Source organism: Natronolimnobius sp. AArcel1, assembly GCF_011043775.1.
In the GTDB taxonomy this organism is placed as follows: domain Archaea; phylum Halobacteriota; class Halobacteria; order Halobacteriales; family Natrialbaceae; genus Natronolimnobius.
This window is the reverse complement of sequence record NZ_JAAKXY010000002.1, coordinates 55418-110843: the sequence shown is the minus strand read 5'-3', so window position 1 is coordinate 110843 and position 55426 is coordinate 55418. Positions and strand designations below refer to the sequence as shown.

General features: G+C 61.7%; 57 protein-coding genes (1 of these 57 only partly in view). 32 read left to right on the top strand and 25 right to left on the bottom strand.

Features of this window, described 5'->3' with window-relative positions:
- A protein-coding gene (locus G6M89_RS04605) for an isoaspartyl peptidase/L-asparaginase (protein WP_165160637.1) crosses the window boundary here: on the top strand, nt 1–690 show its 3' portion. It extends 231 nt beyond the left edge of the window; 690 of the gene's 921 nt are visible here — the last part of the coding sequence; its start codon lies beyond the left edge, outside the window; it ends in the stop codon at nt 688–690.
- A gap of 457 nt (nt 691–1147) precedes the next feature.
- Entirely contained in the window at nt 1148–2056 is a 909-nt protein-coding gene (gene map / locus G6M89_RS04600) for a type II methionyl aminopeptidase (RefSeq protein WP_165160636.1), read from the top strand.
- A 91-nt stretch (nt 2057–2147) separates the two neighbouring features.
- Here the strand turns inward: map and G6M89_RS04595 are convergent, their stop codons facing one another.
- Nucleotides 2148–2348 carry a hypothetical protein gene (locus tag G6M89_RS04595; protein WP_165160635.1) on the bottom strand — a complete coding sequence of 67 codons (201 nt, stop codon included), beginning with the start codon at nt 2346–2348 and terminating at the stop codon, nt 2148–2150.
- 342 nt (nt 2349–2690) lie between these two features.
- On the opposite strand from G6M89_RS04595, the gene G6M89_RS04590 reads away from it, so the two are divergent.
- On the top strand, nt 2691–3230 hold the full coding sequence (locus G6M89_RS04590) for an HIT domain-containing protein (protein ID WP_165160634.1): 540 nt from the start codon (nt 2691–2693) through the stop codon (nt 3228–3230).
- 14 nt (nt 3231–3244) lie between these two features.
- Here G6M89_RS04590 and G6M89_RS04585 read toward each other — a convergent pair whose 3' ends face one another.
- From G6M89_RS04585 to G6M89_RS04575, 3 genes are all read right to left on the bottom strand, one after another.
- Nucleotides 3245–3481 carry a glutaredoxin gene (locus tag G6M89_RS04585; RefSeq protein ID WP_165160633.1) on the bottom strand — a complete coding sequence of 79 codons (237 nt, stop codon included), beginning with the start codon at nt 3479–3481 and terminating at the stop codon, nt 3245–3247.
- An 82-nt stretch (nt 3482–3563) separates the two neighbouring features.
- On the bottom strand, nt 3564–3938 hold the full coding sequence (locus G6M89_RS04580) for a helix-turn-helix domain-containing protein (RefSeq protein ID WP_165160632.1): 375 nt from the start codon (nt 3936–3938) through the stop codon (nt 3564–3566).
- Nucleotides 3939–4111: 173 nt separating this feature from the next.
- On the bottom strand, nt 4112–5365 hold the full coding sequence (locus tag G6M89_RS04575; protein ID WP_165160631.1) for a tRNA (N(6)-L-threonylcarbamoyladenosine(37)-C(2))-methylthiotransferase: 1254 nt from the start codon (nt 5363–5365) through the stop codon (nt 4112–4114).
- A 155-nt stretch (nt 5366–5520) separates the two neighbouring features.
- Between G6M89_RS04575 and G6M89_RS04570 the strand changes: the two genes are divergently transcribed.
- Genes G6M89_RS04570 through G6M89_RS04550 form a run of 5 tightly spaced genes read left to right on the top strand, consistent with a single transcriptional unit; the run spans nt 5521 to nt 11903 of the window.
- Nucleotides 5521–6630 (top strand): M48 family metalloprotease, encoded by a 1110-nt coding sequence (locus G6M89_RS04570; RefSeq protein ID WP_165160630.1) that lies wholly within the window; start codon nt 5521–5523, stop codon nt 6628–6630.
- Entirely contained in the window at nt 6627–8351 is a 1725-nt protein-coding gene (locus G6M89_RS04565) for a DUF4129 domain-containing protein (protein WP_165160629.1), read from the top strand. Before G6M89_RS04570 ends, G6M89_RS04565 begins: the two co-directional genes overlap by 4 nt.
- The gene (locus G6M89_RS04560) at nt 8348–9190 is read left to right on the top strand and encodes a phage holin family protein (RefSeq protein WP_165160628.1); all 843 of its coding nucleotides are present in this window, start codon (nt 8348–8350) and stop codon (nt 9188–9190) included. The genes G6M89_RS04565 and G6M89_RS04560 overlap by 4 nt, the downstream gene beginning before the upstream one ends.
- Nucleotides 9187–10530 carry a DUF58 domain-containing protein gene (locus tag G6M89_RS04555; protein WP_165160627.1) on the top strand — a complete coding sequence of 448 codons (1344 nt, stop codon included), beginning with the start codon at nt 9187–9189 and terminating at the stop codon, nt 10528–10530. The genes G6M89_RS04560 and G6M89_RS04555 overlap by 4 nt, the downstream gene beginning before the upstream one ends.
- Nucleotides 10527–11903: a hypothetical protein gene (locus tag G6M89_RS04550; protein WP_165160626.1), complete on the top strand. Its 1377-nt coding sequence runs from the start codon at nt 10527–10529 to the stop codon at nt 11901–11903. Before G6M89_RS04555 ends, G6M89_RS04550 begins: the two co-directional genes overlap by 4 nt.
- On the opposite strand, the gene G6M89_RS04545 is transcribed toward G6M89_RS04550, so the two are convergent.
- From G6M89_RS04545 to G6M89_RS04525, 5 genes are all read right to left on the bottom strand, one after another.
- Entirely contained in the window at nt 11889–12857 is a 969-nt protein-coding gene (locus G6M89_RS04545; protein WP_165160625.1) for a MoxR family ATPase, read from the bottom strand. The two genes, G6M89_RS04550 and G6M89_RS04545, sit on opposite strands and share 15 nt — an antisense overlap.
- Nucleotides 12858–12915: 58 nt before the next feature.
- Nucleotides 12916–14091 carry a 7,8-didemethyl-8-hydroxy-5-deazariboflavin synthase subunit CofG gene (cofG, locus tag G6M89_RS04540; protein ID WP_165160624.1) on the bottom strand — a complete coding sequence of 392 codons (1176 nt, stop codon included), beginning with the start codon at nt 14089–14091 and terminating at the stop codon, nt 12916–12918.
- 69 nt (nt 14092–14160) lie between these two features.
- Nucleotides 14161–14838, bottom strand: coding sequence for a 2-phospho-L-lactate guanylyltransferase (gene cofC, locus G6M89_RS04535; RefSeq protein WP_165160623.1), 678 nt, complete (start codon nt 14836–14838; stop codon nt 14161–14163).
- 156 nt (nt 14839–14994) lie between these two features.
- Nucleotides 14995–16176: a tubulin/FtsZ family protein gene (locus tag G6M89_RS04530; RefSeq protein WP_165160622.1), complete on the bottom strand. Its 1182-nt coding sequence runs from the start codon at nt 16174–16176 to the stop codon at nt 14995–14997.
- A 351-nt stretch (nt 16177–16527) separates the two neighbouring features.
- The gene (locus tag G6M89_RS04525) at nt 16528–17415 is read right to left on the bottom strand and encodes a complex I NDUFA9 subunit family protein (protein WP_165160621.1); all 888 of its coding nucleotides are present in this window, start codon (nt 17413–17415) and stop codon (nt 16528–16530) included.
- A 118-nt stretch (nt 17416–17533) separates the two neighbouring features.
- Here G6M89_RS04525 and tmk point away from each other — a divergent pair, with 118 nt between their 5' ends.
- Both tmk and G6M89_RS04515 read left to right on the top strand, forming a co-directional pair.
- Nucleotides 17534–18136 (top strand): dTMP kinase, encoded by a 603-nt coding sequence (tmk, locus tag G6M89_RS04520; protein ID WP_165160620.1) that lies wholly within the window; start codon nt 17534–17536, stop codon nt 18134–18136.
- A 53-nt stretch (nt 18137–18189) separates the two neighbouring features.
- On the top strand, nt 18190–19248 hold the full coding sequence (locus G6M89_RS04515) for a thiamine pyrophosphate-dependent dehydrogenase E1 component subunit alpha (RefSeq protein WP_165160619.1): 1059 nt from the start codon (nt 18190–18192) through the stop codon (nt 19246–19248).
- Nucleotides 19249–19611: 363 nt separating this feature from the next.
- Here G6M89_RS04515 and G6M89_RS04510 read toward each other — a convergent pair whose 3' ends face one another.
- Entirely contained in the window at nt 19612–19842 is a 231-nt protein-coding gene (locus G6M89_RS04510) for an Lrp/AsnC ligand binding domain-containing protein (RefSeq protein ID WP_165160618.1), read from the bottom strand.
- A 168-nt stretch (nt 19843–20010) separates the two neighbouring features.
- Between G6M89_RS04510 and G6M89_RS04505 the strand changes: the two genes are divergently transcribed.
- Together G6M89_RS04505 and G6M89_RS04500 are read left to right on the top strand one after the other, a co-directional pair.
- The gene (locus tag G6M89_RS04505) at nt 20011–20760 is read left to right on the top strand and encodes a TrkA family potassium uptake protein (RefSeq protein ID WP_165160617.1); all 750 of its coding nucleotides are present in this window, start codon (nt 20011–20013) and stop codon (nt 20758–20760) included.
- Nucleotides 20760–20990 carry an Lrp/AsnC family transcriptional regulator gene (locus G6M89_RS04500; protein WP_165160616.1) on the top strand — a complete coding sequence of 77 codons (231 nt, stop codon included), beginning with the start codon at nt 20760–20762 and terminating at the stop codon, nt 20988–20990. Before G6M89_RS04505 ends, G6M89_RS04500 begins: the two co-directional genes overlap by 1 nt.
- A gap of 29 nt (nt 20991–21019) precedes the next feature.
- Here the strand turns inward: G6M89_RS04500 and G6M89_RS04495 are convergent, their stop codons facing one another.
- The gene (locus tag G6M89_RS04495; protein WP_165160615.1) at nt 21020–21607 is read right to left on the bottom strand and encodes a DUF5813 family protein; all 588 of its coding nucleotides are present in this window, start codon (nt 21605–21607) and stop codon (nt 21020–21022) included.
- 269 nt (nt 21608–21876) lie between these two features.
- Here G6M89_RS04495 and G6M89_RS04490 point away from each other — a divergent pair, with 269 nt between their 5' ends.
- Nucleotides 21877–22146: a hypothetical protein gene (locus tag G6M89_RS04490; protein WP_165160530.1), complete on the top strand. Its 270-nt coding sequence runs from the start codon at nt 21877–21879 to the stop codon at nt 22144–22146.
- A gap of 73 nt (nt 22147–22219) precedes the next feature.
- Here G6M89_RS04490 and G6M89_RS04485 read toward each other — a convergent pair whose 3' ends face one another.
- The 3 genes from G6M89_RS04485 to gpmI all read right to left on the bottom strand — a co-directional run bounded on the left by G6M89_RS04485 (nt 22220) and on the right by gpmI (nt 25590).
- On the bottom strand, nt 22220–22615 hold the full coding sequence (locus G6M89_RS04485; protein ID WP_165160614.1) for a hypothetical protein: 396 nt from the start codon (nt 22613–22615) through the stop codon (nt 22220–22222).
- A 72-nt stretch (nt 22616–22687) separates the two neighbouring features.
- Nucleotides 22688–23983, bottom strand: a complete 1296-nt coding sequence (locus G6M89_RS04480) for an O-acetylhomoserine aminocarboxypropyltransferase/cysteine synthase family protein (protein ID WP_165160613.1) — start codon at nt 23981–23983, stop codon at nt 22688–22690.
- Between the two features lie 83 nt (nt 23984–24066).
- The gene (gene gpmI / locus G6M89_RS04475) at nt 24067–25590 is read right to left on the bottom strand and encodes a 2,3-bisphosphoglycerate-independent phosphoglycerate mutase (protein ID WP_165160612.1); all 1524 of its coding nucleotides are present in this window, start codon (nt 25588–25590) and stop codon (nt 24067–24069) included.
- Between the two features lie 154 nt (nt 25591–25744).
- Here gpmI and G6M89_RS04470 point away from each other — a divergent pair, with 154 nt between their 5' ends.
- Both G6M89_RS04470 and G6M89_RS04465 read left to right on the top strand, forming a co-directional pair.
- Complete coding sequence (locus tag G6M89_RS04470; RefSeq protein ID WP_165160611.1) at nt 25745–26914, top strand: M48 family metalloprotease; 1170 nt, start codon at nt 25745–25747, stop codon at nt 26912–26914.
- A gap of 103 nt (nt 26915–27017) precedes the next feature.
- Nucleotides 27018–28304: a DNA double-strand break repair nuclease NurA gene (locus G6M89_RS04465; protein WP_165160610.1), complete on the top strand. Its 1287-nt coding sequence runs from the start codon at nt 27018–27020 to the stop codon at nt 28302–28304.
- 23 nt (nt 28305–28327) lie between these two features.
- Here the strand turns inward: G6M89_RS04465 and G6M89_RS04460 are convergent, their stop codons facing one another.
- Nucleotides 28328–28702 (bottom strand): hypothetical protein, encoded by a 375-nt coding sequence (locus tag G6M89_RS04460; RefSeq protein WP_165161294.1) that lies wholly within the window; start codon nt 28700–28702, stop codon nt 28328–28330.
- Between the two features lie 364 nt (nt 28703–29066).
- On the opposite strand from G6M89_RS04460, the gene G6M89_RS04455 reads away from it, so the two are divergent.
- The 3 genes from G6M89_RS04455 to G6M89_RS04445 all read left to right on the top strand — a co-directional run bounded on the left by G6M89_RS04455 (nt 29067) and on the right by G6M89_RS04445 (nt 32623).
- The gene (locus tag G6M89_RS04455) at nt 29067–29696 is read left to right on the top strand and encodes a hypothetical protein (protein WP_165160609.1); all 630 of its coding nucleotides are present in this window, start codon (nt 29067–29069) and stop codon (nt 29694–29696) included.
- A 155-nt stretch (nt 29697–29851) separates the two neighbouring features.
- Nucleotides 29852–30628, top strand: coding sequence for a cohesin domain-containing protein (locus G6M89_RS04450; protein ID WP_165160608.1), 777 nt, complete (start codon nt 29852–29854; stop codon nt 30626–30628).
- Between the two features lie 120 nt (nt 30629–30748).
- On the top strand, nt 30749–32623 hold the full coding sequence (locus G6M89_RS04445; RefSeq protein ID WP_165160607.1) for an ATP-binding protein: 1875 nt from the start codon (nt 30749–30751) through the stop codon (nt 32621–32623).
- Between the two features lie 11 nt (nt 32624–32634).
- Here G6M89_RS04445 and G6M89_RS04440 read toward each other — a convergent pair whose 3' ends face one another.
- The 4 genes from G6M89_RS04440 to G6M89_RS04425 all read right to left on the bottom strand — a co-directional run bounded on the left by G6M89_RS04440 (nt 32635) and on the right by G6M89_RS04425 (nt 35529).
- A complete protein-coding gene (locus G6M89_RS04440; RefSeq protein WP_165160606.1) occupies nt 32635–33033 on the bottom strand; it encodes a sensory rhodopsin transducer in 399 nt (132 codons plus the stop codon).
- Entirely contained in the window at nt 33030–34289 is a 1260-nt protein-coding gene (locus tag G6M89_RS22735) for a D-arabinono-1,4-lactone oxidase (protein WP_165160605.1), read from the bottom strand. The genes G6M89_RS04440 and G6M89_RS22735 overlap by 4 nt, the downstream gene beginning before the upstream one ends.
- Before the next feature lie 2 nt (nt 34290–34291).
- A complete protein-coding gene (locus G6M89_RS04430; RefSeq protein WP_165160604.1) occupies nt 34292–34675 on the bottom strand; it encodes a sensory rhodopsin transducer in 384 nt (127 codons plus the stop codon).
- Between the two features lie 251 nt (nt 34676–34926).
- Entirely contained in the window at nt 34927–35529 is a 603-nt protein-coding gene (locus tag G6M89_RS04425; RefSeq protein WP_165160603.1) for a hypothetical protein, read from the bottom strand.
- 137 nt (nt 35530–35666) lie between these two features.
- On the opposite strand from G6M89_RS04425, the gene G6M89_RS04420 reads away from it, so the two are divergent.
- On the top strand, nt 35667–36110 hold the full coding sequence (locus G6M89_RS04420) for an ArsR family transcriptional regulator (protein WP_165160602.1): 444 nt from the start codon (nt 35667–35669) through the stop codon (nt 36108–36110).
- A gap of 48 nt (nt 36111–36158) precedes the next feature.
- Here the strand turns inward: G6M89_RS04420 and G6M89_RS04415 are convergent, their stop codons facing one another.
- Both G6M89_RS04415 and G6M89_RS04410 read right to left on the bottom strand, forming a co-directional pair.
- Entirely contained in the window at nt 36159–37124 is a 966-nt protein-coding gene (locus G6M89_RS04415; RefSeq protein WP_165160601.1) for a TIGR03885 family FMN-dependent LLM class oxidoreductase, read from the bottom strand.
- 129 nt (nt 37125–37253) lie between these two features.
- Nucleotides 37254–39329, bottom strand: coding sequence for a glycoside hydrolase family 15 protein (locus tag G6M89_RS04410; RefSeq protein WP_165160600.1), 2076 nt, complete (start codon nt 39327–39329; stop codon nt 37254–37256).
- 193 nt (nt 39330–39522) lie between these two features.
- Here G6M89_RS04410 and G6M89_RS04405 point away from each other — a divergent pair, with 193 nt between their 5' ends.
- The 5 genes from G6M89_RS04405 (at nt 39523) to G6M89_RS04385 (ending at nt 44141) form a co-directional block, all read left to right on the top strand.
- Entirely contained in the window at nt 39523–40440 is a 918-nt protein-coding gene (locus G6M89_RS04405; protein WP_165160599.1) for a GAF domain-containing protein, read from the top strand.
- The gene (locus G6M89_RS04400) at nt 40437–41093 is read left to right on the top strand and encodes a hypothetical protein (RefSeq protein ID WP_165160598.1); all 657 of its coding nucleotides are present in this window, start codon (nt 40437–40439) and stop codon (nt 41091–41093) included. The genes G6M89_RS04405 and G6M89_RS04400 overlap by 4 nt, the downstream gene beginning before the upstream one ends.
- Before the next feature lie 88 nt (nt 41094–41181).
- Nucleotides 41182–43164: a PAS domain-containing protein gene (locus G6M89_RS04395; protein ID WP_165160597.1), complete on the top strand. Its 1983-nt coding sequence runs from the start codon at nt 41182–41184 to the stop codon at nt 43162–43164.
- A 27-nt stretch (nt 43165–43191) separates the two neighbouring features.
- Nucleotides 43192–43716 (top strand): DUF5817 domain-containing protein, encoded by a 525-nt coding sequence (locus G6M89_RS04390; RefSeq protein WP_165160596.1) that lies wholly within the window; start codon nt 43192–43194, stop codon nt 43714–43716.
- Between the two features lie 68 nt (nt 43717–43784).
- A complete protein-coding gene (locus tag G6M89_RS04385) occupies nt 43785–44141 on the top strand; it encodes a hypothetical protein (RefSeq protein WP_165160595.1) in 357 nt (118 codons plus the stop codon).
- On the opposite strand, the gene hmgA is transcribed toward G6M89_RS04385, so the two are convergent.
- A complete protein-coding gene (gene hmgA, locus G6M89_RS04380) occupies nt 44142–45368 on the bottom strand; it encodes a hydroxymethylglutaryl-CoA reductase (NADPH) (protein ID WP_165160594.1) in 1227 nt (408 codons plus the stop codon).
- 75 nt (nt 45369–45443) lie between these two features.
- Complete coding sequence (locus G6M89_RS04375; protein ID WP_165160593.1) at nt 45444–45869, bottom strand: hypothetical protein; 426 nt, start codon at nt 45867–45869, stop codon at nt 45444–45446.
- A gap of 118 nt (nt 45870–45987) precedes the next feature.
- Here G6M89_RS04375 and G6M89_RS04370 point away from each other — a divergent pair, with 118 nt between their 5' ends.
- The 3 genes from G6M89_RS04370 (at nt 45988) to G6M89_RS04360 (ending at nt 48971) form a co-directional block, all read left to right on the top strand.
- On the top strand, nt 45988–47604 hold the full coding sequence (locus G6M89_RS04370) for an amidohydrolase (protein WP_165160592.1): 1617 nt from the start codon (nt 45988–45990) through the stop codon (nt 47602–47604).
- A gap of 50 nt (nt 47605–47654) precedes the next feature.
- Nucleotides 47655–48401 carry a GIDE domain-containing protein gene (locus tag G6M89_RS04365; RefSeq protein ID WP_165160591.1) on the top strand — a complete coding sequence of 249 codons (747 nt, stop codon included), beginning with the start codon at nt 47655–47657 and terminating at the stop codon, nt 48399–48401.
- 102 nt (nt 48402–48503) lie between these two features.
- On the top strand, nt 48504–48971 hold the full coding sequence (locus tag G6M89_RS04360) for a DUF2267 domain-containing protein (protein WP_165160590.1): 468 nt from the start codon (nt 48504–48506) through the stop codon (nt 48969–48971).
- 64 nt (nt 48972–49035) lie between these two features.
- Here the strand turns inward: G6M89_RS04360 and gfo6 are convergent, their stop codons facing one another.
- Complete coding sequence (gene gfo6, locus G6M89_RS04355) at nt 49036–50130, bottom strand: D-xylose 1-dehydrogenase Gfo6 (RefSeq protein ID WP_165160589.1); 1095 nt, start codon at nt 50128–50130, stop codon at nt 49036–49038.
- A 204-nt stretch (nt 50131–50334) separates the two neighbouring features.
- On the opposite strand from gfo6, the gene nadA reads away from it, so the two are divergent.
- The 5 genes from nadA to G6M89_RS04330 all read left to right on the top strand — a co-directional run bounded on the left by nadA (nt 50335) and on the right by G6M89_RS04330 (nt 55114).
- Nucleotides 50335–51468, top strand: a complete 1134-nt coding sequence (gene nadA, locus G6M89_RS04350) for a quinolinate synthase NadA (protein WP_165160588.1) — start codon at nt 50335–50337, stop codon at nt 51466–51468.
- Between the two features lie 2 nt (nt 51469–51470).
- Nucleotides 51471–53024 (top strand): L-aspartate oxidase, encoded by a 1554-nt coding sequence (locus tag G6M89_RS04345; protein ID WP_165160587.1) that lies wholly within the window; start codon nt 51471–51473, stop codon nt 53022–53024.
- A complete protein-coding gene (nadC, locus tag G6M89_RS04340) occupies nt 53024–53839 on the top strand; it encodes a carboxylating nicotinate-nucleotide diphosphorylase (protein WP_165160586.1) in 816 nt (271 codons plus the stop codon). The genes G6M89_RS04345 and nadC overlap by 1 nt, the downstream gene beginning before the upstream one ends.
- A gap of 39 nt (nt 53840–53878) precedes the next feature.
- On the top strand, nt 53879–54568 hold the full coding sequence (locus G6M89_RS04335) for an RNA 2'-phosphotransferase (RefSeq protein WP_165160585.1): 690 nt from the start codon (nt 53879–53881) through the stop codon (nt 54566–54568).
- Nucleotides 54569–54685: 117 nt separating this feature from the next.
- Nucleotides 54686–55114 carry a hypothetical protein gene (locus G6M89_RS04330; protein WP_165160584.1) on the top strand — a complete coding sequence of 143 codons (429 nt, stop codon included), beginning with the start codon at nt 54686–54688 and terminating at the stop codon, nt 55112–55114.
- A gap of 24 nt (nt 55115–55138) precedes the next feature.
- Here the strand turns inward: G6M89_RS04330 and G6M89_RS04325 are convergent, their stop codons facing one another.
- Nucleotides 55139–55381: a hypothetical protein gene (locus G6M89_RS04325; protein WP_165160583.1), complete on the bottom strand. Its 243-nt coding sequence runs from the start codon at nt 55379–55381 to the stop codon at nt 55139–55141.
- Nucleotides 55382–55426 lie beyond the last annotated feature (45 nt).

Here is a 55426-nt window from a genome sequence, read left to right as displayed (position 1 = left end):
CGGGACGTCGGGGCAGCGTGTTCGATGCCCGGCGTCGAGCATGCGGTCAGCGTCGCTCGCGTCGTGATGGAGGAGACACCACACGGCTTCATTGCTGGCGAACAGGCCGTCTCGCTGGCCGATGCGTTCGGTATCGAGACTGGTGTCGATCTCTGGTCGGAACGCACACGCGAGAAGTGGGCCGATCTCGAGGCTCCAACTGGGGGCACAAAGGCCGAACTCGAGTGGATCACAGAGCGGTACGGGGCGTCGGATCCGGGTGGCAGAGATCGAAGTGGCGAACAGTCTGGCGACGCGTCGGATCGGGACTCACACGATCACGACACTGTCGGCGCAGTCGCGTTCGACGGCGACAGACTCGCTGCGGCGACCTCGACAGGTGGGCGCTGGCTCGCGCTTGCCGGTCGCGTTGGCGACGTGCCACAGGTCGGTGCGGGCTTTTACTGTTCGCCCGCGGCGGCGGTGAGCGCGACCGGGGCTGGCGAAGACATCGCGCGTGTCACCCTCTCGAGACGCGTCGCACGCCACGTTGAACGCGGTCTCGAGGCGGACACGGCCGCCTCGCTCGCAATCGAGGAATTTGCAGAACTCACCGGTTCGACGGCGGGCGTGATCGTCCTCGACGCTCGCGGGACGCTTGGCTCGGCGTACAATAGTGACGCAATGCAGACGGCGTCTCGAACGACGTAACCGCCTCGAGACCCGCGTACGTGATCCACCAGCAGTCATCGTGTGGTGGTCTCGAGACGGCGTGGATTCACGACCGTCGCAGATCGACCAGTGCTGGCGCGCGAGCGCCATCTGAGGCGATGCAACGGTGCGGTATAATGGCTCCCGACCGTTTCGATGTCCGGACCGCGTTCACGCGTTGCTACCGAGACCCAATCTTGGCGTTGGTGCTGTTGTCGGACTGTTTTCGACCTTGCAGGCGGCGCGTACGGATCGTCCACACACGGTCGTGAGTTGGCCCTGCAGACGCAGCCGTCAGAATAAATACTCGATTAGTGACGCCACCGTGGCTCTCGAAGCTGTTTCAGGTCACGACTTCCGACTCGAGTCGCAGTCGTTCGGTCTGTGATCGCGTCGCTGTGGCTTGCGGGCCGACTGAGGCGGAACCTCTTTTTGTCGACCGACCCAAGCCGATGGCATGGCTGCATCCGACGAAGACGTCGACCTCGAGTCCGAGCAGTACGAAAAACACCGCGAAGCAGGCGAGATTCTCGCCCAGGTTCGCGAGGAAACTGCTGATCGAGTTGAGGTCGGCGCGAGCCACCTCGAGATCGCAGAGTACGCCGAAGACCGGATTCGAGAACTCGGGGGAAAACCCGCGTTCCCGGTCAACATCTCGATTGACGAGGAAGCCGCCCACGCAACGCCATCAATCGACGACGACTCGACGTTCGGCGAGGAGATGATCAATCTGGATATCGGTGTTCACGTCGACGGCTGGCTCGCTGATACGGCGATTACCGTCGATCTCTCTGGGAATCCGGAACTCGCTGAAGCTTCCGAACAGGCCCTCGAGGCGGCACTCGACGTGATCGAACCGGGCGTCAACACCGGCGATATTGGCGCGGAAATCGAGGATGTGATCAACGGCTACGGCTACAACCCTGTCGTCAACCTCACTGGCCACGGGTTAGGACACTGGGAACAACACACGGGTCCGAACATTCCGAACCGCGCTGTCTCACAGGGAACGACGCTCGAGGTCGGCGATGTCGTCGCGATCGAGCCGTTCGCAACCGACGGTGGTGGCAAGGTGACGGAGGGTGCCAGCGAGGAGATTTTCGCGCTCGAGCACGAGGGTTCCGTCCGAAATCGGCAGGCACGTGATGCCTTGGACCAGATCACCGACGAGTTCCGAACGCTTCCGTTTGCGACGCGCTGGCTCGAGACGGATCGTCCGGAGATGGCACTGCGCCGGCTCAAGCGAAACAGCATCGTCCACGGCTATCCGGTGCTCAAAGAGGATGATGGACACCTCGTTAGCCAGAAAGAACACACAATCATCGTCACTCCGGATGGCTGTGAGGTGACGACGAAGTCACGATAATCCGAACCCACGTTCGGCAGTGACCTCGTTGAGAGGGGGTATTGGGGGGAGACCGATTGTAGAGCTGTTCCTGTGTGCGTTGGTATGCGATTTACGCGTTGTTCATGCGCTGGCTCGAGCGGTCACCACACCGCTGACACTCGCGGACGCGGTAGGGTTCGCGGGAGAACTGTGCGTTCTCTTCTTTGACGCTCTCGGTTCGGATCTGGACGGACACTTCGTGGAGCGTTTCCAGGTCGCAGCATTCACAGTATTCGGTCATCCCATTAAAGGAGTCGTCTGTCGTTGCCATTACCGCAACCTTTCGGTAGGTGTTGCTTAAAGGCGCGTTTCATTTCGAGAACTGAGTCGAAACCCGCTAGTACGGCCCCGTATCACCGATATCGCTCTGTATCGTTCAAGACTGTTTAAGACCGGTTCTCGTGGCGTTTCAGTATCAGTTAGTATCGTCTTACGAGTGCGTAATATGATATTATATGGCACTCTTCTGAGCCGTTGGTGAGTGTGTCGCGCGCGTTCTACCACTACGAGTTGTAGATCTGTCAAAACCACTTCTTTCACCGGTACGTTTCGCGAACGCAACCACGATACCGTTTCAGTTGCTACTATAGGACCGCCTCGAGTGTCTCCGACTATGGAGCAGGTGTTTGCGCCGTGGCGGATCGAGTGGATCAAACGCGAGGACAAAAACGGCGATATCGACGGCTGTGTGTTCTGTGCGTTCCCCGAGCAGACGGCTGACAGAGAGAACTTACTCGTCGCGCGCAGCGAGCACGCGTTCGTGTTATTGAACAACTATCCGTACAACCCGGGCCACGTCATGGTCATCCCGCGGGCACACACCGGTGACTACACAGCCCTCTCTGACGATCAACTACTGGATCACGCCCGACTGAAACAGCGCACGTTCGACGCCCTCGAGAAGGCGATGGAACCGGATGGGTTCAACGCAGGACTCAACCTCGGCGACGGCGCGGGTGGCTCAATCGACGATCACTTGCACACGCACGTCGTCCCGCGCTGGGAGGGCGACACCAACTTCATGCCGGTGCTCAGTGACACCTCGGTCATCGTCGAGGCGCTCGAGGAGACCTACGACCGTCTTCACGATGCGTTTGCAACACAGGATGGGGCAACGATTCCCGATGAAAACAGCGCAGTCGTCTTCGAGTGAGTAGGCGTCAGGCCTCAGGCGTACGTCTGCTCGAGATACTCGAGGATGTGTGCAGATTCGGGCATCGTGACGCCGTAGTCGTCGTCGACGATGACGGGGACACCGCGCTGGCCCGAGACGCGCTTGACTTCGTTTCGCTCAGAGTGTAAGGCGTCGACCCAGACGCTTTCGTACTCGATATCCAGTTCCTCGAGGCGGTCGGCAACGGTTTCACAGTAGGGACAGCCGTCCAGTTCGTACAGTGTGACCATACCGCGTGTTCGGATCGAACCATCAAAAGAATAGGTGTCGGTGGCCCCCTCTCGGGGCGAATTGTGCTGGATAGCGTCGCCATCACGGTTCGAGTTCACAATGCATCGAGAGTCCCTGTACGACACACTCGATCTGTATCGGATTGCCGTAGGTGACGACGACGCGATCCATCGACTGAACGTACTGTGTGGCAACGCCACCGGAGCGGTGATCAAATCGTAGTATCAGTCCTGCCTCGTGTAACTCGGTGATCTTTCGGTATGCCGTTGATTGGGACACGTCACACGTCTCGCAAATCTCGCTGACGGTTGCTGGTTCCTCGAGCGACAGATAGATCTTACGCGCTGTCTCGTCCGTGAGCGCCTCGAGCAGTTGCTGTGGCACACAGCCACCAGCGCCATCGTGGCCAGTGTCGTTCCACGTACAGACTGTCGACTGGTCGGCTGTTTCACCCATACAAACGGGTACCGAGCAATCGCCTATAGTGACTCGAGACCATTCCTACAGTACGGGGATCGGCTTGATACATCCATGCGTCGACCGTTGTCACACCCGTTTGCTTGTCTGACTGCTATCCGTGGTTTTGACAGCGTGGCTATCTGTTCCCGATCGAAAACCAGCCGACAGTGTCACACCGGCTTCCCGAACGCATACATCGTCTCGTGGGCCGTGACTTCGAGGTCGACGAAGTCGCCGGGCTTGAGGCCGTGGTCGCTTGCGTTCTGGACGATGATCTGGCGGTACGCAGAGTCACGGCACTTCACCGAGTCGGCGGTTCCGTCCTCGACAACCAGCACGTCCTTGCGCGTCTCGCCGACCATCGACTCGTAGGCGTCGCCGACGATTTCGCGCTTTGCTGCGCTCATCTCCTTCGAGCGCTCCTTCTTGATCGTTCCACCGAGGCCCTTCATATCGGCGGCGTCCGTTCCCGGGCGCTTCGAAAACCGCGTGACGTTGACCTTCTCCGGGCGTGTCTCGCGCAGCAGTGCCATCGACTGCTCGTGATCGTGGTCGGTTTCAGTCGGGAAGCCGACGATGAAGTCCGTCGAGAGCGTCCAGTACTCGAGCGCGTTGTCGAAGGTGTCGATGACCTCGAGATACTCACTGACTTGATGCTGGCGGCGCATATCGCCGAGGACGTCGTTACTCCCCGACTGGACGGGCGCGTGCAGAAAGTTATAGAGTTCCTCGTTTGCGGCGAAGACATCGGCGAGTTCCTCGCGGATGCCGTGGACACCTTTCGGGTTCGCCATGCCGACGCGGACGCGGAAGTCACCGTCAATATCGCAGATTTCCTCGAGGAGGCGATGCAGTTTGCGCTCACCTTCGTCCCAGCCGTAGACGCCGGTGTCCTGGCCAGTGATCCGAATCTCCTTTGCACCGGCGTGGATCAACGCGCGGGCTTTTTCGACGTTTTCCTCGATCGGCGGCGAGTCGATCTTGCCGGTGGCGTGTTTGGTGATGCAGTACGAACAATCGGACATACAGCCCCGCGCGATGGGGAGGATGCCGACGACGCCATCCAGAATGGGTTCGGCGTCGGGTGTCGTCGTCGGGCACTCGCCGTTTGTGACGGCTTCGGGTACCTCGTCCCAGTGAAGCACCTGTCCGTCGACGTCGGCCTGGGCGAACTCTTCGCCCTGTGCGAGTGCCATACAGCCCGTAATGAAGAGGTCTGCCGTCTCCTCGGAGAGTTCCTCGGCGCGGTGGAGCATGTTTCGTTCCGTCTTCTCGACGACAGTGCAGGTGTTAAGAATCGCCACGTCGGCATCATCCGGTCCGTCGACCCGGTAATGACCGGCATCGCGGAGCCGGCGCTCGATCTCGCGACTCTCGCCACGATTTGACGTACACCCGTACGTTTCGATATGATACCGGGCCATTCGTCTTCGTACATACTCTGGCCGCCGCCGTCAAAAGCCCGACGGATCGCCCGTCTGTGGCGCGTGCACACGCCACAGCTCCGAGGGGGTGTCTCTGGACCGGAATGTTCGGGGAAAATTTTTGACACTGCGCTGAAAATGTGAACTATCCCTCCATGAGTTTCCGCCTTCGAATCTGTGGTGTCCTCGCTGTTCTCGTCGCGCTCAATGCGTTGTTCGTCGTTTCGTTGCTCTGGGCCTACGGCGTCGTCGTCCCGGCGGTCGTCGCCGGGACCATTGTATTTCTCCAGCACGGCACAGCCTCGGTCGATATCCTCCAGCTACCCGTCTCGTGGTCTACCGTGGCGATACTGGTTGGACTCTTTTTGGCCGCACAGATTTACTACGGCTATCGGCGCGTCCTCTCGGGGACGACCCGCGGCGACGCTGACCACGAAGCCGCCCGCATCGTCCGGCGACTGGCGATGACCGCAGACGTTCCCGAACCCACCGTCCGATTGGTCGACGCCGAGGAACCGAGCTGTTACACCGTTGGCCGGTTCACTGACGCGACAATCGTCGTCTCGAGTGGCCTCCTCGAGCAACTCGACCGAGACGAACTTGAGGCCGTCCTTGCACACGAGGTGGCCCACATCGCGAACCGTGACGTGACGCTGATGACGATTACGACGCTGTTCGTCGAGATTGCAGACCGAGCCTATCACAGCGCACAGTTAGCACGGCGGGCAATTACGAACCCTGGAAATCTTTCCGCCGAAGGCCGTGCTGCGGTGACGTGGTTCCTCCCACTCGTTGCACTAACCTACGTCTTCGTCGCACCGCTGTTGTGGGTATTTCCAACGATTGCCGACTGGGCGACGCGGACGCTTTCACACGCTCGCGAGTACGCTGCTGATGCGGGAGCCGCCCGGATGACCGGATCGCCACTCGCGCTTGCAACCGCCCTGACGACGCTTGCAGGCGAAACAACGGCCCCGACGACCGATCTCCGCGTCGCCAAAACGCAGGCGCTCTGTATCGTCCCGACGAAACTCGTCACCGGCACCAGCATCGATGCTGCCTCGAGTGCGGTGCCAGCGGCGGACGGCGCCGACAACCCGACGGCTGCGCAGCGACGCGAGCAGGTGCGAACGTGGCTCGAAGGCGAGACGCCGGCGACAACTGGTGGGGCGGCTCTCGGAACTGGAACGCATCCGCCGGTCAAACGGCGAGTCATGCGATTGCAGGACCTTGCCGGCGCCCTCGAGCGGGGTGAATCGACGTGAGCGGAGCGCGTCAACTCCTGTTTGTGGTCGGCTGTATCGTCTGCTTACTCGTTGTCGCAAGCACGATGCCCGCGGCCGACCCGCGGATTGATCCGGCAGGCGACGACGAGACATCGATTGCTGGCGAGTGGGACGCGCTTGACGCGACTGGAATCAACCTTAGCGAGGGTGAAACGGACAACGAAACTGACGCCAGCGACGACTCGGATACGACCGAAACAGACGATATCGAGGTCGACGGGCAGATCGAACCCGGTAACGAGGTCATGATCTCGATCGATACCGACGGTCCGTTCAACGAACGCGATATTGCGGTCAACAACGAGTCAATTGGAACGACTGACTGGGGCGAGATCACGACAACCGTGCCGTACGCCGAGGAGATGACTGTCACTGTCCCCGAGGACGATACGTCCCAGACGTTCTCCGTCGAGACGGATGCAACGATCAGCACTGTGAACGGTCCGGCACCGAACTCGACGCTCGATGTTTCGGTGGACGCTGGGTCGACGTCGGTCCCGAACGCCACGGTGTTCGTCGATGGTGAGGCGGCCGGAATGACGGATGAAGACGGCCAGACTGCGGTCCAACTGCCGGAGACGGCCGGTCCGACCGACATCCGCGCCGAGCGCGCGACGGTTTCGGGTGAGCGAACGATCGACGTTCCAGAACCAGACGTCTCGTTCGCGTCGCCGTTTTTGTTCCCGGGTTCGCCGGCACCAGTTTCGGTGACCGCAGATGGCGAGCCAGTTGAGGGGGCAACGGTATCGCTTGCCGACGGCGGATCGGATACAACTGGGGCCGATGGACAGGCACGCGTTTGGTTGCCGATCGACGACACGGCGACTGTAACCGCGACTGCGGGCGCGGAGTCTGCAACCGCAACCGTCGACGACCTCTATCTCCGACTGGCCGCACTCGCCATCCTCGGCTCTGGATTCGTGATCGGGCTGTTTGTCACCTACGTCCGCATTATCGCTCGCCGTGATCGCGATGGTGACACATTGCCGCCTAACTCCGGGGTACCGGACCTGTTCGTCGGTCTCGCAGACCTATTCGGTGGCGCGTCAAGCGCCATCAAGCAGAGTGGGTCGCTCGTCTCGAGTGCCGCCGACAATCTGTTCGGGCTCGGGTCGCGCGTTCGCCGCCTGCGTCTGCCATCACTCTCCGTACTGCGCGGTCGGCAACCCGGGCAGGCCTCGAGGGCGGGAGGATTCAGTTTCGGCCTGCCATCGATTGGCCCCGCACTCGTGTCAGTTGGCTCGATATTCGGTGCGTTCCCGTCGCTTGGCTCGCTATTTGCCAACTCGAGTCGGCGCGAGGACGATGGGGCGGAGTCATCTCTTCGCTCGCTGTTCGGACGACAGACGGACGACAGCGAGACAGCAGACGGTGCACCCGTCGGCCCAGAACAACCTGCGCTCGCGGATGAACCGCTTGGCCCACAGGATCCGCGCCGGGACATTCGAGCGACCTGGCACGTGTTCCTCGATCGGGTTGGCATCTCGAATCGAGAGACGCTAACGCCCGGCCAGGCCGCTAGATACGCCCTCTCGGTTGGTTACCCCGCCGAACAGGTCTCGAGGCTCGTTAGGATCGTTCGCGATGTCGAGTACGGCAGCCGAACGGCATCCGGCGAACGGGTCCGTACTGCGCGTACCACGACGAACGATCTCCTCGAGTACGATCACGAGGACGACGAGACGGAGGGCGACGAATGAGCGACCGCTCGATTTCGGTGTTCCAGCCGATCGCCTGGGTGCGAACTGCCGACTCGGAGCGTCTCGCACTCGCTGTGATTGCAGGGAGTGTCCTCTTTACGCTTGCAGTGATTACGCTCGGTGGCTTCGTGCAGTTCGGCTCGGGGATCATCGCCGTCCTCTATACGCTTGCAACGGTCCTGCCCGTTGTTGGCGTTTTACTCGCTGCAGGCGCGCTATGGTGGGGGCTCTCCACACTCGAGCCAGCCGAACCTCCATTGGCAGCTGCAGAGCCACCTGAACAGGGCGAAACTCGGACGAATCAGCCCGTTGCACGCGAAACTATCTGGACGCTCGAGCGGGCGACCTCGAACTGGTATCACTGTCGTAACGAGGGAGCGACTGCCGAGATCCACGAACAGCTTACAGACGGCGTCGTTCGCACCCTTCGGTCGAAAGGCGGCCTCGAGGAGACTCGTGCCCGCGAGGCGGTTCAATCGGGGACGTGGACAGACGACCGCGTCGCGAGTGCGTTTCTTGCGGACGACCAGTCACAGCCGATCGGCGAACGGCTTCGCGGATTCCTTGATCCCGGCGCAGCGTTCGACCGGCGACTCCGACGAACGCTGGCTGCAATCGAGACGATCGACGACAACCCGCGGTGGCAACCACCGACTGCAACCGAAGCAGCGTCTGAGAGTACTGATTCAGCGTCACTCACAAACGAGACCGAAGAGAGTCACTCACCCAGCGCGCCAGCCACCGATTCGATTGACTCGAGCGATTCGACTGCTGGAGACTCGAGGACGGCCAATACGTCACCTCACTCGAGCGAATCGGTACAGGAGGTGGCTCGATGACCGACGCTGACAGAACCGTCGAGCGCATCGATCAAGGCGAGTGGGCTATCGTCGTCGCGCTGTTGCTGGCGGGTCTTGGACTCACAGTCGGCAGTCAGGTGCTCGTCGCCGCGGCAACGCTCCCGCTTTTGTACGTTGGTGCGGCCATTTTCGGGACGCCACCGAACGCGACGGTTCGTCTTAGCCGAACGCTGTCAATCGACGACGACGGCGGAACCGTCACAGATGGCGGCCGATCTGACGACGAAACAGCCGTTTCGGGCAATCCGGGCCAGCACGTCAGCGTCCGAACGACGATCCAAAACACCGGCTCCGAGCCGATCATCGACCTCCGCGTTATCGACGGTGTTCCCGAAGAACTGTCCGTTACTGCGGGTTCGCCACGAGCCTGCGTGACGCTCGAGCCACTCGAGACGGTGACACTCGAGTACACACTCTCGCTCCAACGGGGCGAGTATGTATTCGACGCGGCGACGGTTCGAGCGCGGGACGTAAGCGCTACCGTCACCGAGACGTGGGCCGAGCCGGTCGAGGGACAGACCGAACTTCAGTGTACGCCGAGCGTCGAGTCCGTGGCGCTTGGGACGGCGACGACCGAGCATACGGGTGCTGTCCCGACTGACGAAGGCGGCGCAGGCATCGAGTTCCACTCGGTTCGGGAGTACGAGCCAAGCGACCCGGTCAACGCAATCGATTGGCGACGGTATGCTGGGAGTCGCGAGCTTGCGACCGTCGAATATCGTGCCGAACGCTCGACACACGTCGTCTGTGTCGTCGACTCGCGTCCGAGCCAGTTCCGTGCGGCGACCACCGAACAGTTGCCAGCGATCGATCTCTCGGTTGACGCCGCCGAGCGCGCGTTCGAGACGCTCGTCGACGCCGGCCACCCGACGGGCGTTGCCAGACTCGGATCGGGTGCTATCGAAACGATCCCACCGGGAACCGGCCCCGAGACGGCTGAACGAGCCACGCGACTGCTCGAGTCGATTTCGAACTCGAACAAACAGATGCGCTACTACACACGAACGTCTTCGAACAACTCCGCGGCAGAGCTCATTACGTCACTTCCCGGCGAGGCACAGGTCTATCTGTTCTCCTCGTTCGTCGACGACGAGCCGCTCGAGCTCATCGAGGGGCTTTGCACCCGGGGCTATCCCGTTCGCATCATCTCACCCGACGTCACTGATGGCGACGATTCCGCAACCAAACTTGAGGGGCTCGATCGTGACACGCGACTGGCTCGCGCCCGAGCGACCGGCGCTCGCGTCGTCGACTGGTCACTCGAGCGGCCGCTGCGACTCGTTCTCGCTGACGCTATTGGGGAGGTGAAACACCGATGACGACTCGATCCACCGGACTTCCGTCAACGACCGCGTGGTTGCTCGCACTCGCCGGTATCGGTGGCGTGCTTGCCGCAGTAACGCTCGAGCCGGCAGTCGCACTCGGTGCGGTGTTTGGCATCAGCCTCGCAGCAGTGTTTGCGGGATTCGACGGGTCGTACTGGCGCATTGCGCTGGCTGCGGGGCTGTTGCCACTTGCCGTCCTCGGCGGGATCACCACGATTGCGACGGGCTCACAACTGCTTATCACTGGGCTGACTATCGTTGTCGCCGTCATCGCGCTCTCGACTGGACGAATTGTTTCGGGACCACTCTCTAATCATGCGCTCAATCAGGTCGGCGGCGCATCGATAACTGCCGGATTCACGGCTGGTCTCCTCGGTCTCGGTGCCCTGTTGGTCGCCGACATCGGTGGCTGGCAGCCGTTACTCGAGGCAACGCTGTGGCTCACCGGTCCGGGACTGTGGGGGATTGCCCTCTGGGCTGTCGCTGGCACGCTTGCACTCGCCTGTGCAATTACCGTCTTCCCACCGGGGGCGTTCGTCTCGCCGACAGAACACGAGTCGTATCTCCGCGCACGAACCGGTCTGCTCGTCCTCCTCGCAGTCGGTGTTGTCCTTGCTGGCGTCGGTGTCGCTGCCATCCATGTCGCGTCGTGGTACGTCCCGGCGCTTCGTGGCACCCTCGAGTCACTTGCGACTAGCTCGGCCGTTCGTGGGGCTGGCGCAGCCATCACCGCAGTTGGCGTCCTCGGCGTTGTGTTTGCAATCAGTGTTCGCCACTCGTGGCTCACCGTCGAATCGCGACAGAACGCCGCGGTCCCGATCCTTATCGGGGCATCGCTTGGCACGCTCGCTACCTTCCCAGTCGTCCTCACCATCAGCGGGGGCACACTCGAGTCCGTGAGTCCGATCTTTGGGATCGGTTCGGTTGTTCTCGGTGTCGGCTGGCTCGTCTCACAGGCTGGAAAATGGGTTGATCGCCAGCCCAACACCGCCAGTGCGTCGGTTCTCGCCGTAGGACTCCTTAGCGGCGGTATCATCGCTGGTGCGAGCATCGAGACCGTCCGGTCGCTTGGCTCGGCACACACCGCAGCAGTCTCGTTCATCATGATCGCGACAGGGCTATTCGCCTCCAATCTCAGCCGCTACGGCCGGACACTGGCTCGAGATATTGGCCCTGTCGCCTCACAGCGCCCGCAGTTCGTTCGCGCCGGCTGGAGCGCGCTGGTTGCCGGGTTTGGTGTCCCCGTTGCCATGTTTGGGCTCGCGTTCGCGACGCTGTTCGCGCCGACGCTTTCGGTGCCAGCGACTGCCGCATTGGTTGTTGCCCTCGGCGCGGTCGTGGTCGGCTCTCGGCTACTGTTCCGTTGATTCGGGGTCCATCGCAGGGACATCGACATCCTCGAGGACGGAGTCAATAACGCGGCGTCTGGATGCGCCTTCGACGCTCGCTTCCGGCGTCAACACGAGTCGATGCGCGAGCGACGCGGGCGCGATGTGTTTGACATCATCCGGAACGACGTAGTCACGACCCTCGAGGACGGCTCGAGCGCGAGCGACTTCGAACAGGCGCTGGACGCCTCGCGGGGAGACACCGACATCGACGCGCCCGTCGAGTCGCGTTTGCCGACAGATCGCAGCGATATAGTCGCGAATCGGATCCTCGACGGTAACCATTTCGGGAACTGTCTGTAGCTCTCGAACGGCCTCCCGACCGATGACAGGCTCGACGGTTGGGTCCGGCACGTCACGGTCGGCGCGGCGGTCGATCAGTTCGCGCGTCCCCGCGGCGTCGGGATACCCAAGCGAGGTTTTAATCATAAATCGATCGCGTTGGGCTTCTGGGAGTTCAAACGTTCCTTCCTGTTCAACCGGATTCTGCGTCGCGATGACGATGAACGGCTCCGGCAACTCGTGGGTTTCTCCATCGACGGTGACCTGCCCTTCGGCCATTGCCTCGAGCAGGGCAGATTGCGTTTTCGGTGGCGCACGATTGATCTCGTCAGCCAGCACGACGTTCGCGAAGACCGGCCCTGGCGTAAAGTGGAACTCGCCGGTTTCTTCCTCGAACACGTACGACCCGGTCACGTCGGCGGGCATCAGATCGGGCGTAAACTGAATACGGGAGAACTCGAGGCCGAGTGCGGTCGCGAACGAACGGGCGGTTAGCGTTTTACCGGTACCGGGAACGTCCTCGAGCAGGACGTGTCCGCGTGCCAGCAAGCCAGCGGTGACCTCTTCGAAAATGGCTCGGTCGGCGACGACAGCGGAGAGGATTTCGTCGATAACGTCGTCGGCAGTTGCAGCGGCGTCGGGGACTGACATATCAGGTACCGGAACCTACGTGATTGTATATCTACCGACAAACAGTACGGGGGTGAAATTATGGGGTTGACTCGAGGACGTCCCGATACCGCTCTCCCGCCGTATCGTCGGCCGCGATGGCCTCCCGGATCACGGGCGAGATCCACATGCGCTCTGTTGTCGGGTCACGGCCGTCCGTTGCGCCCGCAGTCCCATCCGCAGCCACGCCGTCGAATCCATTCGTTCGCAGGTCCTCGGGAAGGAATCGCTCGTAGACCGGCAGTCGCTCGCCGAGTGGTAGGTCCGCGCTTGCCGCAATCTCCTCGAGTTCGCGCAGTGCGGGCCACTTGTAGTCGGGATTGATGTGATCGTCCGTGATCGGCGAGACACCCCCAAGATCATCGACGCCACAGTCGATCAACTCGCGGGCAGGTGCGAGATTCGGCGGCACCTGCACCGAAATTTCCTCGGGTAACGCGGCCCGAGCCATTGCCGTCACCCGGCGCATGGTCTCGAGGTCGGGCGACCCCTCGGACCAGCGCTCGTTGTTTGCGACTGGCTGGACGATGACCTCCTGAATGTGATCATAGCGGGCGTGCATCTCGGCAATCGCGAGCAGGCTCTCGGCGCGGTCGCGCCAGGATTCTCCGATGCCGACCAGAATGCCCGTTGTGAAGGCCACGTCGAGTTCACCTGCGTTTTTGATGGTCCGCAGACGCTGGCCCGGCTCTTTTTTTCGGGGGCCTGCGTGAGCGTCGACTTCGGCAGTCGACTCGAGCATCACGCCCATACTCGCGTTGACGTCGGCGACGGTTGCCATCTGCTCGCGCGTCTGGTCACCGGGATTGGCGTGGGGAAGCAGTCCTTCCTCGAGGGCGACCTCGCAGGCCTCGCGCAGGTAGGTATGAATCGAGTCGTGGCCCCATGCTTCGAGTTGCTCGTGAATCTCCGTATAGCGCTCATCCGGGTCGTCACCGAAGGTGAACAGCGCCTCCGTACAGCCTGCAGCAGCGCCGCGGGCACAGATTTCGCGAACCTCCTCGAGCGAGAGCAACGAGGCCTGTCCTGGCGCGTCAAAGTAGGTACAGTACGTACAGGTGTAGCGACACGCAGTCGTCAGCGGGATGAATACGTTTCGTGCGAACGTCAGCGCCGCCGGGGCCTCGACATCGGCTGGCGTCACTGCGAGCACCTCATCGATGGCGCTGTCGTCGATTTCGATCTCGACGCCGTACTCGCGTGCCCCGGGAATCATTACCTCGGAGTGTCCTCGCGTCGCACATAAGCGCTTCACTTCGGGGCCGACACCGACTGTAGACTCTGCTCACTTCGACGCTGGCGACTCACGGCGAGTGACCGTAACGCGTCCGTCCGTTTCAGCGAGTTCGAATCCGAACTCTCGAAGCGCGGCTGGTGCACGAGCGTCATCTTCACCGTGAACCAACACCTCAACGAGATCTGCGGGCTCGTCGATATCCGTCGCCAGCCGAAACGAATCAACCATCTCGAGGCTGGCCCCCACGTCTTGTGCATTCTCACAGTGATCGAGATAGGACGTGCCATGGTAGTCGACTCGAACGTCCGGATGGCGCACAACGAGTGCGTTCGTCCCGCTGCCGCGACCTGGTGTGATAGCAACGTCTGCGTCAGTCGCAAAGAGTCGCTCGAGTGCATCTGGCGTCGCAAGCGCAAGATCTGCCATCACGACGGCAACGGGGTCGGACGCGCTTGCGCCAAGCCGTGCGTTGACCGCTTCAGTGAGTGGACGCTCATCGACAGCAACCGAAACTGCCTCGAGCACGCCGGACTCGAGGCTGTATGCCTCGGCCTCGAGGTCGAGTGGCGTCGTCGCGAGTACCGTTGGGTCGTAACCGGCGTCGGTGAGCGCGGTGAGTACGTCACCGAGCATTGCCTTTGCAAACGTCGAGCGCTCAGCCGGCGAGAGCACGGGCTGCAGCCGGGTTTTCGGAGTGCTTGCAGCGAACGGCACGACGATGCGCATTCGTTGCGTGGAACACAGTCTGCCCTCAAAAGAACGTCGAACCGGGTGCAACCGATCGCAAACGCCGACACCACAGCGTAGCGCGTGCCCCCCGACACGAACCTCCTCTCGCCTCTCACGTGGGTGTGCCACGTGCCGCCCTCGACTCGAGGCCGCCTAGAACAGCGGCTCGAGTTCGTCTTCGTCGTCTTCGACGAGTTCTTCCAGGTTCTCCTCGCTTTCCTGTTGGATATCGTCGATGTTGTCCTGTGCTTCGATTGCAACCTGCTGGAGACGCTTGATGCGCGGGACGTTGGTGACTCCCGACAGCAGGATGGCGGCTGCGACTTCCGGCTCGTCGCGCGGATAGTCGCCACCACGGACTTCCATGCTTCCCGTTTCCTCCTCGAGCCATTTCCGCCCGCGTTCGATGCCTTTCCGGTTCAGGTACTCCGAGGGGCCAGAGAGGACGAGCAGCGCGCGCTCGGTGCCTTCAATCTCACACGGGAGTGTGAGACGGCCGAGTGCGGCCTTGCGAACGAGACTCGTAATGCGGTTGGTCGTGTTTGCAGCGTCGAGATTGTCGCCGCTCCCGCCTCCATCGCCGGTGAATCGTGAGAGGAGACCGCCGCCGCTGTTCAACTCGACTTCTTCGCTGGCAAAGCCAACGGTCGAGACACCGCCACCCGAGAGGGTGTTGATAATCTCGGAGGAGTCGACGACGCTTTCGGCGACCTCTTCGCCTTCGCCGACCTCACCAGCACCGAAGAGGATGCCGAATCGGCGGACGATTTCCTCGTTAATCTGGTCGTAGCCGCCTTCGACGGACTCACCGGTTTGTCGCCAGGAGTCGTTGTCGAAGACCATCAGGTTGTCCACTTCGCGGACGAACGTCTGGAAGGATCGGGCCGCGTTGAGCGTGTAAATCCCACCTTCGTCCGTGCCCGGCAGGACGCCAAGCCCGTAGACTGGGATCGTATAGATCCGTTTGAGATGTTTCGCGAGGACGGGTGCACCACCGGATCCGGTACCGCCACCCATCCCGGCAACGACGAGGAACGCGTCGACTTCGTGCGTCGGAATCTGGTCGATTGCGTTCTGGACCTCGTCGATATCCTCTTCGGCGACTTCCGCGCCGAGCTCGTTGTCTGCACCCACCCCATGGCCCTTGACGCGGGCCTGCCCGATGAGTACTCTATTCTCCTGTGGAATGTTGTCCAGCCCGATGAGGTCCGCTTTCGCGGAGTTAACAGCGACCGCCGCACGGACGATTCCGCTGTTCGTTCGATCGTCGTAATCGAGGAATCGATCGACGATTTTGCCACCGGCCTGTCCGAATCCGATCATCGCCAACTTCATTGTTTGTCAGGGGGCTCCGTTGAATTGGTACCAGAGTGATGAAGGGCATAAGTCTTTCTATGATCTGAATTTCTTACACAATGTACTATTTCCCATAATAGGCTGCCAGCGATGATTTCCGCCGCAATTTTGTGAGTTGATCGGAACTCACAGCGGTCGTCTCCATCCGACTTTTATAATCTGGTTCTACCGAGAAGACGCTGTTATCTGCCGGTAACATGTCCTTACCAAACTGATGAATTGTTTGTTTCATGGGATCTACCGCTGGTTCTAGCAACTGCGCGCGAGACCCACTCGAGTTGTGTCGTCTCGAGTACGTAACCGCCACTGTGGGCAGGAGGAACGAACAGTCTATTCCCAGACACCGAGATACGAACTGAGTGTTTGTAGTTCCGTTTCGTCGACACCGAACGTGCCCACGTCGTTGTCCGCGACTGTGTTATCGAACTCGAGCGAGCGGGCCTGATCCGGGCCGAAGGGGACAAATGGAACGGGACCGACCGCAGTCAGGCCAAGTTTCGTCACTGGGAGTGGAATTGGGACGATCGTCACGGATTTTCCCTCGGCCGCGTACGCGAGTTCCGTCGCGTCCGCGAGCGTGACGATCTGTGGGCCACCGATCTCGTGTATTTCACCGATATGGGCGTCGTCCTCGAGCGTCTCGGCAAGCAGTGGGACGAAATCTTCGACCCAGATTGGCTGGAAACGCGTCTTGCCACCACCCGGTAGGCCGGTTACGTACGGCGTTGTCACCTGCTTTGTGAACTCGAGGAACTCCGCGCCGTCGCCGAACACGATCGAGGGGCGAACGATGGTCCACGAGAGGTCGGAGTCAGTGACGACGTCTTCAGCCCGTCCTTTCGCGCGGATGTAATCGGTCGGACCGTCGGGATCGGCCCCGAGTGCGCTGATCTGAACGAATCGAGGTACTTCGTGATCCTCGGCCGCGCGGACGAGGTTTGCGGTGCCGCCGAGGTGAACACGCTCGTAGAGGTCATCATCGTCGGGCTGAAACAACGGTGAGGGCGAGACAAGGTTGATGATGGCGTCGTGGCCGTCGACAGCGCTTTCGATCGAATCGTATGCGCTGACGTCGCCGACCGCGAGGTCGATGTCCACCGGGAGGTCGTCACTGTCAGGATTGCGTGACAGTGCCGTCACCTCGTGACCGCGCTCGAGCAGTTCCGTACACAGCGCCGTTCCAATGAAGCCGGCACCGCCAGCGACGAGGACCTTCATACCACCAACATACAGCCGTAGCGATAAATAGCTGATCGGCTACGTCGTTTGGCTGGACGCCTCGAGCGAGTCGGGCAGAACAGCAGTCCATTAATATCACCCGCCCGGACGTGTGGACATGCTCGTGACGCTCGAGGGACTCGACGGTAGCGGCAAAACGACGGTCTGGGAGGCTTTGCGGGAGCGTTATCCCGAGGCAGTCTTTACGCGCGAACCGACGAATGACTCGTGGTACGGCGACGCAGTCTATCGCTCGATCAAAGACGACGACGCTGACTCGCTTGCGGAGCTCTTTCTCTATACCGCAGACCACGCCGCCCACCTCGAGCGCGTCATCAAACCCGCCCTTGAACGCGACGAGGTCGTGATTTCAGATCGCTACTCGGATTCTCGCTTTGCCTATCAGGGCGCGACCCTCGAGCGCGCTGCCAACGACTACGGCCTCGACGACCCGCTGCAGTACGTCGTCGATGTCCACGAGCCGTTCTCGATCACGCCCGATCTGACGATCTACCTCGACCTCGAGCCCGAACGCGGCGCCGAACGCGCTGGCGCGACGAACAAGTTCGAACACGCAGACTACCTCGCGGACGTGCGGGCCAACTACGAACGTCTCCGTGAGAACGACCCAGAGCGCTTCGTCCGCATCGATGCGACACAGGAACCGGACGCCGTCCTCGAGTCGGTCAAGGAGGTACTGGCTGCGCAACTCACAGAGTAATCGCTCCACCCGGCCGGCCAAACGGCTTTCACGACAGCCGGTGACAGGCCGGCATGCACCGCGTTATCGCCGACCGTGACCTCTCTGCAACTCGGTTCGACGCCGACGACGCGCTCGCGTGTTTTCGCGATATGGTTCGTGCCCGCCAGTTCGACGACCGAGCGGTTGCCCTCCAGCGCCGTGGCTGGATGAGCGGCTATCCTCCCTTCCGTGGACAGGAAGCCTCGCAGGTCGGGGCAGCACACGCCTTGCTCGAGTCGGACTGGCTGGTGCCGACCTATCGCTCGAATGCGATGCAACTGGCCCATGGCGTCCCGATGGCCGATATTTTTCGCTTTCGCCGGGGCTACCCGGAGTACACCTCCGAGCACGACCTGAACGTGTTCCCGCAGGCGGTGCCGATTGCGACGCAGATTCCACACGCCGTTGGGTTGGGTATGGCACTCGAGTACGACAGCGAACCCGACGGTGAAACGCCAGCGGTCTGTTGTTATCTTGGTGATGGCGCGACCTCCGAGGGAGACTTCCACGAGGGACTCAATTTCGCGGGGGTGTTCGACGCTCCAGTCGTCTTTTTCTGTGAGAACAACGGCTGGGCGATTTCGATGCCCCGCGAGCGCCAGACGGCGAGTGCCACCTTAGCGCAGAAGGCCGAGGCCTACGGCTTCGAGGGCGTCCGCGTCGACGGCAACGACCCGCTCGCAGTACAGGCGGTCATGCTCGAGGCCCTCGAGGCCGCCCGAAACGGTGACCCAGTCCTCGTCGAGAGCCTGACGTACCGACAGGGGGCACACACGACGAGCGACGATCCATCCCGCTATCGAGACGACGCGCCCGACCTCCCCGACTGGCGCACTGCAGATCCGCTCGAGCGATTCGAGACCTATCTCCGCGATCAGGGCGTCCTTGACGACGCCCTGCGCGAGAACCTGGTTGCCGACGCCAACGCGGAACTCGAGGACGCAGTCGACGAAGTAGAATCAGCGCCGCTGCCTGACCCAGATGACGTGTTTGAGTCCGTCTACGAGGACATGCCGCCGCGACTCGCGGAACAGCGCGCGTGGCTCGAGGCGTTCGCGTCAGGAACAGAGGTTCGCGATCTCGAGTACTGAGCCTCCAACCAGGGACTATCAGCGACAGTCGTCGAAGAGACTGGCCGTAAGTGCGCCGCGAGCATCTCGAGCGGCGCACGATCCGGGGGAGGGCAGGCTATTACACCGTTCCCGACCGCGAGCGACCACGGGGAGCGAGCGGGCCGACGACTGATGTGAGCGACGGAACGGAGCGAAGGGAGGAGGAGTGCTTTTAATCGAATCTGAGCGGGATCGAAGATCCCGCGAGGTCGTCGGGCGGCAGCGCCGCCCGACTGCAAGCGATTCCGAAGGAATCGCCCAGTCCAAAAGAGCGCGGTGCGCTCTTTTGAAGATTTTGCCGAGGGTGCGCCTGTAGCGCACCCGCAGCGCAAAACTTCGTTCTTAGTCCATCGCAATATACGTCTTTGTCTCGGTCACCCCTTCGAGACCCTGGATATTCGAGGAGACGGTCTCGAGGATGTCATAGACTTCCTCGGCGTCGACTTCGACGATGATGTCGTAGGTTCCGGCGACAATGTGAGCGTCGCTGGCGCGGTCGAAGTCCCTGATATTGGCGAGGAGTCCCTCGGACTTCCCGGCGGCTGTCTTGACCATGATAAACGCGTGAACCATCTACCGTGTGGTACTTCATGACACGACTAAAACGTTTGCACGGTGGGTCTCGAGTGTGGCCTATTTCGGCCGAGGTACTCACGGCTCAACCGCGATCCGGAGCCCAATTTCGGTATGGTGTGGTAACGCAGGGCAAAGTTATTGACGGGGGCGAGCGTACCACAGGGTATGCGGTTCGTGATCATTGGCGCTGGACGAGTCGGGTTACGTACGGCGCGTGTCTTACGTGAGGAGGGCCACGATGTAACGCTCGTCGAGCGTGACGAGCCGAAATGTCGACGCGCTCGCAACGAGGGATTTTCCGTCATCGAGGGCGACGGCTCTCGAGAGGATCTCCTCGAGGAAGCAGGCATCGCCGAAGCCAATGCATTCGGCGCGCTGACCGGCGATCTGAACGTCAACTTCACCGCGTGTATGATCGCGAAACACTACGGCTGTCGGACTGTGATGCGGATCGACGAAGCCTACCGAGAGGGCATTTACCGCAAGTACGCCGCAGAAGTCGACGAGATCATCTATCCCGAGCGACTGGGCGCAATCGGCGCGAAAAACGCCTTACTCGGCGGGACGATTCGCGCAATCGCTGACATCGCCCAGCATCTCCAGGTTGTCGAACTGACCATCACTGACGATGCGCCGGTCAACGGCTACACAATCACCGAACTCGAGTTGCCTGCCGACTCGCGCGTGCTCGCGTTCGGCAAGCGCGAGGGTGAACTGGCACTGCCAGACGATGACGAATCACTCGAGGTCGGTGATCGAGTCGTCGTACTTGCCGATTTCGACGTGCTGAGCGACGTCCGACAGCTCCTGGTCGGTGAATCCACACACGAGGCGGCGACGAACGCGGCGCTCGAGGCGGACGCAGATACGGAGACGGCGGATAAGACGGACCAGTCTAACGAGGGTGTCAACTAATGGTTACTGCATTTGTCATGATCAAGGCGAATACGGGCGAGGCGGATCGACTACGAGATGATATCACCGAAATCGAGGGCGTCGAATCGGCGCATATCGTCGCCGGTGACGTCGATATTATCGCGAAAGCACGTGTCGAGACACCCGCCGAAGTCAAAGAGATCGCGGCGACACAGATTCAGTCTATCGAGGGGATCGAAGACACGCAGACGTATATCGCGATGGATTAGAACCACCTTTTTCGGTGCGTCGCGAGAGGCTACATCGGCATGCCGCCACTGCCACCAGGGCCGCCAGGGCCGTTCTCGGAGCCGTTCTCGGAGCCGTTCTCGGAGCCGTTGCCATCAGCTGCTTGCTGGCCGCGACTTTTGGCAGTCTCGAGGAGCGTTGCCGCCGGCCCGCGATATTCGTAGCCGGGAATAATTCCCTGTGCATAGGTTCCTTCGACATACTCGATGAGTGCCTTGGCGTCGTCGACGCCCTCGGTAGCGTCCCACGCAAGATACTTGAGCGTGACAGTGACTGATTCGGCGTCGCGCTCGACGACGGGATCGTCGTGCGTGCTCGTATGGGCAACAGTGAAGACGTCCTCGAGTCGGCGCTCGAGGGTTTCGAACCAGCCGTCTTCGACGACGGCAGCGACGGCTTCGTTTGCAACGGCGGCATCGAGCGTTGGGAGGGTGACGGTGACGGTGAATTCGCCGTCACGTCTGCCCTCGGCATCGCTGGCCGTGATGGCCGTCTCGAAGACGGTCGTCGTCAGCCGGTAGGTGCCGTCTGCGTCTGTCGGTTCGAACGCGTCGTGGGACTCGAGTTCGTCGCTGATGGGGTCGGGGCAGGCAGTCATTATCGACTGTAACGGGCGTCGCGAAAAAGGGCGTTACGCTGTGTGGTGGCAGATGTGTCTGTTATGAGTTTTGGATGAGTGGAACTACGTGTTGGCTATAGTAGCCACTGCAAGTCAATGCACACCTGATCGCCAGACAGGTCGGCGATCAGTGTGTGAATAGTTGCAGTTGTTACTATATCGTTTCACTCACTTCCGGCGACGAAGTCACCGGTTTCGTCCTCAAATGCACCCCATTACTACAACGGATACCGATGTGTTTTGTCGGTATGTCTCTCGATAAACGTGCTGCTGAACGGCGTCGATTTGCTCGTCTTCTCGGTGTCGATGGCGAACTCGGTTCTGGACTTCCGATGACGACCAGCGGCGACGACCGACATCATCAGCTACAGGAACCACATCGTGAGCACCGACCCACCACGGACCACGACGACGGCGCTCCGCCCTCGAGTGAGACTGATGGGTTCGAACCCGAGATTGCCAGGGAGTACGAACCCGACATCGACCCGGACGAAACGCAGTCGCTCGGTGCTGATTGAGACGGTCTGCGCTCTCCAGTTCGGGTGCAGAACGCTTGCACTTACGTGGAGACGGTGGTTTTGAGGCCCCGAATCAGGCGTTAGAGTCGTTACGTTCGGTGAGGAACGCCCGCAACGCGGTTGCAACTTCTTCAAAATCTTTCATCGTTAGTCCGTCAGTCGTGACGAACACGCCATCGGTGTCGGTGGTGACGCGAATCAAAAATCCGTTGTCGAACACCCGAATCGTGTAGTTGTAATCGCCCAGCTCCGACCCTTCATAGGCGGTCTGGGCCGTTTTGAAGCCGCGCCACTCGTGACCGATAAACGTCGAGAGGTCGGCGTCTCGCTCGAGGTCCTCACGCAGGTACACTTGCTCGAAGTCATCACGCGTAAAGTACGTGACTGACCGGAGACTGTCGCCGACGGCCGTTCGACAGGTCGTGACGATCTGTTCTGCCCGTTCGGACGTGAGTAGCCCAGTGGCCATACTGGCCCCATCGAAGCCAACCGTCTTAATGACGGGGGCTGGTGCTACCCACTGAAACAAACCGAAAGCGCCTCACTCCGTCTGCTCGAGTGCGGCCTCGAGATCAGCGATCACGTCGGCGGGATCCTCGATGCCGACAGAGAGCCGTACTAGGTCGTTGCTAACGCCGCTTGCGAGTTTCTCCTCCTCGGAGAGTTGCTGGTGGGTCGTACTCGCGGGATGGATGATCAGCGACTTCGCGTCACCGACGTTCGCGAGCAGACTGAACAGGTCGACCTCGTTACAGACCGTCTCTGCAGCATCGTAGCCGCCCTCGAGGCCGAAGGTAATCATCCCGCCGTAGCCCCCATCGAGATACTCGCTGGCTTCGTCATGCGTTTCGTGGCTCTCGAGGCCGGGATAGGTGACCCACGAGACCTTGTCGTGATCTTCGAGATACTCGGCAACAACCAGCGCGTTCTCGCAATGTTTCTCCATTCGGAGTGGGAGTGACTCGAGTTTCTGGAGCGTGACCCAGGCGTCAAAGGGCGACTGCTGGTTACCCAGATCGCGCAGACCGCGCGTGCGGGCGACGACGGAGAATGCCATGTCGCCGAACGTCTCGTAAAAGTTGATCCCGTGATAGGCCGGGTTCGGCTCCGTAATTTCGGGGTAGTCGCCCTCATCCCACGCAAACGAGCCGCCATCAACCAGCACGCCACCGACGGTCGAGCCAGCGCCGTGGAGCCACTTCGTGGTCGAGTGCCAGACCAGGTCCGCGCCGTGCTCGAGCGGGCGGCACAGAGACGGCGTCGCGAAGGTGTTGTCCACGAACAGCGGTACGTCGTGGTCGTGGGCGATATCCGCGATGCGCTCGAGGTCGGGCGTGACGAGTGCAGGGTTGCCGATTGTCTCGAGGTGAACGAACGCGGTGTCATCGTCGATGGCCTCCTCGTAGGCGTCGTAATCGAGCGTGTCGACGAACTTCGTCTCGACGCCACGCTTTTCGACGGTATGGGTGAGGTAGGTGTACGTGCCACCATACAGTGACGACGAGGAGACGATGTTGTCGCCTACGTCCGCCAAAATGAACGTCGCGAGGTCAAACGCGGCCATCCCGGAGGACGTGGCGAGTGCGCCGACGCCGCCCTCGAGCGTCGCGATGCGCTCTTCTAACATCGCGTTCGTCGGGTTCATGATCCGCGAGTAGATGTTCCCGGTTTCCTCTAAGCCGAACAGCGCGGCCGCGTGCTCGGTATCCTCGAACTGATAGGACGTGGTCTGATACAGCGGCGGCGCACGCGCGCCGGTCGTCGGATCTGGCTCCTGGCCGGCGTGAATGCTGTTCGTGGCGAACTCGCGCGTTGGCTCTTCGGAATCGTCGCTCATGTGATCGGTCACCACACGTCAGAACAGCATAAGTGTTGGCGAAACTTGCCACCGGCTGGGGGTATGCCGGGTGTTCGATCCTGCTACTCGAGCAGCAGTTCCCCGGTCATCTCCGGCGGCTGGGAAATATCGAGCAACTCGAGCATCGTCGGCGCAATATCCGCCAGGGTGCCGCCCTCGCGGATGGTTCGGCCGCCGTCAGTGCCGTCGGGTGCCAGATACACGAGCGGCACCTTGTTGTACGTGTGGGCCGTGTGCGGGTTCTCCTCGGTTCCCATATCGTCGGCGTTGCCGTGGTCGGCGGTGATGAGAACGTGTGCGCCCGCGTCCTCGAGTGCATCGACGAGGCGTCCCAACTGGGTGTCGACGGCTTCGACGGCCTCGATTGCAGCTTCGTAGTCGCCGGTGTGACCGACCATATCGGGGTTGGCGTAGTTGAGCACGAGCGTATCCGGATCGTCGGCTTCGATGTGTTCAATCGCCGTGTCCGTCACCTCGGGGGCACTCATCTCCGGCTGGCGATCGTAGGTCGGCACGTCGGGACTTTCGACGATCTGGCGGAGTTCGCCATCAAACTCGATCTCGCGGCCACCATTGAGGAAGTAGGTGACGTGGGCGTACTTCTCGGATTCGGCGATCCGCAACTGCGTTTTGCCCGCGTCGGCGAGCACCTCGCCAAGCACCTGTTCGGGCTGGTTCGGCGGGTACGCAATCGGCAGGTCGAACGTCTTGTCGTACTGGGTCATCATCACGACCTCCGCATCCGGCGGTTCGGTCTCGAGGGCGTCCGCCCAGTCTTCGGGTCGAATATCGGCCAGCATTCGGGTCAGCTGTCGCGCGCGGTCGGAGCGGAAGTTGAACCAGACGACTGAATCGCCATCTTGCAGCGCGGGCTGGCCACGAATCGTCGTCGGCTCGACGAACTCGTCGGTCTCGTCGCGCTCGTAGGACTGTTCGACGGCCTCGAGTGCGGAGTCGGCTTCGTACGTTGCCTCGCGCTCGACGATGGCGTCGTAGGCGCGTTTCGTCCGCTCCCAGTTCTGGTCGCGGTCCATTGCGTAGTAGCGCCCGGAGACGGTCGCGACGTGGCCAGTTCCGTTTTCGGCGACGACATCCTCGAGTGCGGCGAGGTACTCGCGCCCGCCCGTGGGCGAGGTGTCCCGGCCGTCCGTAATCGCGTGGGTGACGGCTTCGACGCCGCGGTCGGCGGCGAGTTCAATCAGCCCGTGGAGGTGTTCCTGATCGGCGTGGACGCCGCCGTCGCTAACGAGGCCAATGAAGTGTACGCGACCACCGTTCTCACGGGCGTTCTCGAAGGCCGTGTTGATCGCGTCGTTCTCGCGGAACGACCCGTCTGCAATCGAGTCCGCGATGCGGGTGTACTCCTGGTAGACGACGCGGCCGGCCCCGATATTCAGGTGGCCGACCTCGCTGTTTCCCATCTGTCCGTCCGGCAGGCCGACGCGACGGCCGGCGACCTCGAGTGAGCCTTCGGCACCGGCGGCGGCGAGGCGGTCGAAGGTGGGCGTTTCGGCAGCAGCAACTGCGTCTCTGCTCGTCCCGTCGCCGAGTCCCCAGCCGTCGAGGATAATCAGCGCAGCGTTCATATGCGACGGGTTGCCGGCCGCTCGTAACTAACTGTCGTTGTGCTGCGCTCGAGCGCGCACACGTTAGGATCGCAGACTCGACTTGCGGTGCGCGCAAGAATCACGGACTGCGGTATCGGTGCCTTCTAAGTCTTCGCGCTGAATGCATGCACCAATGAGTCGTCTACTCTCGCCGGGCCGTCGCCTGCAGCTCCGACTCGCGCTCGGGCTGTGTCTCATCCTCGGCCCGTACGCGGTCCTTGCCGCTGGTATCACCGCTGCGATTCGCGCCGTCTCTCATCTGTTTGCTGGCCTTGGCCTCTCGGCTGCAAACTCCCTGCTCGCCGTCCCGTGGCTCGTCTGGATCGGCGTGCTCACGCCGCTTTTGATCGCCGGAACGTACAGCCTCTCGCGGCGCTGGCTCGATCCACGCGAGTTCCTCGACGAGGACCTGGCCAGTCGCGATCCCGACCTTGAGGCGCGCGTGACACGGCTTGCGAAACAGGCCGACGTGCCTGCACCGGATGTCGTCCTCGCCGAGGCGTCGGTGCCGAACTCGTTTCTCGTTGGCCGCTCGAGCAATGCCGTCCTCGTCGTAACGACGGGGCTTCGTGATGCGCTCGCAGACGACGAACTCGAGGCCGTGTTGGCCCACGAACTCGCCCACGCGAGCAATCGGGATAGCACGCTGATGACAGTCATCTGTGGCGTGTTCGTGCTCAACAACGTCCTCTTTCAGCTCCTGTTGCTGGCCTTGCCGACGTTTGGCGCGAAGCCGATCAACGTCGAGGCTGGCGTGCTCGCAACGTACGGGCTGGCTGCCGCCGGCATCTCGTTTCTTGCCTTCGGCGAGTCGTTCTCGGTCCTCGTCTTCGTCGCCCTCGTCCTCTCGCTTTGGCTGTGTACCCTCGCGGTCGCTCTCTTCCAGTTCACGATGGGTGCGGTGACGGCCCCGCTCACGCGCGACCGGGAACTCGCTGCCGACCGTGGCGCGGTCGAACTCATTGGGACAGCCGCACCGCTTGCGAGCGCCCTCGAGACGCTGTCTGATCGCTCGCCAACCGATGTCGACGCCCGGGCGCGCAATCACGGCGTCTTGGCCGTCTCGTTCCTGCCGTATGCGACCGACCTCGTCTCGCGACCGGAGCGCCATCTCTCCGTTCGCCTCCTCGATCAGGTCTGGCTCATCGGCTGCATCCACGAGAGCACGCTCTTTGCGCCGGTCGCGGACGTCCTCGAGTGGGGCGCACAATCCTCGGCCAGTGCTGCGGGAGCGGCCGTCGATCACCCCTCGCTCGAGCGCCGAATCGAGCAGTTGCGGGCGACAGCCGCCAACTCGCGGTAAGTACGTGGCGAGTCGGGTGTCAATAGTCGACCGCTGACCATCGACCACCGGCGACCGACCGCTGACCGCTGACTTTTTGCGAGTGGACTGAGCGCCAGTGTGTATGACGCTCGATCCGGTTCACTTCGACGGCATCGCCCAACTCGCGGGACGGATCGATCACGGTGCCGATGCGAGCGACCGCCGCGCCTTTGCTGAAACCGTCTGGGAGCAGTTCCTCGACCCGCTCATCGCTCGAGATGGGCGGACAATCGTCAACCCCATCGGTGAGCAGTCGCTTCGGCTGGTCGACTGCGAGGATGTGGCGCTGCGGGACCGAGAGTTTCCGACCCAACACGGCCTCGACGCGGGGACGATCAACCCGACGACGTTCAAGAACGGGCTGGTCATCGACATCGCGCAGGCGGCGATGAGCGCCACGCCCTCGGATCTCGACTTGCACCGCTCGAGAACCGTTGTCGCGACGGTCCACTCGAACGACGAGACGATGGCCGTCGACGAAACCTGGGGCAAATTTGATGAGGGCTTCAGCCGCAGCCGAGCCGTGAAAATCCCGCCGCTGCCGCGGTTTGCCGAGGGCGTTGTTCACGCGCTCGCACTCTATCTCGCCGAGAGTACGCACGCCCGCGATCATGCCGACGAGGTCGAGGATTTGCTCGTCCTCGATGGGCCACTCTACCCGCGCGGGTTGCTTCGCTGGGCCGACCAGCACCCCGATCTCGCGGACTTCCTGCTCGAGGACCCGCGGCCGACGACAGTGCTCGAGAACTACGTGCGGCTGGTCGAGGAGTTCGTCGACCGCGAGGTGCCATTGATCGGATTCGTGAAGAATCCTGCAACTGGTGTCATTACGCGTACGCTCAAACAGAAGCGTAAGGCAGAACTCAGCGTTCCCTGGGCCAACGACGCGGCGCTCTTTACTCGATTGCTCGAGCGCGGCGAGTACGTCGATGATGTCGATGGACAACGCTGGGAACGGGACACGTCCGCGCTAACCTATACGAACTGGTTCCGTTCTCGCGGCGGCGTCGACGGGGTGATGTCCCGAACCGGCAACGCACTCGGCGTCGAGCGTGAACGCGATCTCGAGGCGTACGAAGTCACCTTCTTCGTCGTCTACGATCCGCGCGATGATCTGTGCTATCGAGTCGAAGCGCCGTACGCGTTCACCCGTGACGAGGAGATTCGCGAGGCGCTGACGATGCAGGTGTTACAGGACGTAGCAATCGCTCACGGCCCGCCGACGATCATCGAGAAGGCAGACGAACTCGCCCGGATTCGCAACCCCGAGAAGCGGTCACTCTGTGAGTCCTTCGAAGAGCAGTTCGACACGAGTCAGGACCGCAGCTACGACGACCATCGGTGGGCGGACTCGGCTGAACAGTACTAGTACTGTTTGGCACTGAAACGCTACTATCGTTCGACCGACTGTTCGTCGGGATCGGTCGCCGATTCGGTGTCGGCGTCGGTCTCAACCTCGAGTTCGACGTCCGACGGATTGATGCCGATTCGAGCGAACTGGGTGCGGATGTGCTCTTTGGCACACTCGAGCGCTTGTTCTTTCGTGTCGAACCCTCGTGGGAGCGGTGATTCGAACGCGAGATTGATCTCGCGGTCCTCAAGTTGCTGGATCGAGCCACCGCTGTCGACTTCGTAGAACTCGTCGCAGATCCAGACGTACGCGGCGTCTTGATCCGGTGCACCGCTGAACGAGGGGGCCTGTTCACCCCGTTCGTACAGCGTTCCGGTGAGTTCAGTCCCGCCGGCCTGACCGCGCACTATGTGCATGCGTCTAGAGAGGACGTGTGGTGCCAAAAATGCCGCGACCATGTCAACAGTCGTCATACAACTCACTAGTTCCATACCAATAGTTCAGAGTTCATCCATGAGTGCAGTTGGTGAGGCGGCAGGATCAGTGGGCAAGGGACATTGTTCTGGCTCACGCTGGCAGGTGTAACCCGGTCGGCAAAACTTGCTAGTTCTATTGACACGTAAAACGTATACTTGAGTGTCACCGCCTTACGAACCAGTATTCCAGGGTTTCTTTCGTCAGTTGACTCTCAGGATAGTCACGTACACGAGTACTATCATCTCTAAGACCCAAATCGTTTTGGAACCGGTCTTATGCCCATTGGTATCTTTGGCAGGTATAATGAGTTCGGACGTTCATCGCGGCGGTTCAAACGAACCCGGCCCACTCGGTGACGTGTCGACCGATCAGTACGACGTGCTCCGTCACCCACGCCGCGTTCGTCTCCTCGAGCAACTCTCACCTGAGACGCGGCTATCGCTCACTGAACTGACGACGGCAGTCCTCGAGCATGAATCGACCGACGTTTCTGACGGTGAGGCCCGTCACAACGTTCGCATCTCGTTGGTGCACAACCACCTTCCACGGATGGCAGCGGCTGGCCTCATCGACTGGGGCCATGATGACGGCGTCACGCTCGTCGATGACCCCATCCTCGATCCAGCCGCGCTTACGGCAGTTCTCGAGACGGCTGCCGACGAGGAACAACTCTTAGAGCGTGTCGTCCACCCCGGTCGATTGCACCTGCTCGAGTCGCTTGCAGCCGCCGAGTCCACGCAGTCACTGACCGAAATCGCGACGGAACTCGCTGGACAGGCTCCGGCGTTCCCCTCGAATATCGAGCAGGTTACAATCGAACTCCACCACTCGCACCTGCCCGCACTCGCTGATGTCGGTGCAATCGAGTACGACTACGAGCAACACACTGTCTTCCCAACCGAGAAAACCGAACCGATCGCACTCGTCCGATAACTCCCCGCGTACCGCCGCGTTCTCTTGTTTTGTAGTTGTCTCGAGACACTGAAGGAGATCCAGCGCCGAGTATTAATAATGGAGTCGGCAGCTCGACACCCAAATTTGCGGTGTTCTCTCCACGTCACCGACACAGTACTGAGGTGTCACCGTCGATGACCCGCTCAAGCGAACGCACCGTCTCCTCGAGCACTGGGTCCAGCCAACGCGCTGGGCTACTCGTCAGCGTCCTCATCTGTGGACTGATCGTCGGCCTCGCTGGCGTTGGGGTCGGCCCGGCAAGCGGTGCCGATCAGGTTGCGATCATCTGGGCCGAACCCGAAGAACAGACGGTCGAACCCGGTGAGACGATCGAACTCGAGGTCGTCCTCCAGAGTGAGGGCGGCCACGGCGACACCGGACTCGATGGCGTCACACTCGTCGGGCAGTTCGATCCCGAAATTCTCGAGGTCACAGCAGTCGAACGCGGCCCGTGGCTCGAGGGCGAGGACGGAGCCAACGTCGAGACTGCGGGCACGATCGAAAACGAGAGCGGGACGGTCATCCTCGAGCAGACACGCGACAGCGGTGGCGCAACCGGCGTCGACACGCTCGCAACGCTCACTGTCGACGTTGCCGAGGATGCCCCAGCGACGACGACATCAATCGCCTTCGGCGACAGCGATGCCGCTCTCGAGGATGACTGGCCAATCGCCGTCGTCGATGACTCGCCAACGGTGACGGTTGACGGCGAGGAAACTGACAAGGACCGCGAGCCGTTTGACCACCCAGATCCAGGCGAGTTCGACCTCGAGGAGGGAGTCGGCAATCCATCGTCGACCGACGGGGCTGACCGGTTCGACTCGAGTTGGCCGCCACTACTGGGCGCAAGCGTCGGTGCCTTCGCTATTGCACTCGGTGCCGTGGTCGTCGCTCGCCGTTATCGGTCCTGATGCTGTGCTTGCGAGTCCCGTATTCGGTCACTCGTGACCGATCTCGAGTCAATATCCCAGGGTGACACTCACCGCGACTGGAGGGAAACGTGTTTGAGGACTGGGACGGATGGGACTGATATGACTGATCTGGGAGACTTCGGCGAGTACGACGCCGACCCGGCGTCCGATTCCGGCGCAGACGACGTCGACGCCGGACATTCGGCCGATCCGTCGGCAACTGCGACCCCCGCAGAATCTACCTCCTCGAGCGGAGACACGGACTCGGCAACGGAGGAGACGACCGACGCGTTCGAGACGACCGCAGTCGACCCCCGCGGCGATGACGTTGGCATCGGTGCCGTCTGCGTTTCTCAGGGACTTCGCGTCGCCGAAGACGGCGACGAGACGACGCTGCGAGCCTACATCACGCGCGGGAATCGCTCCTCGATCCGCATCGGGAGCTACCTCGTCGCGCCGTATCCCGATGGTGAAACACTGTTCTGCCGAATCATCGGCCTCGAGTACGCCCAGCAGTACCACGCTGACGACGCGACGGAGATCCACGCTCGGCGCGCGATGCGAACCGAGGGCGTCGAGGAAGCCGATTACAAGTTCGTCGCCGAACTCGAGCCTGTCGCTGTTCTCTACGACGATGATGGCGAACTCAAGCGCCGCATGACCGACCGAGTCCCGAAACCCCAGACTGTCGTCCAGCAGGCGACCGATAGCGAGCAGATCAAAACAGGCCTCAAGATGCCCGAAGAGGGCGTTTTTCTGGGTCACCTTTCCGTCGGTGGCGAGAAGGTCCGAACCGCTGCGTCGCCCCCAACTATCGACTACCGACTCAAAGACGACTACGACTCGGGCGACCCGCTCGTCTTCCGCCACTCGCTGATCGCCGGCGGGACGGGGTCGGGCAAGACCCACGGCGCGAAGAACATTCTGCGCCAGTATCTCGCCGAGGAGCGAACCTACCCGATGGAAGACGGCCGCTCCGTCCAGCCCGCGGTCGTCCAGTTCGACCCGCAAGACGAGTACGCCCAGATGCACGACGACAATCCCGATCTGGACAGCGAGTTCGCACGCCGCCTCGAGCGCGAGGGGGTCGCCTACGGCGGCATCGACGACACGACGGCGTTTATCCCGAAAGTCGGCTCGGCCTCGTACGCGGCGGGTCACCACCGCGCGGAGCAAGTCGAGTTCACGATTCCGTTTGCGATGGTTCACGAAAACCCGTGGCTGGTCGCCGGCAGCGGGTTGAACGACAACCAGTACGGCGCACTCGTGAGTGTCCTGTTGCCCAGATTCCGTAAGCAGTACGGTGGAGACGCGACCTACGACGAGTTCACGACCTTCCTCGACGACCCGGCGCTGCGCGAGGAGTTAGACGAATCCGGGCGCGTCCACGAGGCCACGTTCGACGCCGTCCGGCGGCGTGTCCTCGGATTCGGTCACATCTTCGATCAGGATGCGCGGCCGATTACGGATCTGATTCACGACTTCGTTCGTCCGGGTGGCCTCTCGGTCGTCCCAACCTACCACATCAACGATACGCGGGCCGCTGAGGCCGTTGTGCTCGCGCTCTCCTCGCTGCTGATCGACCAGAAACTCTCGAACGACCCGACCTACGACCGGATCAAGGAGACACCGCTCGTGCTCGGGATGGACGAGGCCCACAACTTCCTCACCGACGCAGACAGCGTGCAGGCGGGCAAGGTCATCAAAAAGTTCACCGAAGCCGCCAAACAGGGCCGCAAGGAGCGACTCGGGCTCTTTCTCATCACACAGGATCCCCAGGACATCGACGACGCGGTCTTCAAGCAGATTAATACGACCGTCGTGTTGAATCTGGGCGACGAGGACGCCATCAAGAGCGTCAATATTCCGAGTAACCTCGAGTCCAAAGTCCCCTACATGGAGAAAGGCCAGATGGTCGTCTACTCGCCCGATAACTCCGAACCCGTGGAACTGATCGGCCTGCCGAAATGTCTGACCCGACACGGCCGGGACTGAGCCATTTGTAACTATTCACCGTAGCCCATCGTCGACAGCGTCGCGTTTTCAGCCTGGCGGGTATCCTGGCGACTGAACTGGACGACGACGGGGACGTTCGATTCGACCACAATCGCATAGTCTCGGCCGAGCGGCGGCGCGTACGGGTCGATCAGGTCGTTGATCCGGATGTGACGAACACGTTCTGAAGCTACCGACAGCGGATACGGCCCTGCCTCGTGGCCGTCACCATAGCGGAGCGTGACCTCGAGCGTGGCCATCTCCGGTCCGGTGTTGAGCACACAGAGTTTGTCGTGACTGACCATCTCGGGTTCCGGCCCCGTGCTGCCGGTTGGGACGTGACCGCCCGGAATCACCCAGCGAGTTTCGCCGATTGGCGTCTCGTCCGTCTCCGAGTCGCTGTCCGTCATGTCGGCTCCACCTCGCTGCTCGAGCCATCCTCGAGCAGGGCCTCGAGGTAGTCGGTCATGAACACGCCCTCGGGGTCGAGGTCGCGCCGAATCTCTTGGAAGTGCTCCCACTCGGGGTACAACTCCTCTAACTCCGCAGCGCGGAGCGTGTGCTTTTTGCCCCAGTGCGGGCGGCCGTCGTACTCCCGAAAGAGCGGCTCCATATCGGTGAAGTAGGGCCAGTGCTCGAGGTCGGCGTTCTGGATGCACGAGATGGTCATCGCCTCGCGGTCGTACTCCGTCGAAAGCATGGCCTCGTCGGGAGCGATGGTTCGGACGAGCATGCGCCAGCCGACGTCTTTGCGCCAGTTTTCTCGCACTCGTTCTCTGGCTTTCTCGAAGCACTCGAGGCCGTTCTCACGGGCGACGGCGTACTCCATCTCGTCGAACTCGCGGCCGATGTCGTCGTGTGCTGGAATCGTCTCTTGCCACCAGCCGGTCTGGTTCTCGACGAGCGTCGCATACTCGAGATCGTCGTGGTCGGTCCCACCGCCGGGGCCGTTGAGCAAGCGGAGTTTGACCTCGTCCGAGCGGGGATACCAGTAGAAATCGAAGTTGCGATTCTCCTCGATCAGGTTGGGAATGTGCTCCTTGCACTCGCGCCAGTTCGTACAGTACTCGCGCCGCTGGATTTTGTACGTATCCTGCAGGTCGAGTTCGATTTCGGTGAAGATCCCGAGCGTTCCGAGCGAGACTTTCGCGGCTCGCAGGAGGTCCGGATTATCCTCGGCGTTGAACTCTCGAATCTCTCCCGTGCCGGTGACCAGCCGTCCACCGGTGAGCACGCTCGAGAGGTTTCCGAACTCGGGGCCGGTGCCGTGGGTGCCCGTCCCGAACGCGCCCGCGACGGTCTGCATCGACACGTCGCCGAGATTCGGGAAGGCAAGCCCGCGTGTGTGCAGTTCAGTGCCAGCCTCCTCGAGCGTCGTGCCCGCGTACAGCGTCGCCGTCCCCGCGTCAGGGTCGTGATCGACGAGCCCGGTCATGTTCGCAAGCGAGACGATTACGCCATCTGTTTCGACGACTGGCGTCCACGAGTGGCCTGCACCGGCGACGCGGACGGTCGTGCCGTCGTCGGCACAGCGACGGACGATATCCTGTAGTTCGGACTCGGTTTCCGGCTCGAGAATCTCGTCCGGGTCGGCGGTAATGCTCCCGGACCAGTTTTCCCAGCCCGCCTCCTCGTGGTCGTCTTCGTCGAGAATATCTTGTGTCACGGTTACTCACCCGATTCCGAGGCCGCCGGATACGCCATCGTCGAGAGCAGGGCGTTTTCGGCCTGCCGGGAATCCAGTCGCGTGTGCTGACAGACGACGGGCACGTCCGACTCGAGGACGCTCGCGAACGGTTCGCCTTTCGGAATCTCCTCGGGGTCGTCGAATTCGTTGAAGCGAAAGTGTGTGGTCCGTGCTGGTGGCACGGTCTTCTCGTAGGGGCCGACGGGGTCGCAATCCGGGAAGTAGATCGTGATCTCGAGGGTCGCTTCCTCGTCGGTCGTATTGAGCACGCAGATCGTCTCGTGGCTGGTCAGCTCCGGTTCGGGGCCGGTGCTTTCCGCGGGAATGTACCCCTCCGGAATCGCCCACGTACGTTTGCCAGTCATCATTGCATTCGACGACGGAGAGGCGGAAAACACGGGGGCCTGTACGCGCAGGCGCTCGAGTGTAGTGAGTCACTCACTCGAGCGTTGCCGTCGCGCGGCGTCCGCTGACCGTCAGACGGTTTACTGTACGTCATGTCCGGTGCAACCGCGACCCGGCCAGCGGTTGCAACGGTGGACTCGCTGCACTCCTCCACCGAGACTCGTCTCACACGGTTCGACTCACCGCCGGTACATCGGTACAGCAATCCGTATCAGGGGATTTCGTCCACGGAGGCTCGAAGCTTGTCCGAATCGTCCCATTCGTGACAGCGGGGGCCACTCAGGAGCAGTTCGACGTGTGAGGCAGCCATCCCGTTTTCGTACTTCTCGCGCTCGGTCTGGGGGTCATCGTACGCTCGCTTCAGGACCCACACTTTTTCTCGATACGGCGGGGCAAACAGCAGTCCCAGTTCCCAGACGTAGCCGCCATCGAAGTCTTCAATCACCGCGACAATCTGTGTGGCTCGTCCACAAAGGATATCGAACGCTCGAGCCCAGAGCCGAATCTCATCGGGTGTCAGGCCGTAGTCCTCGAGTCGAAAGGCGACCGCGGGTGGATCCGTTCGCTCATCCAAGCGGTCGTAAACGAGTTTCCGGCGAGCCGCCGCACCTGTCGTCCCACCAGCGCCGACGCTGAGATACCGCCGGTCGTAGCTTGTGATCGTGGCCAGATCCTGATTCACCAGGTCTTTGATCCGCTGGTGTTCCGTCGGCGTGAGGCTGACGTCCGTTAACTCATCTATGACCTCGTCCTCGGACGGAACCGTCGAGCGGTCACTCTCTCGAGGGCTATCTTCGCGGTCGTCAGGATCCATCACCGAGTGGTGCGTCCTGATCGACTAATAATTACGTGATTATCGACGATGCAATTGAGTACTGCCGAGAGACCAGTTGCGGAACCAGTCTCAGTTGAGTGCGAATGTTTAATGTGCTCGCCCTCGAAGGAGGGAGTATGAAACCCGGAACGGAGACAGTGGCGAACGACGCAGGATCTGGTGCCGCTACCGGGACCGGATTCGACGCCTGGATGGCTCTCCAGAAGGCGACCGACACAAAACGAGCCAACCTCATCGCCGATATCGTCGGCCACCCCGAAGGAGCGCCAACCGTCGAAGAACTCGAGTACATGAATCCCCGGCTGAGCGGTGATGCGATTCGCCGCCATCTCAACACGCTCCGAACCGTGGGCGTTGTTGAGCGACGCGAACTCGAGCCGGGCGAACGGATGCGGGAGTTTCCCTACCAGTTCTTCGAACTCACCGACGACGCCCGTACGCTGTTCGACCGGAACGGGTTGTTCCCCGAGGACGCCTGGATGCGTCAGTACCAATCCGTCGAGAAAACGCCACGGATTCGCGATATCGAGACGATGCCACGTCCTACGGGAGAGGAGTAGCGGCGAAATCGACGGTTCCGGGCGTCGTATTTTACTGAGTGTACCCGATTACGCTGACTCGAGCGCCGGCAGTACCTCGTCGCCGAACGCCTCGAGAAACGCCTTCTGATTCGTCGGGACGTTGTGGATGAAGACTCGATCAACGTCCAGAGAGGCATCTTGCTCGAGCCAGTCGATGTGATCCTCGAGGGCGGCCGAACAGCGGACGTTTTCGGCGACCTGCTCCTCGTCGACAGTTTCAGAGAGGTCATCGAACTGCTCGGGCGTTCGCAGTTCCTGGGTGACTGGGCCGGGCACGCAGTTCGTGTGCCACTGCTCGTAGGCCCCCTCGAGAGCAGCCTTGTCGCTGTCGGCGTAGGCGTGTTGGGCTTTGAGAAAGACCGGTTTCTCCGGCGCGTTTTCGCGGAAGGCCTCGACACGGGCGGCGTCGGCCTCGTGGTCCGGCGTGGCGATGGTGATCATGCCATCGGCCCACTCGGCGAGCCACGCGGCGGTTTCTTCGGAGAGTGCCGCGCCGATCAGCGGCGGCGCGGTGTCGGGCCGGGAGTACAGTTGGGCCTGTTCGACGTCGATTCGGCCGTGATGGGTTACCTCTTCGCCATCCCAGAGCCGGCGCATCACGTCGGCACACTCCTCGAGGCGGGCGTTTCGCTCGCGTTTGACGGGCCAGTCGGTGCCCGTAATGCCTTCGTTGAGCAGTTGGCCGCTGCCGACGGCCAACCAGAAGCGCTCGGGGTACATCTCCCGCAGCGTCGCCGCGCCCTGGGCGATGATCGCGGGGTGGTAGCGATAGCCCGGCGCGTTGACCGTCCCGAAGGTGAGGTCGGTCGCCTCGAGTGCGGAGCCGAGCCAGGACCAGACGAGTCCTGACTCGCCTTGCTGTTCGCTCCAGGGATGGAAGTGGTCCGAGGCGAGGGCGTGGTCGAACCCGACCTCGTCGGCGAGTTCCGCGTACTCGAGTGCGGCACTCGGGGCGAACTGTTCGTGTGAGACGTGGTAGCCGAAGTCGGTCATCGGTGATCACCCGAGGATCGACTCGAGTGGGTCGTCTCGAGGACGAATAGCGTCAGCACGGTCGATTTCTCCACGAATGCGCACTTAGTTTTGCGGCGTTAGTGTGCCAGATGGCTGTCGCTGACTCGCTTATCCGTCGTTGCTCTCTGCGTCCGGGCCGTGCTGGGTGAAAAGCGGCGCGGCAGCCCCGCCAGCGAGTTCCTCGGGTGGTAACTGCTCGGCGTCGTCCGCGCTCGCGAGATAAATCGCGCTGTTGAGTAAGCCGATGTGGCTAAAGGCCTGCGGGAAGTTCCCCAGCAGCGTGCCGTCTTCGGCGTGGATCATCTCCGAGAGCAGCCCAAGTGGAGAGGCGTACTCGAGCAGGTTCTCGAAGATGTCGGTCGCTTCCTCGATCCGACCCGAGAGGACGAGCGCATCGACGAGCCAGCACGAACAGAGCACGAAGCCGCCGGATTCGGTCGGTCGCGCAGGGCTGTCGGTAAAGCGAAACACGAGGCCGTCGTCGGTTGCCGCCTCCTCGAGAATCGTATCGATGGTGTTCTGGACGCGCTCGTCGTCTGCGGGCAGGAAGTCATACAGCGGGATGAGGAGCGCGGTCGCATCGAGTGCGTCCTCGGCACCGAAAAACTGCATGAAGCTGCCTTTCTCCTCGTTGTAGCCGCGCGCTTCGATTGCCTCTCTGATGGCTTCGCGCTCGCGATCCCACTTCGTGAAGGGGCCGTCGTAGTCGTACTCACCGCCCAGTCTGATGGCTCGATCGAGAGCAACCCAGCACAACAGTTTCGAGTGGACGAAGTGTTCCTCGAGGTCGCGAAATTCCCAGATGCCTTTGCCGCGTTCCTCCCAATGATCACAGACGTGATTCGCCAGCGCGCAAACTGACTCCCAGTCGTACTCGCTGAGACCGTCCTCGTAGCGAATCGTCTCGTAGATCCCCTGGACGATTGTCCCATACATGTCGAGTTGGACCTGATCTGCGGCGGCGTTGCCGATTCTGACCGGCTGTGAGTCCCGGTAGCCCGAGAGGTGCTCGAGAAATTCTTCCTCGAGGTCGGTTTCGCCGTGGAGACCGTACAGCGGCCGGATGTCCTCGGGTGATTCGTGGCCAATCTCTCGGAACCACTCGAAGTACTCGTGGGCCTCTTGGGACTGGCCGACGCTGTGAAGCGCCTGAATCGTGAACTTCGCGTCGCGAATCCAGTTGTAACGGTAGTCCCAGTTGAGTTCGCCGCCGATTTCCTCGGGCAGCGATGTCGTCGCCGCTGCCGGAATCGAGCCCGTCTCGTCGTGAATCAGGAGTTTGAGCACGAGCGTCGAGCGAACGAGTGCGTCATGCCAGTCGTCTCTGAAGGTGAATATATCGGTCGCGGCCTCTTCACAGCTCTCGAGCCACGTCTGCCAGTAGGTAATCGTCTCCTCGAGACACTGCTGATAGTCGGTCTCGAGCGTGTGCTCCGGATCGCCATACTGCAGGTGGAACCAGCACTGCTCGTCTTCGGTGACCGTCAGCGGTGCAGTTGCGACTGTCTCCGCGTCGTCAATCGCAAACTCGAGGTCAGTATCGGTCCGCAACGAGAGGTGGCCCTGTTCGTCGCTCTGGTGACGCTGCTCGTCGGCAGGCCGCTGGTCGTCGGTCACGTCGCCGTTGACGCTGTGATTTTCCGCCTCGTTCGCTTCGGCCGCACGGACTTCTCCCGTCTCACCGTGCTCAAGCGTCGTTGTGGAGCGGGCATAATCGAAGCGCGGTTCGAAGACGACCTCGAGGTCGACCGTTCCTGCAACGCCTTCGATAGTGCGATAGATCGCTTGCTGGAATCGATTGTCACTGCTCCTGGTTTCAGCGTCGTCGTCCAACTCGGGTTCGCTGTCGTCGCGTCTCGCGTTCTGTTCGGTTGCAATATCGTGTTCCTCGTCACCGCGGACCGGCATGAAATCCGTCACCCTGGCGCTGCCGCTGTCGGTTTCGAACGTTGTCTCCAAGACGTTCGTCCGATCGACGTAGGTCTGGGTCGTGTCGTACTCTTTAGTCGGGCGAATTGCGAACCGCCCGCCGTCGTCAGCGTCGAGTATCGCCGCGAACACGCTCGGCGACTCGAGGTGGGGGAAACAACACCAATCGACTGAGCCGTTGTTCCCGACGAGGGCACAGCGGTCGTTGTTGCCGATGACTCCGTACGCCTCGATTGGGATGTAGTCGTCGTCCATGTGAACAGGATGTGTATCGCACGTCAAACACGCCCGCGCGTGTCCGGTGCGTTCGATACGCGTCGTTCAACGGACTCCGTCAAAAGAATATGCGGTGCAATAGCCGGACTAGTTTTGCTCGCGGCGGATCACTCACGGGTACTGACACCGTTGGGCAGACGCTTTTTAAGAATACTGCAGAGAGCACCTACCAATGAGTCGGACTGTCCTTTGTGTTGATACTGACCGCCGTGTGTCGTCCGTCGCATCGACAATCGATGCCGACGACAAACTCACCGCAGTCGAAGCCACATCACTCGAGCAAGCCGCTGCGACACTCGAGCGCGAGCCAGTCGTCGGCGTCGTCACCGCGTACGAACTGACCGATGGAACCGGATTAGACATCGTCAAACTCCTTCGAGAGCAGGCTCCACAGACGCCGTGTGTGCTCTTTACCGACGTTTCACCGGGGGAGATTAACACCGCGTCGTTCGAAGAGTTGATCGTCGAATATCTCAATCGCGACCTGCCGGACGCAGACGACCGGCTTGGGTTCATCGTCAACGACATCATCGACCACAGCGCCCAGGTTGGCTTTCTCGCACCCGATGACGAGGACGAACGCCTCGAGACGCTTGCGGCGTACGATATCGAGGAACTCCCGATCGAGGAGAGCTTCGACCGCCTGACTGACCTGATCGCCGATCACTTCGATGTCGCGGTTTCGTTCATCGGCTTGATCGAAGAAGACGAGGAGAACTTCCTCGCGTGTACCGGTGCGGACTGGGACTCGCTGACTCGCGAAGACACCATGTGTACTCACAGTATGTTACAAGAGGACGTGATGGTCGTCGAGGATATCGCCGACGACAGTCGATTCAATCGCAACGACCAACTCGAGAATCTCGGCATCGTCTCGTATGCCGGCGCGAATATGACCGCGCCGAACGGGCAGGTGATCGGACAGGTGTGCGTCCTCGACCACGAAGCCCGCGGGTACTCTGGGGCTGAGCAGGAGACACTCGAGCAGTATGCCGAGACGGCGATGGAAATTCTCGAATTGCGCCAGTCATTGCTGGAAGCGCGTGAGCCAGCCACTGAGGCGACCGTTACCTACGCGGAGGAACAATGAGTCTCAGTAATTCACACACGTTTGGCGTTGAGTCGATGCCGATTGATGGCCTCGAGAGCGGCACCTCGATTTTGCTCACTGGTGACGACCACAAGGCGCTCAAAACGGTGTTCGCCCGACTGGTGGCCGCCGAGGAAGATGAACACAGCGTCGTCCTCGCGACGGATCAGCGGGGCCACGCTGCCCGGCGAGGGCTCGATGCGGTCAAGACTGGTGCTGGATCACGCACGTCGGTGCTGGCCGCAGAGGGACGTGGCAACGGCGATGAGTTGCAGGTTGTTGATACACTTAGCGATCTGACAGCGGTCGGGATGGAACTGTCGACGATGGTCGCGACAGCACAGCAGTCAGTCGACCGATTCCGAACTGGAATCGTCTTCTGCTCGACGCTGTGTGACGAGGTCGAAGACGCCCGCTCGGTCTATCGATTCCTCAACTCGAATTTCTTGACCGAACTCCGGCGCGGTGACGGCATCGGTGTCTGTGCGTTCGACACCAGTGCCGACCTCGAGACGGATATCGACAGTATGCTGGCTGGAATGGAAACGTCGTTCACCGGCCGCATTGATATCGAATCGGTGACCCGTTCGACGGCAACGTTACAGACGACTGGCCTGTCTGGTATCGATTCGTCGCTTGACGTGTCACTCTAATATACGTTCGCGCCAACCATCTGTCTACTGTGGAGAAAACAGTGTTAGCAATAAGACTAATATCAAAAGCGCAGTGAATACACTGTGAATGGTGCGGTCATCGATTCATATTCTTCTCTTCGCGCCAACTGTACTGGGGGAAGCGATCGCGACACGACTCAGGCGGACAAACACTCAGTTTGTTGTCGTCATCGAACACGACGAAGCAGCGGTGCTCGAGCGACTGCAGGAGAGTCACACTATCGACTGCCTGCTCGGAACTGACGAGACGCTGTTGGCGTGTGGTGGTGAGGATGTGCGTCCAGTCGTCGAGGCCGCCGCTCAGATTCCGACGGTGTTACTTACGCGTACCAATGGCTCCGATGCGGTCGAAACTGCACTCGAGGCGGGCGTAGCGGACTCTCTCCACTGGGACGGCGCTCCAGATGATGACGACGCTGTAGATGCAGCGTCTAGTATTCATTTCGATGTGCTCTCGAGTCGGATTCAGGGGGCGCTCACCCAGCACCGAAACGCGGCGACACCGACACAGTATCGGACTATCCTGTCGCCACACGCTCCTGGATCAATTTACCGGGACTCGGTACCAGACACGCCGCAAGCAGACGGTGGCCAGAACGTCCGCCAGGACACATTGATCGACAACCTTCCCGGCGTAGTCTATCGCTGTCGGAATGACTCGGCCTGGCCGATGGAGGTTGTCGAAGGGACCTGCGAGGAAATCACCGGCTACACCGGCGCCCAACTCGAAAGCGGTGAAGTCGTCGTCGGCGAGGACTTGATCCATCCGGCTGACCGCGAGTCTGCTTGGGATGACGTCCAGACCGCACTCGAGTCGGGCGAACCCTACGAAGTCTCCTATCGGATCGAAACGAAAACAGGTGCGACAAAGTGGATCTGGGAACGCGGACAGGGCATTTACGCCGAGGACGGAAGTCTCGAGGCGCTCGAGGGATTCTTCACCGATGTCACTGAGCGACGTGGACGCCAATTACGGCTTCGGCGGAATCAGCGCCGATTCGAAGCCGTCTTCGAGGACCCAGAAATGCTCGTTGGCCTGCTCGAACTTGATGGCACGTTACTGCAGGCAAATCAGGCCGCTCTCAAGTACGTCAATGTGACACACGAGGAGGTTGTCGACACGCCGTTTTGGGAGACGCCGTGGTGGTCAGATGACATGCAAGCGCGAGTCAAAGAGTGGGTCGAACGGGCCGCAGGGGGCGAGTACGTTGAGTATGTGGTCGACAATCCAATCGGCAATGGCGAGACGAGACGCGTTAGCGGGACGATTCGACCCGTGACCGACGATTCGGGTGCGCCGACCTCGATGGTCGTTTCCGCACGAGACGTCACCGATCAGCGGGACCACAACCGAGACCTCCAAGAGACACGGGACAAACTCGAGATCCTGAATCAGGTCGTTCGCCACGATCTGCGAAACGATATGCAAGTCGTCCGCGGTCGCGCCCGCTTGCTCGAGGACCACGTTGATTCAGAAGGGGCATACCATCTCAACGAGATCCACGGTTCGGCCAGTGATGCCATCGAACTGACTGAAACCGCACGCAGCCTTACAGAGGCGATGCTCGGGCGTGGCAACAATCAGCAACTTGTCTCGATCAAACAGGTCGTCACGTCGGCAGTCGAAACCGTCCGCTCACGGTACGACTCAGCCGCAATTACGGTCTACGGGCTTGCCACAGCGCCACACGTACTCGCAAACGACATGCTCGAGTCAGTGATTCGTAACCTCCTCGAGAACGCCGTTGTCCACAACGATTCTGACCTGCCAGATGTTGAGGTTTCAATCAACCATGATAGCGAAACCGTCATGATTAGCGTTGCGGACAACGGGCCAGGCATTCCTGATGCTCGCAAGGACGACGTGTTTGGCCGCGGCGAAAAGGGACTCGAGAGCCCTGGAACTGGACTGGGGTTGCACCTCGTCCAGACGTTAGTCGACCAGTTCGACGGCGAGATCGAGATTCAGGACAACCATCCGACGGGAAGCATCTTCCGAATTGAACTCCCGGTTGTTTCCACGACACCGTCAGTCGAGACCGAAACGTGAACATCGATTCGGACGTATCGTGCGAGCATGTACGCCGTCGTCGGCTGTAGCGAGTGTTCAAATCTCTGGATTATCGAGGGCCGTTCGGAGACCACACAGTGCCCTCGCTGTGGCTCGCGACGCCCTTATAAGAGACGCAAGAAGTTCGTCGAGACCGAGGACGCCGACCACGCTCGAGACGTCCGCGCCTCGATGCTCGCCAATCGGCAGGGCCACGGCGATGCCTTCGCCGAACTCGATTCGTTCGGGACGCTCGAGGACGACGTTTCTGATGGCGTGATCGACGATGACGAATATCTCGAGGAGTCTGGTCTCGACGTAAATGAAGTCGATGCCGCAGGCGAACGCGACCCACGCGGGCCAACCCGAAGTGGCAGCAAGAAAGAGATCATCCAGCAAGCACTGCGAGACCTCGAGCGCCCGACCGAAGCCGAGGTGATCGAGTACGCGGGCGAGCGCGGTGTCTCCGCGGACGACGTGCAAGACGGCCTCGAGAAACTCACACGACGCGGTGAGGCCAGTGAGAGCCGCGGTCGGTATCGATTGCTCTGAATGGGGCCAGCCGACGAGCCGACGAGCGAACGGTAACACTTTGCCTCGAGCGCCAGAATAGCGGCGCAATGGCCGAAGTGGTGGATGTTCAGGCGGAGACAATCGGCGTCGGATCGGTGATCGCGTTCGCACTCTATGGCTACGGCATCTTTATTAACCAGACAATTTTCGGACTCGAGGCGACGACACTTGCAATGTGGGTCTTTGCGGGGACGTTCGCCGCCGTGGCACTCCTTCACGGTGCATACGGCCGGCGACCGTTCGCACTCGCTCATGGCGGTGCCGCGGTCGGACTGTCGGTCTTTTTGCTCGCAACGGACGGGTTTCAGGCGCTCGTTGGCTTGCTCGTACTGATGGGCAGTGGCATTACGATTGCCGTACTGACGATCCGGGCGGGCAACGAACGGGAGTCAGCAGCGACCTGATCAGCGTCCGAGATCTTCGTGAGCGCTGGCCAGGTGTCGCGACGAGAGCGCCGCGAGCAAGGACAGTTCGCCCGCGAGTGCGCCCACGGTGATGATCTCGGCCAGTGCGTCGGCGTTCGAGCCCGCTGGATCGCCGCCACCGCGCAGTCCGAGGACGTCGAGTGCTTCGGCTTGTGTCGGTAGTTTCGTCCCGCCGCCGACGGTCCCGACCTCGAGCGAGGCGATTGAGACACTGGCGTAGAGGTCGGTCGCACCGTTTTCTCCCTCGCGTGTATCCATCGTCGTAATCGCGTTCGCGCCTTCGACGACCTGAGCTTCGTCCTGGCCGGTCGCGAGGAAGGCAGCGGCGACGACATTTGCCGCGTGCGCGTTGAAGCCGAGACTGCCGGCTTTGGCGCTGCCCGTGAGGTTCTTGCGCGTGTTGGCCTCGACGATGGCCTCGGCGGTCGTGTGGAGTCGCTCCTCGAGCAGTTCGCCCGGAATCACCACATCGGCCGTCACGGAGCGCCCGCGGCCTTCGACGGCGTTGACGGCAGCGGGTTTCTTATCGGAACAGAGGTTTCCAGAAAGGGCGACGAGGTCGGCTGGCGTCTCCTGCTCGACGACCTCGCAGGCCGCGCCGGTCGCGATAGTGACCATGTTCATTCCCATCGCGTCCTTCGTGTCGTAGGCGAATCGCAGGTAGACCGAGTCGCCGACGACGTAGGGTTCGACGCCGAGCAACTCGCCGTGGCTGGTCGTCGATTCGGCGGCCTCGCGCAGCGTCTCGAGGTTGTCTTCAACCCACTCGACGACCTCGGCGGCTTCAGCCACGCCGTCGACGCGGAAGACAGGCGCGCGTGTCATCCCGTTTTTCGTCACGCGGGCGTCTGCGCCGCCCGACGAGCGGATCACTGAGAGTCCTCGATTGACGGAGGCCAAGAGCGCGCCCTCGGTCGTCGCAAGCGGCAGGTAGTGGTCGCCATCGGCCGCGCTGCCATCGACTGCGACGGGGCCGACGACGCCCATCGGCACCTGCGCCGCGCCGATCATGTTCTCGATGTTCGGTTCGGCCTGCTCGGCGGGGAACGTGTAGTCGCCCACTGCCTCGAGGTCGGTTCCCGTCTCGCGCTCGACGAACAGGCGGCGCGCCTCGGCCGCCGTGTCCGCGTCGGTGTGTTCCTCGAGTTCGTAGAGTCGAAGGTCGCCGTCCTGTAACTTGTCGGCGAGATCCGTAGCGCTAGTCATGGTTCGAGGGACACAGTGGCCGTCCCTAAGCGTTGCTGATCAGTCTCGAGAGTACGCCCGCGACTGTTCGACTCGTTACGCACTCGAGTCGCCATCGGTGGACTCGGACCGAAAACCGGCGAGGAACTCGTAGCAGACCAGCCCCAGAAACGCGCCAGCGCCGATCACGAGAATCACCAGCCCCTGTAGCGACTCGAGATTCTCGAGTGGAGCCTCGAGCGCTGCTTCGGGGTACGTCCCGCCGGCGAACCCCAGTGCGAAGATGCCGGTCGCGATGACGGCGAACCGGACCCTGCTCCGAGGAGAGACCGCAGTGTCGGTGCTGGCCAGATACAGCTGTGGCAGGACAATGGCGAGCCCGGTCACAAGGAGGAATCCCGGAAGCGGGTAGGCGTTGATGGAAAACCCAGTCATGTCCTCGAGCAGCGGGAGCCCAACGAGCACGAGCACAACGAGGAGGGCGAGTGAGCTGAGAATAACGAGATTTTCACGAGCAGACATACGAAACTGTTCGCACAGCTGTCGTATCTGTCTTTCTCCCAGCACTCGAGCGCAGCGAGGGTCGATTCACACGGTGGCGAACCGAACGATTTTGCCCCTCGAGCGAGCCTGTTCGGGTATGACTGCGGCCGCCGACCGGCTGGTGACGAACGCCGAGATTCACACGCTGAGCGACCCCGACACGGTCTTCGAGGCGATGGCCATCCGCGATGGCGAGATTGTCCGTCTCGGCGACGCCTTCGAACTCGAGTTTCTCAACGGCGTCGAGACTGACGTAATCGACTGCGGCGGGCGCGTCGTCCTCCCGGGATTTATCGACGCCCATACCCACATGGAGCAGTTGGGTCAGCACCTCGTTCACGCCGACCTGTCGGCCGCGACAAGCGCAGACGACTGTCTCGAGTTGCTCGCTGCAGAAGCCGACCGGACGGCGAATGCGGCTGGGGCTGACGCTGACACCGACGAGAGTCCCGACGACTGGATCATCGGCTTTGGCTACGACGAGAGCGCCTGGGACGGCCATGGCCATCGACTCACACGCGTCGACCTCGATGCTGTCAGCGAGACGCGCCCGGTGGCTGCCCTGCGCGTCGATCTCCACACCGTCTCGTTGAACTCGGTCGCACTCGAGCGACTCGACGACGACCTTCCCGACTCGGATCTCGCCTACGAAGACGGCGAGCCGGTTGGCATCGCGGTCGAAGACGCCGCGGAAGTCGTTCGCCGCGAGGTGGCAGCCGACCGCGAGCAGATGCGCGACCTGCTCTCAGCTGCGGCCGAGTACGCCCTCGAACGCGGCGTCACCGGCGTCCACGACAAGGTTCGAAGCGACACGAGCCCGCGCGTCTACCGCGAACTCGCGGCCGCTGGCGAGTTGCCGATTCGCGTCCGAATCGACTACTGGAGCGACTATCTCGAGGCGCTCTCAAAAGCGGGACTCGTCACGAACGCGGGCAACGGCCGCGTCCAGACGGGTGCGATCAAGTCCTTCTCGGATGGCAGCATCGGGAGCCGGACGGCGAAACTCCGCGAACCGTACATAGACGCGAATACGGATGCGGATGGAAACTCCAATTCGGACGACGGTGAACCGACGACCGGCCAGTGGGTCGTCGACCCCACGGAACTCTCCACTATCGTCGACCAAGCTGACAACGCGGGCTATCAGCTCTCCGTCCACGCCATCGGCGACGAGGCAATCGAGGAGACGCTCTCGGCGCTCGAGGACACCGCCAACCCTGCAGAGAGTCGCCACCGGATCGAACACGCCGAACTCGTGACGGACGACCAACTCGAGCGCATGGCCGACGCAGGAATCGTCGCCTCGATGCAGCCGAACTTCCACCGCTGGGCGGACGAGGGCGGGCTGTACGATCAGCGACTCGGCCGCGAGCGCCGCGAGCAATCAAATCCACTCGGGCGCGTGCTCGAGGCCGGCGTGCCGCTGGCGTTTGGCTCGGATGGGATGCCACTCGGCCCGCTGTTTGGCGTCCACCACGCCGTCAACGCGCCGTCTGAAGACCAGCGACTGTCGGTGACTGAGGCGCTGCGTGCGTACACTCGTGGTGCAGCCTACGCCGGATTCGATGAGGACCGACTGGGGACGCTCGAAGTCGGCAAACGAGCCGATTTCGTCGTCCTCGAGACGTCACCGTGGGATCAGCCGGAGCGAATCGAGGACATCGATGTGGCACTGACAGCTGTCGACGGCGAGGTCGTTTTCGAGCGCGAGTAGCGAATTTCGAACCGTCACGCTTATCGCATCAATATTTCAACTAGTGGGCGATGGCTGGTTCCCTGTTCGTCCTCCTCGGTCTTTGTGCAATGATCTACGGCGGATTTCGTCTCCGTCCCGCCTACCACGTCTATCGCGGCGACACCGACGATGTTCTCTCGGTCGAACGCGCTGAGGGGCCAGTCGAACTCGAGGGGACGGCAACACCGATTACCAGCCCGAGTGAGGGTCCACTGACCGGAAAGCCGTGTCTGGTCTACGAGTACGAAGTTGAAGAACTCCAGTCGAGCGGGAAGAACTCCTCGTGGAACACCGTCGACGAGGGAGCCGGCGGGGTTCCGTTTCGACTCGAGGACGACACTGCAAGTATTCGGGTCAACCCCTCCGCAGGCGAGTTCGCACTCTCGACGGTCGACCGGATCGACGTCGATGGTGGCGAGGCCGAACCCGACCGGGTTCGGGAGTTTCTCGAGCACCACTCCGATCTCGAGTCCGAAAACACGAGTGTCGACCTACACGTCGTCGAGATTGCGACTGGCAACGACCGCCGATACTACGAGCGCCGCCTCGAGCCGGGCGGAGACGTGTACGTACTCGGCCAATCGCGCTACGATGTGGACGCACGCGAGACAATGCGTGACGTGAGCGCGGTTATCGAAGACGGGCCGGAGACGCCCGTCTTCGTCATCGGCGATTCGTGTCAGGATGGCGCGGCTCGACTGCTGGCGAAACCGGCTGCACTCTGGCTGGCCGGTGGGCTGCTTGCGGTCGTACTCGGCGTTGCACTGTTGCTGTAGCCGCAGGTCGCTGTGGCGACCGTCGACGGGACGCTTGCGAATTCGGGTGCTGGGCCTTTGTCGCCTGGACCCATCACAGTCGGGTACGTCTTGGTGAGTCAGATGGGCACAGACACGAGCACGAGCTACACTGATTTCATGGGCGAGGTACAGCATCGCATCGAAGCCGGCACGCAGGCCGAAGCCGTTCGAACGACACGCGCGGTCCTCGTAACCCTCGGCGAACGGGTCAACGAGGGTGGCGCAACCGATATCGCGAGCCCGCTCCCGATGGAGGTCGACCGCTACCTGCTCGCGGCCGACCACGGCCAGCAGTTCGATTTCACTGAGTTCGTCACGCGCGTCCACGAGCGGCTGAACTACGATGATCTCGACCTCGAGTCAGGCTACGGACGACCGGGTGCAATCGACGAGTCGGAGGCAACCTACCGCGCCAAGGCGGTGATCGCGCTGCTCGAGGAACGTGTTCCGGGCGAAGACCTTGCAAACGTCGCAAGCCAACTGCCAGACGAGTTCGACGATCTGTTCGAACTGGCCGACGCCGAAGCGACGCCCTGGGAGCAAGGCTAACACGACTCTGGGCCACCTGCGTTCTCTTGTCTCCTTTCGCGTTCCATCGCAATTCGAACCACCATCAGTCGACGGCCTCGAGTGGAGCGGTCTCGAGGTCGACACGTCGACCCGTTTCGGCGGACTCGTAAGCGGCTTCGATGGCGTACAGATCGGTAAGGCCGTCGCGGCCGTCCGGCTCGGGGTCTGTGCCTGTCAGCACGCAGTAGCCGAAGTAATCGAACTCCTCGCGAACTTCGTCGACAGGTGGGCCGGTGTACTCCATGCGCATGTCACCGCTCTCGACGACCATGTCCTGCGGGACGACGCCACCAAAGGGCGAGGCGATCAAGATGATGCCGTCGGTGCCGATAATCTCGAGGCGGCTGTGGGCGTGGGCGTCGAAACTCGCCGTACACGACGCCGTTGCCCCCGTGGGGAACTCGAGTTGGAATGCAACGTGTTCATCGACGTCTGCGAAGGGGCCGCCACTTGAGTGCGTCGTCGCATAGATGCCAGTCGGATCGCACTCGAGCAGAAAGCGGATGGTATTGAGCGGGTAAACGCCGAGGTCGACCAGCGCGCCGCCGCCCGCGAGGTCGGGATCCAATCGCCAGGTGTCGGGGCTCGTGTACTCGAGTAGCGGGTGTGAGAACCCACCCTGTACCTGGACGCATTCGCCGATGACACCCTCACGAATGAGTTCGCGCGTCCGCCTGACTGCCGGTTCCGTCTGGAGCCGATACGCCGTCATGAGCGTCACACCGGCGTCCGAACAGGCCTCGAGAATCTCTCGCGTGCGCTTGACCGTCGTCTCGAGTGGCTTCTCACAGAGGACGTGAATCCCGTGTTCGGCGGCAGCGACGGCGTAGTCGCCGTGGGTACCGTTCGGCGTTGCGATGTAGGCCGCGTCGTAGGACTCCGCGTGGGTGCCGTCACGGAACGCATCGTAGCTGATGACGTGATTGACGTCGAACTCCTCGGCGAGTGAGCGGGCGCTGTCGGGCGAGCCGGTGACGAGCGCCGTTGCTCGGCAGTAGTCGCTGTCTGCAATCGCCGGGAGCGCCCGGTTGCGAGCGAATCCACCCGTTCCGACGATCGCAATTCGAACTGTTTCATCGACCGACTCTGTCTCCCAATCACGGTTGGTAAACGCCGTGAACGCGTCCTCGAGTGCCATATGCTGTCAACGGACTCGAGAAAAATGAGCCCAATCCACAGCGGCCGAACAGTCCCGAATACGAACGTATTCGAACGCTGCATCAACTGATTCTACCGATTCGATACGGCTACCAGTCGATGGTACGCTCTCGAAATGCGCTATCGAAGGAAAAAGTTATTCAATAGCGCCCTATGAGGTGAGAGTACTCACAGGTATCGCACAATGGTGACAATGGAAACCGCGGAACTCGACACTGATCTCAGTCTGTTCAAATACGACAATCTCGAGCAACTCCCGCCTGCGTACCGGGATCTCGAGGAGGCTGAGCGAACGGAGCGCATCGAGGCGGCACTCGCCGAATTAGGCGATGACGTCGTTATCCTGGGACACAACTACCAGCGCCGGGAGATCGTCGAGCACGCTGATTTCATCGGCGACTCCTATCAGCTCTCGAAAGAGGCCGCTGAGGCGGACGCGGAGTACGTGATCTTCGGCGGCGTGACGTTCATGGCAGAAAGTGCGGACATCATCACCGACGACGAGCAGACGGTGATTCTGCCGAGTATGGAGGCCTCGTGTCCGATGGCCGGAATGGCAGAAGCCCTGCAGGTCGACGCCGCATGGGCCGAGATCACCGCCGCTGCGCCCGACGAGACCATCATCCCGATCACGTACATGAACTCCTATGCGGACCTGAAGGCGTTCTGTGCGAGCCAGGGCGGACTCGTCTGTACCTCCTCGAACGCGCACAAGGCCTTCGAGTACGCCTTCGAGAAAGGCGACAAAGTGCTGTTTTTGCCCGACAAACACCTCGGCGAGAACACCGCCTACCGGATGGGTCTCGAGGACGAAATCGCGAAATGGGACCCCTGGGACCCCGAGGGCAAAGACGCCGACGAAGTCGCAGACAGCGATATCATCCTCTGGGACGGCTACTGCCAGGTCCACGAGCGATTCCGTGTTGACCACATCGAGCAGGTCCGCGAGGAGCATCCAGACGCGAACGTGATCGTCCACCCCGAATGTCGCCGCGAGGTCGTCGAAGCGGCCGACAAAGCGGGCTCGACGGCGACGATCTGCGAGACCGTCGAAAACGCTGCCCCCGGCGATACGTGGGCAATCGGCACCGAGATTCACCTCACGAACCACCTCCAGCGCTGGCATCCCGACGTGAACGTCATCCCGCTGTGTGGTGACGCCTGCATGGACTGCAACGCCATGCGCCAGATCGACCCGAACTATCTGACGTGGGTCCTCGAGGAACTCGTCGAAGGCCGCGAGCGCAACGTGATCGAGGTCGCCCCCGAGGAGAAAGAACTCGCCGGCCTCGCCTTAGAGCGCATGCTCGAGATCTAATCATGACTGGCACAGACACTACGACCGACTCCGACTCAAGCGAATCCGACGACACCACAGACGTTCTCGTCGTCGGCAGCGGTATCGCCGGCTGTGCGGCCGCGCTCGCTGCGGCCCGCGAGGGAAGCGAGGTCGTTCTCCTCACGAAAGCCGAACGCCCCGACGGCGCAAGTACCGACTGGGCACAGGGCGGTATCTCGACCACCCGCGGCGATCCCGACGCGCTCAAAGAAGACATTATCGCGGCCAGCGACGGAACCGCCGATCACGACGCGGTTGACGTGCTCGTCGAGAACGCCGACGAGGCAGTTGAGGACGTGCTGCTCGAGACGCTGGGAATCGAGTTCGACGGTGACGAGGACACAGACGGATTCGACTACGCGCGCGAGGCTGCTCATTCCGAGGAACGCATTCTCCACGTCGACGCCGCGACGGGCACGCATATCCTGCGGCCGTTTTTGAACTATATCGACGACCACGCGAACATCGAGGTTCGCCAAGATACGGCCGCCCTCGAGTTGATCACGCACGAGGGACGCGTTCACGGCGTAATCACCGACGAGGAAGCCGATGGGAACCCGATCTACGCCGGAACCACCATCCTCGCGACCGGCGGCATCGGCGCGCTCTACAGCCGTTCGACCAATCCCGACGACGCGACCGGCGATGGAATTGCCATGGCCGCGCTCGCTGGAGCGGATGTAGCCGACCTCGAGTACGTGCAGTTCCATCCGACCGCCTACGCCGGTGAGAACCCATTCTTGCTCTCGGAAGCCTTGCGCGGCGAGGGAGCCATCCTTCGCAACGACGAGGGCGAGCGGTTCATGCCCGACTATCATCCCGACGCCGAACTCGCACCGCGCGATGTCGTCGCCCGCGCGGTCGCAACCGAACGCGAGGACACTGGTGAGGTCGTCTTGGACGTCAGCCCCCTCGCGTTCGAGGCCGACTTCCCCGACCTTGCCGAGAAGTGTCGCGAGCGCGGAATCGAGGGCGAGGAGATTCCAGTCGCACCCTGCGAGCACTTCCTCTGTGGCGGCATCGACGTCGACGACCGCGGACGGACCACGCTCGATAGACTGTATGCCGTCGGCGAGTGCGCCCGGACCGGCGTCCACGGCGCGAATCGACTGGCGAGTACGAGCCTGCTTGAGGGACTCGTCTGGGGGTTGCGCGCGGGTGACGATGCGGCCACAGCAGACGCTGAACCGCAGATCGTCGAAGCAGCCGACCTCCTGAACCGCGACCCTGACCTGCCCGAGCGCTTCGCCGCCGAAAAGTCGATCCGACTGAAGCGGACGATGGACGAGTACCTCGGCCTCGAGCGCGACCCCGAGGAGATCGCCCGTGCGAGCGGTGTGCTTCGCCGACTCAAAGGCGAAGTGGACGCGTACATCCGAACGCGAACCGCTCGAGACCTCTACGAACTCCGGAACGCGAGTGTCGTCGCCTTGCTAATCGCGCGTGCGGCGAGTGAGAACGGCGAGTCGAAGGGCTGTCACTACGTCGTGACCGACGACGGGGAACAAACGCCACAGCAGCCAGCAAGCGACTGATGATCACGAACGCCCAGATCGAGCGGTGGCTCCGCGAGGATATTGGTCACCACGACGTGACGAACGACGTACCGGGTGAAACGACGGGCCGACTCGTCGCCAAAGCCTCAGGCGTCGTCGCCGGTCTCGAGGCCGCGACGGCTGTCTTCGACTATCTCGGCGTCGACGTCACCGAGTCACTCGAGGATGGCACCGCCATCGAACCCGGTGACGAACTGCTGCGCGTCGAGGGGCCCGCACGCGAGGTGTTGCGGGGCGAACGCGTCGCCGTCAATCTCGCGGGCCACGCATCGGGAATCGCGACCAGAACCCGTCGAGTTGTCGACGCCGCTCGAGTCGAATCCGACGACGTTCGGATCGCCGCGACGCGCAAGACGACGCCCGGTCTGCGAGGCCTCGAGAAGCGCGCAGTCGTCGCGGGCGGCGGCGACACCCACCGGCTCGACCTCTCCCAGATGGTGATGGTCAAAGACAACCACATCGCCGAGATGGGTCTCGAGAACGCAATCGCCCACTTCCGCGAGCGCGCCTCGTTTGCGACGAAAATCGATGTCGAGGTTGAGTCGGTTGCGGATGCACCGCGAGCGGCGGAGGCAGGTGCAGACGTCATCCTGCTGGATAATATGACGCCCGCGGAGACTCGTGAGGCGGTCGATGCACTCACCGAGTACGAGGGTGTGTTGACGGAATCGAGCGGCGGCATTACACTCGAGACGGTCGCCGACTACGCCGCGACGGGCGTCGACGTAATCTCGATGGGCTCGCTCACGCACTCCGCGCCGTCGCTGGATCTGTCGTTCCGAACCGGCGAATAGAGCGCGGAATCTTTTCGTCTCGAGCGCCGACTCACTCTCATGACGGCACCAATTCGTACCTGTCCAGCCCACGGGCCGTTCGCAGCCGACGGTAACGAGGGCGCGGACGATGTAACCGGCGAGGGCTGTCCGGTCTGTGGCGACCGCGGCGAAAAACTGCTCTCCGGTGCGCGTCGACGACAACTCTCGAAATACGTCAGCGGCGCGCTTCGACACTTTCCAGCTGATGCCGGCCTCGAGGTGGACGACCAGGGCTGGACGAGAGGTGTGGCCCTCGCAAATGCCGTCGAACGGAAGTACGAGTGGGCAGACAAACGCCATCTCGAGGCAGTCATCGACACCGATCCAAAGGGTCGATTCGAGCGGGCGAGCGGAGACTGCAAAGCGAGAGATGATCGCGTTAGAGCCGCCTACGGCCACTCAATCGACGTCTCACTCGAGCCAACCGAGAGTCCGATTCCGGACACGCTCTATCACGGGACTGTGCCGCGAAATCTCGAGTCGATTCTCGAGGATGGGCTTCAGCCGATGTCACGCCAGCAGGTGCATCTCTCCGGCACTCGCCACACTGCCCGAACCGTAGGCGAGCGCCACACCGCCGAGCCAGTGGTCCTCGCCGTCGACGCGGCGACGATGCGTGCGGACGGCCATCGAATCACGAAACGCGGGCGCGAGACCTACACAACCGATGTGGTGCCACCGGCATATCTCACCGTCCCAGACCGATAGCGGCGCGCCGGGCGCGTCAGTTGGCGTCTCACTCGAGCGTGTGACGAACACTTTCTTGCTCTTCTCGAATCCGAATGAATAGTAATTTATAACATGTTGTCTGCCAACAGGTCTGGTATGGATAGTTCCCACGAGACGAGTACTGAGGCGTTCGAGGACGGGCCGATCACGCCATCGCGGATCGCCGCGATCGCTGCTCTCTTTGATGTCATCGCGTTCACCGCCATCGGCTATATCGCACTTGAATCCCCGCTTATCGGTGCCTTTTCCGGCCTTCTCGTTGGGACTGGCGTCTACTGCTTCCTCCCGATTTTTATGCTTTCGGAGTCTCGAGGCGGACTCGAGGCGATGGCCGACGAGCAGGGGAGTCCGTTCCAGTCGCTTCACCGAGTGGCGGCCGGGTTGGCGTTGTCGGGCGGCGGTATCATCCCGATTGCAGTGATGTTTATGGAATTGGACCCGTTTATCGCTGCGACCGCCGGTATTATCGCCGCTGTCGTGCTCTACATTCCGCTCTCGTTCGTGTTGCCGAACGCGAAACTGTGAGCTGACCCCTGTTTGCTGTCTCGCTCATCTGAACAGCGAGAGAAATCGCTGCCATCCCCAGATGGCCAGCCCAACACCGATGAGCACAGTCAGCAGGTACAGCGGCAATGCATCCGCGATTGGGCCATCCGCTGGCACGAGAATGTTCAGCGAGTCGCTCCAGTATAGGACCACTCCCACCCCAACAACGACGAGCGATCCGATGACAACAGCAACTGCTAACCTGTTGTCCGCGATTCGGGAGCGCTCGCGGTCGGGCTCGTCCATCACAGACGATTCGCGGCGAGCGAGTAAACCGGTTGAACCTGCAGG

Bases quoted from the DNA above. Each gene is read 5' to 3' on its own strand.
- map (WP_165160636.1), top strand. From the start codon at position 1,148: ATGGCTGCATCCGACGAAGACGTCGACCTCGAGTCCGAGCAGTACGAA.
- G6M89_RS04595 (WP_165160635.1), bottom strand. From the start codon at position 2,348: ATGGCAACGACAGACGACTCCTTTAATGGGATGACCGAATACTGTGAA.
- G6M89_RS04590 (WP_165160634.1), top strand. From the start codon at position 2,691: ATGGAGCAGGTGTTTGCGCCGTGGCGGATCGAGTGGATCAAACGCGAG.
- G6M89_RS04585 (WP_165160633.1), bottom strand. From the start codon at position 3,481: ATGGTCACACTGTACGAACTGGACGGCTGTCCCTACTGTGAAACCGTT.
- G6M89_RS04580 (WP_165160632.1), bottom strand. From the start codon at position 3,938: ATGGGTGAAACAGCCGACCAGTCGACAGTCTGTACGTGGAACGACACT.
- G6M89_RS04575 (WP_165160631.1), bottom strand. From the start codon at position 5,365: ATGGCCCGGTATCATATCGAAACGTACGGGTGTACGTCAAATCGTGGC.
- G6M89_RS04570 (WP_165160630.1), top strand. From the start codon at position 5,521: ATGAGTTTCCGCCTTCGAATCTGTGGTGTCCTCGCTGTTCTCGTCGCG.
- G6M89_RS04560 (WP_165160628.1), top strand. From the start codon at position 8,348: ATGAGCGACCGCTCGATTTCGGTGTTCCAGCCGATCGCCTGGGTGCGA.
- G6M89_RS04555 (WP_165160627.1), top strand. From the start codon at position 9,187: ATGACCGACGCTGACAGAACCGTCGAGCGCATCGATCAAGGCGAGTGG.
- G6M89_RS04550 (WP_165160626.1), top strand. From the start codon at position 10,527: ATGACGACTCGATCCACCGGACTTCCGTCAACGACCGCGTGGTTGCTC.
- G6M89_RS04545 (WP_165160625.1), bottom strand. From the start codon at position 12,857: ATGTCAGTCCCCGACGCCGCTGCAACTGCCGACGACGTTATCGACGAA.
- cofG (WP_165160624.1), bottom strand. From the start codon at position 14,091: ATGATTCCCGGGGCACGCGAGTACGGCGTCGAGATCGAAATCGACGAC.
- cofC (WP_165160623.1), bottom strand. From the start codon at position 14,838: ATGCGCATCGTCGTGCCGTTCGCTGCAAGCACTCCGAAAACCCGGCTG.
- G6M89_RS04530 (WP_165160622.1), bottom strand. From the start codon at position 16,176: ATGAAGTTGGCGATGATCGGATTCGGACAGGCCGGTGGCAAAATCGTC.
- G6M89_RS04525 (WP_165160621.1), bottom strand. From the start codon at position 17,415: ATGAAGGTCCTCGTCGCTGGCGGTGCCGGCTTCATTGGAACGGCGCTG.
- tmk (WP_165160620.1), top strand. From the start codon at position 17,534: ATGCTCGTGACGCTCGAGGGACTCGACGGTAGCGGCAAAACGACGGTC.
- G6M89_RS04515 (WP_165160619.1), top strand. From the start codon at position 18,190: ATGCACCGCGTTATCGCCGACCGTGACCTCTCTGCAACTCGGTTCGAC.
- G6M89_RS04510 (WP_165160618.1), bottom strand. From the start codon at position 19,842: ATGGTTCACGCGTTTATCATGGTCAAGACAGCCGCCGGGAAGTCCGAG.
- G6M89_RS04505 (WP_165160617.1), top strand. From the start codon at position 20,011: ATGCGGTTCGTGATCATTGGCGCTGGACGAGTCGGGTTACGTACGGCG.
- G6M89_RS04500 (WP_165160616.1), top strand. From the start codon at position 20,760: ATGGTTACTGCATTTGTCATGATCAAGGCGAATACGGGCGAGGCGGAT.
- G6M89_RS04495 (WP_165160615.1), bottom strand. From the start codon at position 21,607: ATGACTGCCTGCCCCGACCCCATCAGCGACGAACTCGAGTCCCACGAC.
- G6M89_RS04490 (WP_165160530.1), top strand. From the start codon at position 21,877: ATGTCTCTCGATAAACGTGCTGCTGAACGGCGTCGATTTGCTCGTCTT.
- G6M89_RS04485 (WP_165160614.1), bottom strand. From the start codon at position 22,615: ATGGCCACTGGGCTACTCACGTCCGAACGGGCAGAACAGATCGTCACG.
- G6M89_RS04480 (WP_165160613.1), bottom strand. From the start codon at position 23,983: ATGAGCGACGATTCCGAAGAGCCAACGCGCGAGTTCGCCACGAACAGC.
- gpmI (WP_165160612.1), bottom strand. From the start codon at position 25,590: ATGAACGCTGCGCTGATTATCCTCGACGGCTGGGGACTCGGCGACGGG.
- G6M89_RS04470 (WP_165160611.1), top strand. From the start codon at position 25,745: ATGAGTCGTCTACTCTCGCCGGGCCGTCGCCTGCAGCTCCGACTCGCG.
- G6M89_RS04465 (WP_165160610.1), top strand. From the start codon at position 27,018: ATGACGCTCGATCCGGTTCACTTCGACGGCATCGCCCAACTCGCGGGA.
- G6M89_RS04460 (WP_165161294.1), bottom strand. From the start codon at position 28,702: ATGCACATAGTGCGCGGTCAGGCCGGCGGGACTGAACTCACCGGAACG.
- G6M89_RS04455 (WP_165160609.1), top strand. From the start codon at position 29,067: ATGAGTTCGGACGTTCATCGCGGCGGTTCAAACGAACCCGGCCCACTC.
- G6M89_RS04450 (WP_165160608.1), top strand. From the start codon at position 29,852: ATGACCCGCTCAAGCGAACGCACCGTCTCCTCGAGCACTGGGTCCAGC.
- G6M89_RS04445 (WP_165160607.1), top strand. From the start codon at position 30,749: ATGACTGATCTGGGAGACTTCGGCGAGTACGACGCCGACCCGGCGTCC.
- G6M89_RS04440 (WP_165160606.1), bottom strand. From the start codon at position 33,033: ATGACGGACAGCGACTCGGAGACGGACGAGACGCCAATCGGCGAAACT.
- G6M89_RS04430 (WP_165160604.1), bottom strand. From the start codon at position 34,675: ATGACTGGCAAACGTACGTGGGCGATTCCGGAGGGGTACATTCCCGCG.
- G6M89_RS04425 (WP_165160603.1), bottom strand. From the start codon at position 35,529: ATGGATCCTGACGACCGCGAAGATAGCCCTCGAGAGAGTGACCGCTCG.
- G6M89_RS04420 (WP_165160602.1), top strand. From the start codon at position 35,667: ATGAAACCCGGAACGGAGACAGTGGCGAACGACGCAGGATCTGGTGCC.
- G6M89_RS04415 (WP_165160601.1), bottom strand. From the start codon at position 37,124: ATGACCGACTTCGGCTACCACGTCTCACACGAACAGTTCGCCCCGAGT.
- G6M89_RS04410 (WP_165160600.1), bottom strand. From the start codon at position 39,329: ATGGACGACGACTACATCCCAATCGAGGCGTACGGAGTCATCGGCAAC.
- G6M89_RS04405 (WP_165160599.1), top strand. From the start codon at position 39,523: ATGAGTCGGACTGTCCTTTGTGTTGATACTGACCGCCGTGTGTCGTCC.
- G6M89_RS04400 (WP_165160598.1), top strand. From the start codon at position 40,437: ATGAGTCTCAGTAATTCACACACGTTTGGCGTTGAGTCGATGCCGATT.
- G6M89_RS04395 (WP_165160597.1), top strand. From the start codon at position 41,182: ATGGTGCGGTCATCGATTCATATTCTTCTCTTCGCGCCAACTGTACTG.
- G6M89_RS04390 (WP_165160596.1), top strand. From the start codon at position 43,192: ATGTACGCCGTCGTCGGCTGTAGCGAGTGTTCAAATCTCTGGATTATC.
- G6M89_RS04385 (WP_165160595.1), top strand. From the start codon at position 43,785: ATGGCCGAAGTGGTGGATGTTCAGGCGGAGACAATCGGCGTCGGATCG.
- hmgA (WP_165160594.1), bottom strand. From the start codon at position 45,368: ATGACTAGCGCTACGGATCTCGCCGACAAGTTACAGGACGGCGACCTT.
- G6M89_RS04375 (WP_165160593.1), bottom strand. From the start codon at position 45,869: ATGTCTGCTCGTGAAAATCTCGTTATTCTCAGCTCACTCGCCCTCCTC.
- G6M89_RS04370 (WP_165160592.1), top strand. From the start codon at position 45,988: ATGACTGCGGCCGCCGACCGGCTGGTGACGAACGCCGAGATTCACACG.
- G6M89_RS04365 (WP_165160591.1), top strand. From the start codon at position 47,655: ATGGCTGGTTCCCTGTTCGTCCTCCTCGGTCTTTGTGCAATGATCTAC.
- G6M89_RS04360 (WP_165160590.1), top strand. From the start codon at position 48,504: ATGGGCACAGACACGAGCACGAGCTACACTGATTTCATGGGCGAGGTA.
- gfo6 (WP_165160589.1), bottom strand. From the start codon at position 50,130: ATGGCACTCGAGGACGCGTTCACGGCGTTTACCAACCGTGATTGGGAG.
- nadA (WP_165160588.1), top strand. From the start codon at position 50,335: ATGGTGACAATGGAAACCGCGGAACTCGACACTGATCTCAGTCTGTTC.
- G6M89_RS04345 (WP_165160587.1), top strand. From the start codon at position 51,471: ATGACTGGCACAGACACTACGACCGACTCCGACTCAAGCGAATCCGAC.
- nadC (WP_165160586.1), top strand. From the start codon at position 53,024: ATGATCACGAACGCCCAGATCGAGCGGTGGCTCCGCGAGGATATTGGT.
- G6M89_RS04335 (WP_165160585.1), top strand. From the start codon at position 53,879: ATGACGGCACCAATTCGTACCTGTCCAGCCCACGGGCCGTTCGCAGCC.
- G6M89_RS04330 (WP_165160584.1), top strand. From the start codon at position 54,686: ATGGATAGTTCCCACGAGACGAGTACTGAGGCGTTCGAGGACGGGCCG.
- G6M89_RS04325 (WP_165160583.1), bottom strand. From the start codon at position 55,381: ATGGACGAGCCCGACCGCGAGCGCTCCCGAATCGCGGACAACAGGTTA.